Source organism: Methyloversatilis discipulorum, from assembly GCF_018780585.1.
GTDB classification, from domain to species: Bacteria; Pseudomonadota; Gammaproteobacteria; order Burkholderiales; family Rhodocyclaceae; genus Methyloversatilis; species Methyloversatilis discipulorum_B.
Genome location: NZ_JADMJL010000027.1, coordinates 57034 through 111888 on the forward strand (window position 1 = coordinate 57034; position 54855 = coordinate 111888).

Consider the following 54855-nt stretch of genomic DNA (forward strand, 5'->3'; position numbering starts at 1 on the left):
CAAGGTCGTCGGCGCTGCCGTCCGGCAACGCGGGCGCGAACACACGCAACGCGCTGCGCAGCCGGCGCAGCGCGACGCGCATCTGGTGGATGAATTCCGGCGCATCGCCGTGCAGCGCGCCGTGTTCGTTCGCCTGGTAGTGGGCGATGCAGTCCAGCGCGACAGCACGGAAGGCGTCCGCGGCCGAGCCCTCCGGGTCTATCGGCGAGCGGCCGGCGCGCACCGGCTCGAGGGCGGCGCCGGTCATCAGGTCATAGCCGCGTTGCGCCTTGCTGCGCGACTCGGCGCGCAGCGGCAGCGTTGCTGCGAGACGGGCGGCGAAATCGAGCAGGGTGTCGACCGGGGCACCGGCCAGTTCGAGTTCGAGTTCGGAAATGGTTTCGCGGCGCTCGCCGGCGATGATGTGACCGCGATCGGCCATCAGCAGCAGTTCACCGCCGCCAGCGCGGAAGCGCCATTCGCGCCGTTCGAAGGTGGTGTCGAACACGGTGATGAGCACGCCGCGGTCGCGCAGCGTTTCGAGTTCCGTCCGCAGTGCGGGGTCGTCGATGGCCGAGAAATCGAAGTGCCCGCTGAAGGGCTGTTCCCATTCCGGGCGCGAGGACAGCCCTGCGCGCGATGCGCTGGCGCACTTCACTGTCTGCAGCCAGCGCCGCCCAGCGCGACGCAGGCGCAGCGCGACGCGCTGGCGCCGCAGTGCGAGATCGGGGGTGTCGAAATAGAGGTTGCGCAGCGTCTGCGTGTGCGGATGCGCGATTGCTTCGCGCAGCAGCGGGTGGCGGGAGAATGCGCGCCAGCCGGCGTCGGCCATCGCCAGTTTGAGTTCGATTTCCTGGGCCATCGTTTCCGTGCCTGAGCGGGGTCCTGTGCCCGCGACCGGGCCGATGGTAGAACGAAAGCGGTGTTCTTCGTCACCTCGACCCGGCTGCACGTCGAGGTGCTGGCGATTCCAGCCCCGCCTTGCTCCGAGCGGCGCCTGTGCCGACCGGCTTCAGTCGGCCGTCCAGTGCCCTGACTTGCCGCCGGCCTTCTCCAGCAGACGGATGTCGCCGATGCGCATGCCGCGGTCGACCGCCTTGCACATATCGTAGATGGTGAGCAGTGCGACGCTGGCGGCGGTCAGTGCTTCCATCTCGACGCCGGTCTGGCCGGTGGTGCGGGCGGTGACTTCGCACAGCACCCGGCTCGTCGCCTCGTCAAGCGTGAACTCGACGCTCACCTTGGTCAGGGCGATCGGATGGCACAGCGGGATCAGATCGGAGGTGCGCTTCGATGCCTGGATGCCGGCGATGCGCGCGACACCGAGCACATCGCCCTTTTTTGCATTACCGTCGCGTACCAGCGCGAAGGTGGCCGGCTGCATCGTGATCGAGCCAGCAGCACGCGCCACGCGCGCGGTGTGCGCCTTGTCGCCGACGTCGACCATGTGGGCCTGGCCCTGGGCGTCGAAATGGGTCAGCGGAGACCGCGGGGTCTGGGAGTCGTCGGCGCTCATCGTGTCATTGCGGACGGGTGGGGTGGGGGGATGTTCAACTCGAGCCAGTAGCGGGCGAGCAGGGTGAGCGTTTCGGAAAAACTGACGAAATCAAGCGACTTGCGCACGAAGCTGTTGGCGCCGAGTTGCGCGGCGGTGCGGATATCGCGCTGCTGCGACGATGCCGACACCATGACCACCGGCAGCACGTGCGTCTGCGGGTCGGCCCGCACCTGTCGCAGCACCTCAAGCCCGTCGATGCGCGGCAGCGTCAGATCCAGCATCACCAGCGCCGGCTGGTAACGTGTGTCGCGCCCGACGAAGGCTCCGCGCCCGAACAGATAGTCCAGTCCTTCCTCACCGGAGGCGGCGATCTGGATCTGCTCGCTCGGCACGATGTTACGCAGCGCCGTGGTGATGAGCTTCACGTCTTCGGGTACATCTTCAATCAGCAGCAGGGCGTGCGAACCAACCGGAATCGACGACATCGGAGACGTAGGCGTTGAGTGGTGAGAGGACCGGCCAGGCCGGCTACCATGTCGGTCGTCGCGCTGCGCCGGCCGGACCTTCTGTGCTGCCGTTCTTGTTGCGCCGCCTCTGTTTGCGGGGCAGCGTCACACGCGGTAACGGATCGCTGACGAATGCTCACCTGCTGCCGAACGACCGTTCACGCCTGCCCGTTATCATAGCATCGCCATGAGTCACTTCCTGTCCTCCCGCCGGCTGCGCAAGGCGGTCGCCGTGCTGCTTCTGCTGCCGCTTGCCGCGCCAGCCAATACGTTGCCCGATCTGGGCGACGTCGCCCAGGCTGATCTGCCGCCGTCGCTCGAACGTCGCATCGGCGAATCGCTGTGGCGCGACATGCGGGTGCGCGAGCGCAGCTACATCAACGATCCGGAGATCAACGGCTACCTGAACCAGCTGGCCGACCGACTGGTGTCCAAGTTGCCGGATTCGACACAGAGCTTCGAACTGTTCGCGCTCCGCGACCCGACGCTGAACGCCTTCGCCTGGCCCGGCGGTTTCATCGGCGTGCATACGGGCCTCATCGTCGCCGCGCAGAGCGAATCCGAACTTGCTTCGGTGATCGCGCACGAAATTTCGCACGTGACGCAGCGGCACATCGCACGGCTGTATTCCAAGCGTGGCGAAATGAGCGTCATCGCGATCGCCTCGCTCATCATCGCGGCGCTTGCCGCACGCGGCAACTCGCAGGCAGCGCAGGCTGCGCTGGTCGGCGGTCAGGCGGCGAACATCGCAACCCAGCTTGCCTATACGCGCGACTTCGAACGCGAAGCGGACCGTATCGGCATCCAGATGCTGGACGGCGCCGGCTTCGACACGCGCGGCATGGCAGCCTTCTTCGAGCGCATGCAGCGCTCGGTGCGCTTCTACGAAGCGAATTCGCCGGCCTACCTGCGCACCCACCCGCTGACTACCGAGCGTATCGCCGACGCGGCTGCGCGCATCCAGCAGACCGCCTACCGGCAGGTGCCGGACAGCATCGATTTCCTGCTGGTGCGCGCCAAGCTGCGTGCCTACGATGGTGATGCGCGCGAGGCGATGGCCGAGTTCGAGAGCCGGCTGCGCGATGTCCAGGGCAACGCGCGCGTCGCCGCGCGCTTCGGCCTGGCGCACGCGGCACTGCGCTTGCGCGATTTCAAGCGCGCGCAGCAGGAACTCGATGGCTTGCGCGCCGACGGCTTTGCGTCGTCGATGCTCGACAACCTGGGCGGGCGCATCAGCCTGGACGCCGGTCGCCCGGCCGAGGCTGTCGAGCGCTTCCGTGACGGACTGAGCCGATCCGCGCGTTCGCGCGCGCTGCTGTATGGACTGATCGAGGCGCTGCTGGCCGACAATCGTCCGGACGAGGCGCTGACGGTCGTCAATGGCGAGGTGTCCGTCACTACCCAGGACCCACAGCTCTACCAGTACCAGGCGCGGACCTATGCGCTGCTCGGCAAGCGCCTGGCGCAGCACCGTGCGCAGGCCGAGGCCTATGTGCTGAATGGGCAGTATCAGGCCGCCATCGAACAGCTCGAACTGGCCCAGCGCGCTGCCGACGGGGATTTCTACCAGCAGTCTGCGGTCGATGCGCGGCTGCGCGAACTGCGCGAGCGGCTCGCCGAGCAGCGGCGCGACGGCATGTAGGCGGCCAGGCGGATGACGACCGGGCGCCCGGACTCGAAGCCGTGGCGTTGATCCCCGCCGCGACAGCGGGTATAAACGCCGCTCCAAGCACGGGGTGAAACATGGAATTCGACAAGGAACTGGATGCGCGTGGCCTGAACTGTCCGCTGCCCATCCTGCGCACCAAGAAAGCGCTGTCTGAACTGAGCAGCGGTCAGGTGCTGCGCGTGGTGGCGACCGATCCCGGCGCGGTGCGCGATTTCGAGGCGTTCGCGCGGCAGACGGGCAACACCCTGCTCGACAGCGGCGAAGCGAACAAGGAATTCTTCTTCCTGCTGCGACGCAAGTAAGCGCAGCGGCCGGCGCCAGAACAACGGGGGGAAACATGATCCGTCTTTTCCAGTTTCCCCCGGCGATGGGCCTGCCCAATGCGAGCGGCTTCTGCCTGAAGCTCGAAACCTGGCTGCGCATGGCCGGGCTGCCCTACGAGAACGTCTACACGATGAATCTGGGCAAGGCGCCCAAAGGCAAGCTGCCGCACATCATCGACGACGATGGCACCGTGCTCGCGGACAGCGGGCTCATCATCGATCACCTGAAACGGCGCCACGGTGTGGCGCTGGACGACCACCTCGACCGCAACCAGCGCGCGCAATCGCTGATGCTCCAGCGCACGCTGGAGGAACACGCCTACTGGTGCGTGCTCCATTTCCGCTGGGCCGACGACCGTTACTGGCCGGCCACGCGCGACGCCTTTTTCGGTGGCATGGGGGCGCCGTACAAGTGGTTCGTGCCGGCGCTCGCGCGCGGCGGCATGGTGAAGCAGGTGAAGGCGGCGGGTGTGGGCCGGCATACCGCCGACGAAATCACCGAAATGGGCATGCGCGACATCGACGCCGTCGCCACCGTGCTCGGCGACAAACCTTTCGTGTTCGGCGAGCCCTCCAGCATCGACGCGACCGCCTACGGCATGTTGGCGAACGTCGTATTCGTCGATGTGGACATTCCGTTCAAGCGGCTGATCGAGCGCGACTATCCGTCCATCGTGCGCTACTGCGAGCGGATGAGGGAGGTTTATTGGAGGGGCTAGGGGGCAGGGGCTAGGGGTCAGGGACTGGGGACTAGAAAAGTCTCCGGGCGGCTTTGCCGCCCGCAATCCGCTAGCCCCAAACCCCTAGCCCCCAGCCCCTCGCGTCACCCCAACCGCCCCAGCTGCTCTTCCAGCTTGACCAGCAGATCGCCGAAATCGGCGAGGCGCTTGCGCTCCTGATCGACCACGGCGGCCGGGGCGCGGCCGACGAAGCTCTCGTTGCCGAGCTTGGCTTCGCATTTCGCGATCTCGCCCTTGACGCGGGCAATCTCCTTGCCGACGCGTTCGCGCTCGGCAGCGACGTCGATCTCGATCTTCAGCATCAGACGGAAATCGCCCACCACCTGCACCGGCGCCGGCGAATCGGGCAGCGCATCGCCCACCGCCTGCACTTCGCTGAGCTTGGCGAGCGCGGCCAGGTAGGGCGCATAGCCACGGATCGCCTCGGTTTTGCCGGCGGCCAGCAGCGGCACCTTGGTCGCCGGCGACACGCCCATTTCGCCACGCAGGCTGCGGCAGGCGTCGATCATGGTCTTCAGTTCCGCCACCCAGGCGTCGGCGGTCGCGTCGATGCGGCTCAGATTGGCCTGCGGGTAGCGCACCAGCTGGATTGACTCGCCGTCCTTGCGATCGGCCAGCGGGGCCACCGTCTGCCACAGCTCTTCGGTGATGAAGGGAATGAGCGGGTGAGCCAGACGCAGCACGGTTTCGAGCACGCGTAGCAGCGTGCGACGGGTGGCGCGCTGCTGGGCCGGTGTGCCGTTCTGGATCTGCACCTTGGCCAGTTCAAGATACCAGTCGCAGTACTCGTCCCAGACGAAACGGTAGATCGCCTGCGCCACCAGGTCGAAGCGGTAGTCGCCGAACTGCTTCTCGACTTCGGCCTCGACCCGCTGCAGCTCGCTGACGATCCACAGGTCGGGCGCCTGGAAGTGCAGCGGGCCGTCCGGGCCGCAGTCTTCGTTGCACGGCGCCATGCCGCAGTCCTGGCCTTCGCAGTTCATCAGCACGAAGCGGGTGGCGTTCCACAGCTTGTTGCAGAAGTTGCGGTAGCCCTCGCAGCGCTGCATGTCGAACTTGATGTCGCGGCCGGGGCTGGCGAGCGAGGCGAAGGTGAAGCGCAGCGCGTCAGTGCCGAAGGCGGGGATGCCGTCCGGAAACTCCTTGCGCGTGCGCTTTTCGATCTGCTCCGCCTGCTTCGGGTTCATCAAGCCGGTGGTGCGTTTCTTCACCAGCTCGTCGAGCGCGATGCCGTCGATCAGGTCGATCGGGTCCAGCACGTTGCCCTTGGACTTCGACATTTTCTGGCCTTCCGCGTCGCGGATCAGGCCATGCACATAGACGTCGCGGAACGGAATCCGGCCGGTGATGTGGGTGGTCATCATGACCATGCGTGCCACCCAGAAGAAGATGATGTCGAAACCGGTCACCAGCACCGACGACGGCAGGTAGAGGTCGAGTGCGGGATTGCTCTTCTCCGGGTTGCCCGGCTCCCAGTCCGGTGTCCAGTCCAGCGTCGAGAAGGGCCACAGCGCCGACGAATACCAGGTGTCGAGCACGTCCTCGTCGCGCTTGAGCAGCGGCAGGTTTTCCTTGATCGCGTAGTTGCGGCCGACCTCGGGCAGCGTGTCGCCGGACATTTCGCGCGCCATTGCGGTGGCGACGGCGAGGCGCTTCAGGTCCGGGTTCGATTGCGCGAGGTGCTCGAAATACTTCTGGTAGGCCTCGGCCTCGGAATGCGCGACGAACACGTTGCCCTGCTCGTCATACCAGGCCGGAATCTGGTGGCCCCACCACAGCTGGCGCGAGATGCACCAGTCCTGGATGTTGTTCAGCCACTGGTTGTAGGTGTTCACCCAGTTTTCCGGGTGGAAGCGGATCTCGCCGTTTGCCACCACGTCGAGCGCCTTCTGCGTGATGCTCTTGCCGTCCCTGCCCGGCTTGCTCATCGCGACGAACCACTGGTCGGTCAGCATGGGCTCGATCACGGCATTGGTGCGGTCGCCGCGCGGCACTTTCAGCGTGTGCTTGTCGGTCTTCTCCAGCAGGCCGGCTGCTTCGAGGTCGGCGACGATGGCCTTGCGCGCGGCAAAGCGGTCGAGGCCGCGATATTTCTCCGGCGCGTTATCGTTGATCTTCGCATCCAGCGTCAGGATGGAAATCATGGTGAGACCATGACGCTGGCCGACCGCGTAGTCGTTGAAATCGTGCGCCGGGGTCACCTTGACCACGCCGGTGCCGAATTCGCGATCGACGTAGCTGTCGGCGATGACCGGAATCTCCCGGTCGGTCAGCGGCAGCTTCACCGTCTTGCCGATCAGCGCGCTGTAGCGTTCGTCCTCCGGATGCACCATGACGGCGACGTCGCCCAGCATGGTTTCGGGACGGGTCGTGGCCACGGTCAGATGCCCGGAACCATCGGCCAGCGGATAGCGGATGTGCCACAGCGAACCGGCTTCCTCTTCCTGCACCACTTCGAGGTCGGACACCGCGGTGCCCAGCACCGGGTCCCAGTTCACGAGGCGCTTGCCGCGGTAGATCAGACCTTCTTCATGCAGGCGGACGAAGGTTTCGGTGACGATCTTCGACAGGCCTTCGTCCATCGTGAAGCGTTCGCGCGTCCAGTCGGGCGAGGTGCCCAGGCGGCGCATCTGGCGCGTGATGGTCGAGCCGGAAAATTCCTTCCACTCCCACACCTTCTTCACGAACACCTCGCGGCCGAGGTCGTGGCGCGAAATGCCCTGGGCGTCGAGTTGGCGCTCGACCACGATCTGGGTCGCGATGCCCGCGTGGTCGGTGCCCGGCTGCCACAGCGTGTTGTCGCCGCGCATGCGGTGGTAGCGCGTGAGCGCATCCATCAGGGTCTGGTTGAAACCGTGGCCCATGTGCAGCGTGCCGGTGACGTTCGGCGGCGGCAGCAGGATGCAGAAGTTGGGCTTGTTCGGGGTGTCGGTGTCCAGGCCGGCAGCGAAATAGCCGCGCGATTCCCACTCGGGGTACCAGCGGCGCTCGATGTCGGCCGGTTCGAAGCTCTTGGCCAGCGTCATGACGGGTCTGCGTGGATGCAAACCCGCGATTATAGGGGCTGGTCGGGCTGGTCCGATGGTTCGACCGTGGCGTTGAGCACAGCCTGGCTGCGGATTTCGATGTCGGCGGCGATGGATTCGCGCAGATCGAGCACCGCCTGTTCGCGGATACGGGTGGTCGCGCTCTGCAGTGCGGCACCCAGCGCCGCTTCGATCGCCACCTGCATTTCGATGCTGACCAGGGTGGGCAGGGAGGTCGCGCACCAGTCGTCGATGCGGCTCTGGATCAGTGCGGGCAGGTCGGAAAACTGCTGCGAAAGCGCGTCGGAGGTCGTCTGCTGCAGACGTTCCCGGACTTCGGTGCCGACCGAGCGCGCAACCTCTCCGGTTACGCGTTCCGTCACTTCGGCGGTGACGCGTTCGGCCACTTCCGCGGTGACCCGTTCGGTGACCTCGGCCGTTACGCGCTCCGTGACCTCCGCAGTCACCGTAGCGGTGATTTCTGCGCTGCGGTCCTCGGGTTCCGGCACCAGGGTGTCGAGATCCACTTCCTCGGTCAGCAGCGGGATGCCGTCGTCCACCACGGCCGGGGCGACCCGGCCGGCGACGAAGGTGCGGCTGCGCCGCATCAGCGAATCGGCTCGGCCGATCAGGTCGTCGCTCATGCTTCAGCCTTTCGTGTCTGCATGTCGAATCCGCCCTGCCGGTAGCGCACGAAGCGCGTGCGCGCCGCCTCGCGGTCGGCAGGGTCCTGACTGACGATCTCGACGATGTGCGCGCGCTGCTCGAAGCCGGCTGGCACCTCGTGCGCCATATTGAGCAGTACCGCGTCGGCCGGGGCCAACGCAGGATCGCGGCCGATACGCACCGGCGTCGCGTCGCTCAGCGGGTGGCCGTCGCGCACGTGCGGGATGAAGGCCAGCGGCTCGAAGATCCACAGCATCTGATCGAGCCGCGCGGCCAGCGCGTCGTTGTCGCAATGTATCCACACGCGACGCCCGGCCGCATGCCACTGCGCCACCAGCGCGCAGGCGTGGCGCAGCTTGTCGGGCGCGTCGTGGTGGAATTCGGCGACCGCCATGCGTGCCTCAGAGCTTGCCGGCGCGTTCGAGCAGGAAGTGGGTCAGCAGCGGTACCGGACGACCGGTGCCGCCTTTTTCCTTGCCGCTCTTCCAGGCGGTACCGGCGATGTCCAGATGCGCCCACTTGAACTTCTTCGCAAAACGGGCAAGGAAGCAGGCGGCGGTGATCGACCCGGCGGGGCGGCCACCGATATTGCCCATGTCGGCGAAGTTGCTCTTCAGCTGCTCCTGATAATCCTCCCAGATCGGCAGGCGCCAGGCGCGGTCCCAGGCGGTCTGGCCGGCGGCCAGCAGTTCTTCGGCCAGCGCGTCGTCGTTGGCCATCAGGCCGCTGGTGACATGGCCCAGCGCGATGATGCAGGCGCCGGTCAGCGTCGCGATATCGATGACGCAGGCAGGCTCGTAGCGCTCGGCGTAGGTCAGCGCGTCGCACAGGATGAGCCGGCCTTCGGCGTCGGTATTCAGGATTTCTATGGTCTGGCCGGACATCGACTTGACCACGTCACCGGGCCGCGTGGCTGCGCCGCCCGGCATGTTCTCGGTGGTCGGGATGAGGCCGATCACGTTCAGTGGCAGCTTCATCGCGGCCAGCGCCTGGAAGGCGCCGAGCACGCTGGCGGCGCCGCACATGTCGTACTTCATCTCGTCCATGCCTTCGCCCGGCTTCAGCGAAATGCCGCCGGTGTCGAAGGTGATGCCCTTGCCGACCAGCACGATGGGCGCCTCGTTCTTCTTGCCGGCGCGGTACTCCATCACGATGAACTTGGGCGGCTGGCGCGAGCCGGCAGCGACCGACAGGAAGGAGCCCATGCCCAGCTTCTGGATGTCGGCGCGGTCGAGCACGGTGACCGCGATGTCCGACTTCTTGCCCAGTTCGAGCGCCTGTTCGGCGAGATAGGTCGGCGTGCAGACATTGGGTGGCAGGTTGCCGAGCGTCTTCGCCAGCGCCATGCCGTGACCGATTGCCTCGCCCTGGGCCAGTGCCTCGGCAGCGGCTGATGCCGCGGTTTTCTTGGGCAACGTGAAGCCGAGTGCGGCCAGTGCGCGCGATTCGTCCTTCTTGTTACGGGCGTGGGTGTCGTAGCGATACAGCACGTCGAGGGCGACGATGGCCGCCTGACGCAATGCACCGGTCGTGCCGACCTTGCGCGGGGCGACTTCGGCCAGCGTGCTCACTGCGTCGCTGGCGCCGGTGTCGCGCAGCGCACGCACGCTGGCGGCGACGGCGTCGCGGTATTCCTTGAGGCCGAATTCCTTTTCCTTGCCCAGACCGACCAGCAGTACGCGCTCGGCCGCGATGCCCGGCAGCTTGTGCAGCAGCAGCGTGCTGCCGGACTTGCCGTCCATGTCGCCGCTGCCGAGGATGTCGGTGATGCGGCCCTTGCTGGCGGCGTCGAGCGCCGCGGCTGCCGCGCCCGGTTTGCGCGACTCGAACACACCCACGACCAGGGCGCCGGTGCGCAGTTTCTCGGGGCTGCCGCTCTTTATGCTAAATTCCACCCGCTTCTCCTCTATCAGTTCGCGCTGCTTCAAGTCGTCCGATTATCGGCGTGAAGCCGCGCGCGAGTCAAAAAAGAACGGCCTGACGCGCCTTTGCGCGAAGGCGTTCCGCACGGAGCCCCAGGCTTGATCTTCCAGCGCGCCGCCCTGCGCGAATTCGCCAGTACTGCTTTGACGGTGTTCGTCGCGCTGTTCGCGATCGTGCTGTCCACCCAGCTCGTGCGCCTGCTCGGACAGGCGGCCGGCGGGAAAGTGGCATCGGAAGCGGTGATGGCGCTGCTCGGCTTCGGCGCGCTGCGCTATCTGGGCGTGATCCTGTCGCTGACGCTGTTCATATCGGTGTTGCTGGCAATGTCCCGCAGCTGGCGGGATTCGGAGATGGTGGTGTGGTTCGCCACCGGCCTGCCCCTGTCGGCCTGGGTGCGGCCGGTGCTGTTGTTCGCGCTGCCCATGGTGATCGCGGTCGGGGTGCTGTCGCTGTATCTGGCGCCGTGGTCGCAGGTGAAAAGTGCCGAATTCCGCACCCGCATGAGCAACCGCGACGACGTGGCGCAGATGTCGCCAGGCAGCTTCCGCGAGTCCTCGCAGGCCAACCGGGTGTTCTTCGTCGAGAGTGGTGACGGCACCGATGGTGCGGTCAAGAACATCTTCGTCAGCACGACCGACAAGGGCAAGGTCGGCGTCATCGTGGCCGGCGACGGCTACACGCAGACGATGGAGTCCGGCGACCGCTTCGTCGTGCTGCTGAACGGGCGCCGCTACGAGGGCGAGCCGGGCAGCCCGGAGTACCGGGTGATGGAATTCGAACGCTACGCGGTGCGGATCGAAACGAAGGAGGCGCAGGGTGTCGAGTCGCGCCCCTACCTGCTGACGGTCGAGGAACTGCTGGCCGACCCGACCGCACCGAACATGGGCGAGCTGGCTTTCCGCATCGGTCTGCCGATTGCTGCGCTGAATCTGGCCCTGCTTGCCATCCCGCTGTCTTTCGTCAATCCGCGCGCCGGGCGCGCCAACAATCTGCTGATGGCGCTGCTGATCTATCTCGTCTATTCGAATCTGCTGAGCATCACCCAGGCCTGGGTGTCGCAGGGCAAGCTGTCCTTCGGCGGCGTGCTGTGGACGCTGCACGGCGGCATGTTCCTGCTGCTGGCCGGCATGTTCGCCTGGCGCATGTATGGCCACTTGCCGCGCACCTGGCTGGGGCGTTGATCGATGCTGATCCACGAACGCTACATCCGCCGCGAAGTCGCCCTGGCCACACTGCTGGTGCTGGCGGCCTTTCTCGGGCTGTTCGGTTTCTTCGACCTGATCAACGAGCTCGATAACCTGGGGCGCGGCAATTACGGCCTGCAGCACGCGGTGATGTACACGGTGCTGACCATGCCCGGTCGTGTGTACGAAACGCTGCCGATCGCGGTGTTGATCGGCGCGCTGTACTCATTGACCACGCTGTCGCGCCATTCGGAAATCACCGTGCTGCGTGCGTCGGGGATGTCGACCGGTCGCATCCTGCGTCTGCTTGCACGCATCGGCCTGCCCTTCGTGCTGCTCACCTTCGTCACTGGCGAATTCATCGCGCCACCGGCCGAGCGGGCGGCGCAGGAACTGAAGCTGTCGGCCCGTTCGCAGTTGCTCACCGGCGAGTTCCGCAGCGGCTTCTGGGTCAAGGACGGCCACGATTTCGTCAATATCGGCAGCGTCACGCCCGAGGGGGTGCTGCGCAAGATCCGCATTTTCGAGTTCAACGACAGCCGGGAACTGCTGTCCGTCCTGGAGGCGGCAAGCGGCGGCTACCAGGCGCCTGCCGGATGGGTGCTCACCGACGTCACCCGCACGGACTTCTCGGAGAACGGCGCCAAGGTGAGCAAGTCGGACACACTGGTGTGGGATTCCGATCTCAGTCCGGATGTGATGAGCGTGATGCTGGTGGTGCCGGAGCGGATGTCGGCGTGGAAGCTGTGGCACTACATCCGGCACCTGTCGGACAACAGACAGGAGACCGGCCGCTACGAAATCGCGCTGTGGAAGAAATTCAGCTATCCGCTTGCCTGCTTCGTCATGCTGGCGCTCGCGCTGCCCTTCGCCTACATGCACAACCGCAATGCGGCGGTCAGCATCAAGGTGTTCACCGGCGTGATGATAGGCGTGCTGTTCCATATGCTGAACGGCCTGTTCTCGAACCTCGGCGCGATCAACTCGTGGCCGCCTTATGCGGCGGCACTGACGCCCGGCTTCCTCTTCGTGTTCGCTGCGGCGGCCATGCTGTGGTGGGAGGACCGCCGTTGAGCGCTCCGCTCACTTGATGCGGATAACCCGGGTGCCGGCCAGTCTGTCGTGCAGGAACTGGCGGTCGCGGTCGAACAAGGCCCAGAACAGCCCGACGCCGCAGAACAGCAGCGACGGCCAGCTCAGCAGATAGCGCGCGAGCGCGCGTTTCAGTTCGGGCGGCCTGTCCTGCGTCGCGTCGACGACACGTATCCCCCAGGTCTGCATGGCGAGCGTCTGTCCGCCACGGCGCCAGTAGTGAACGAAATACAGGCCAAGCAGCAGCAGGATGTGCAGCCAGGCGAACCAGCCCTGCGGCGCCAGTTCGAAGAACAGCCCGACGATCAGATAGGGCAGCATGAAACCGGCCGCCAGCACACCAAGCAGCAGCAGGGATTCGTAGAGCAGCGATGCGAGGCGCCGGCGCAGGCCGGCCGCCGGATAACGGGTCGTTTCTGACATGTGGAAGCGGTGCGGCGTGGCCGCGTTATGAATTGGACGGCGAAGCTGCCTGTTTACTTGCGGACCGGCGCCGCCGCCGCCGCGCCCGGCGCCTTGCTGCCCGGGCGTTGGGCCGCGCCGAGCCGGCTGCGTTCCTCGGGCGACAGCCCTTCGTAGGCCTCCCATTGCCGACGCAACGTTTCGCGCTGGTCGGCGGGCATTGCCTGCAGGCGCTTGTAGCGCTCGCGTGCCTCGATACGCTCCTGCGGCGTCAGGCTGCCCCAGTAGCTCATGCGCGCGCGCATCCGCGACTGTTCTTCCACCGTCATCGACGGATAGCGGGCGGCGAGGTCGAGCCATTTGCGACGGCGTTCGGCGTCGAAGCTGTCCCAGTCGGCTGCCAGCGGCGACAGGATGGCCTGTTCAGCCTGATCGAGCTGATGCCAGCCCGGCGCCCGGGTCTGTGCCGACGCGCTGGCGCAGGCGAGGGTGGCTGCAAGCAGCGCACCGGCAAACTTGCGTCGCATCAGGATCTGCCCTGGCTGTCGAGCCAGGCTCCGAAACCGCGGTCGAGGTAGGCGTCGATGGGCAGGTCATCGGTCAGCAGGGCGCTGTCGATATCGAGGGATTCGTTGAAGCGCTCGTCCTGCGATTGCTGGCTGGCCAGGGCGGCGATCAGTGCGAGCATCAGAATGCCGACGGTCGGCGCCAGTCCGTCGCGCAGCCATCCGCCGCCCAGATTGCCCGGCAGACCGGCAAGACGGGGCAGCCATGCCAGTCGGCGACGCGGCGTGGCAGCAGCCAGTGCCCGCTCGCGTGACTGGCGCAGGCGGAACACGATGTCGGGGGGCAGTTCGGTGCAGGAGGCTTCGAGCGCCGCGTGCACGCGCTGGCCGATCGCGGCCTCGTCGGTCGCCGCGGACGGAAATGTCGTTCGAACGGTGGATTTCATAGCTTGATGCCACGCAGTTTGAGGGCGGCAGCGAGCGCGTGGGTCGCGCGCGAGCAATGCGTCTTGACGCTGCCTTCCGAACAGCCCATGACGGCGGCCGTTTCGGCAATGTCCAATTCTTCCCAGTAACGCATCAGAAAAGCTTCGCGTTGACGCGTCGGGAGGCGGGATATTTCACGCTCTATCAGAGCCATCACCTCGCTCTGTTCGAGGTTCTGCTCCGGCGTACGACCCAGTTCCGACGGCTCGTCGATCACCATGTTGTCGAGCGGGTCGTAATCGTCGTCCTCGTCGGAGCCGGTAAAGGACGACAGCAGCGTGGTCCAGGTCGAGCGCACCTTGCGCCGCCGGAACATGTCGCGGATCACGTTCTGCAGGATGCGCTGGAACAGCATCGGAAACTCTTCCGCCGGGCGGTCGGCGTACTTTTCCGCGAGCTTCATCATCGCGTCCTGCACGGCATCGAGTGCGGATTCGTCGTCGCGCAGCGCGAATACGGCCTGTTTGAAGGCGCGCCGTTCGACCGCGGCGAGAAAGCCGGAAAGTTCTTCGCGAGATGCCAGGATGTGTCTTTCTCAGGGTGGGTGGCGATCGCTGCGGAGCGGGCGGTCAGGCCCGTGCGATGCCGAAAATGCCTTGACCGGGAACTGTGCGACAGCTACCCTTTGCGGCTTTTCCGGAATTTTTTTACAGGTGTGGCGATGCTTTTGACCGGAGCGGAAATTGTAGTCAGGTGCCTTGCGGAAGAAAAGGTCGAGTATGTTTTCGGCTATCCGGGCGGCGCCGTGCTGTACCTGTACGACGAGCTTTTTAAGCAGGACAAGGTCCGGCACGTACTGGTCCGCCACGAGCAGGCAGCGCTGCACGCGGCCGACGCCTATTCGCGCTCGACCGAGCGCGTCGGCGTTGCGCTGGTGACTTCCGGCCCCGGTGTGACCAACGCGATCACCGGCATCGCGACCGCCTACATGGATTCGATCCCGATGGTGATCATTTCCGGTCAGGTGCCGACCGCGGCCATCGGTCAGGATGCCTTCCAGGAGTGCGACACGGTCGGCATCACCCGTCCCTGCGTCAAGCACAACTTCCTGGTCAAGGACGTCAAGGACATCGCCACGACCATCAAGAAGGCCTTCTATATCGCCAAGACCGGCCGTCCGGGCCCGGTGCTGGTCGATATCCCGAAGGACATCACGATGGCCAAGGCCGAGTTCGATTATCCGAAGTCGGTCACGATGCGTTCATATAACCCGATCACCAAGGGTCACCAGGGCCAGATCAAGAAGGCCGTCCAGCTGCTGCTGGAAGCCAAGCGCCCGATGATCTACGCCGGTGGCGGCGTCATCCTGTCCGACTGTTCGGAAAAGCTGACCAAGCTGGTGCGCACGCTCGGTGCCCCGTGTACCAACACGCTGATGGGCCTGGGCGCCTATCCGGCGACCGACAAGCAGTTCGTCGGCATGCTGGGCATGCACGGCAATTACGAAGCCAATATGGCGATGCAGTACTGCGACGTACTGATCGCCGTGGGCGCCCGCTTCGATGACCGCGTGATCGGCAACCCGGCCGACTTCGCCCGTGTTGCGCGCAAGATCATCCACATCGACATCGATCCGTCGTCGATTTCCAAGCGCGTGAAGGTGGACGTGCCCATCGTCGGCAATCTGCCGGACGTGCTGGACGACATCCTGCGCCTGCTCGACGCGTCGAACGACCGCCCGGACAAGGAAGCGCTCGGCGAGTGGTGGAAGCAGATCGAGGAATGGCGCCGTCGTGACTGCCTGAAGTACAAGCAGAGCGACGAAGTGATCAAGCCGCAGTTCGTGGTCGAGAAGCTGTGGGAAGTGACCAAGGGCGACGCCTTCATCACGTCCGACGTCGGCCAGCACCAGATGTGGGCGGCCCAGTACTACAAGTTCGACAAGCCGCGCCGCTGGCTCAATTCCGGCGGTCTGGGCACGATGGGCGTGGGCATTCCCTACGGCATCGGCGTGCAGCTTGCCCATCCTGGCTCGCCGGTGGCGGTGGTGACCGGTGAGGGTTCGGTGCAGATGAACATCCAGGAACTGTCGACCTGCAAGCAGTACCGCATTCCGCTGAAGATCTGCAGCCTGAACAACCGGTATCTGGGCATGGTCCGCCAGTGGCAGGAAATCATCCACGGCAACCGCTATTCCGAGTCCTACATGGATTCGCTGCCCGATTTCGCCAAGCTGGCCGAGGCCTATGGCCACGTTGGCATCCGTGTCGAGAAGCCGGGTGACGTCGAGGACGCGCTGCGCGAGGCCTTCAAGCGCAAGAACGATCTGGTGTTCATCGATTTCCAGGTCGATCCGACCGAGAACGTGTATCCGATGGTGATGGGCGGCAAGGGTCTGACCGACATGATCCTGTCGTCCGAGGACCTGTAACGCATTACCCCGACACTGTCGTGCGCGGACCCCGGCAGCCATGCGTCGCCGGGTCCGCCTGACGGACTTACCGGTCTGTCAGGCAGCGGGCACCGGCCTCCGGCAGCCCGTCTTCGCGGCGGCGGTTCCTGATTTCCAGAAAGAGGCGCTCGCAATGAGGCATGTCATTTCCGTACTGATCGAGAACGAAGCGGGCGCGCTGTCGCGCGTGTCCGGCCTGTTCTCGGCGCGTGGCTACAACATCGAATCGCTGACCGTGGCACCGACCGAAGACGGATCGCTGTCACGCATGACCATCATTTCCACCGGCTCGGACGACATCATCGAGCAGATCACCAAGCAGCTGAACAAGCTGATCGAGGTGGTGAAGGTGGTCGACCTGTCGGAAGCTGCGCACATCGAGCGCGAGCTGATGCTCATCAAGGTGCGCGCCACCGGCAAGGACCGTGAAGAACTGAAGCGCGTCGCCGACATCTTCCGCGGCCGCATCATCGACGTGACCGACTCGACCTATGTGATCGAACTGACCGGCAACACGGCCAAGCTCGATTCCTTCGTCGGCGCGATCGACAGTTCGCTGATCCTGGAAACCGTGCGCACCGGCGTCGCCGGCATCGGCCGCGGCGACCGCATCCTGCGTCTCTGATCCGCACACCGCATTCCGCTCCAGCCCGCAGCACCGCATAAACCTACACAGCACAAGGGAAAACCCATGAAAGTCTTCTACGACAAGGACGCAGACCTGTCCCTGATCAAAGGCAAGAAAGTCACCATCGTCGGCTACGGTTCGCAAGGCCATGCCCACGCACAGAACCTGTCGGATTCCGGCGTCAAGGTCACGGTCGGCCTGCGCAAGGGCGGCGCGTCGTGGAAGAAGGCGGAAGGCGCCGGCTTGAAGGTGAAGGAAGTGGCCGACGCGGTGAAGGGTGCCGATCTGGTCATGATCCTGCTGCCGGACGAGAACATTCCGCAGGTTTATTACGGCGACGTCGAGCCCAACATCAAGAAGGGCGCGACCCTGGCGTTCGCCCACGGCTTCAACATCCATTACAACCAGGTCATCCCGCGTGAAGACCTGGACGTCGTCATGGTCGCCCCGAAGGGCCCGGGCCACACCGTCCGTTCCGAGTACCTGCGCGGAGGCGGTGTGCCGTCGCTGATCGCCGTGTACCAGGACAAGTCGGGCAAGGCGCGTGACCTCGCGCTGTCGTACGCGGCTGCGAACGGCGGCACCAAGGGCGGCGTGATTGAAACCTCGTTCCGCGAAGAGACCGAAACCGACCTGTTCGGCGAACAGGCCGTGCTGTGCGGTGGTCTGGTCGAGCTGATCAAGGCCGGTTACGAAACGCTGACCGAAGCCGGTTACGCGCCGGAAATGGCCTACTTCGAGTGCCTGCACGAAGTGAAGCTCATCGTCGACCTGATCTTCGAAGGCGGCATCGCCAACATGAATTACTCGATCTCGAACAACGCGGAATACGGTGAGTACGTCACCGGCCCGCGCGTGATCGCCGGCGAAGCCCGTGCCGCGATGAAGGAATGCCTGGCCAACATCCAGAATGGCAACTACGCCAAGAACTTCATCCTCGAAGGCCGGACCAACTATCCGGAGATGACCGCACGTCGTCGCCTGACCGCCGCCCACGAGATCGAGAAGGTTGGTGCGCAACTGCGCGGCATGATGCCGTGGATCACCAAGAACAAGCTGGTCGACCAGTCGAAGAACTGATTGGCGTCCCGCCTGGCCCGGCGGTTCCGGCACATCCGTGCCCGGGCCGCCGGGCCTTTTGCATTCCGGGCCGGGCAATGCGGGGTGTGCGAGGGGCACTCGCGTCATCATCGGACGCTTCCGCGATGCGCGTCATCCTGATACGTTCGGGGCGGCTCGCAGCCTGTCGTCAGTTCGCGGCGCCGGGGCGCAGTCTGTCCATGAAGCGGGCGTCGCGAGCATCGGGGGCCGAACTGGCCTGAAACGCAAAAACCGTGCGGCGGTGATCCCGCGCATGGTTCTTCGGAGTGAATGCATGTCCGAATACGACCCGCAATACATCAAGCCTGCCGATCCGGTGAAACGCCGGCGCGGCATCTACATCCTGCCCAACCTGTTCACGACGGCGTCGTTGTTCGCAGGTTTCTACGCCATCGTGCAGGCGATGAACGGACGCTACGAGTACTCGGCGGTCGCCATCTTCATCGCCATGGTGCTCGACGGTCTCGACGGCCGTGTCGCGCGACTCACCCATACGCAATCGGCCTTCGGCGCCGAGTTCGATTCGCTGTCCGACATGGTGTCCTTCGGTGCCGCCCCGGCCCTGATCGCCTATGAGTGGGCCATGCGCGGTCTGGGCAAGTGGGGCTGGATCGCCGCCTTCATCTACTGCGCCGGCGCAGCGCTGCGCCTGGCCCGCTTCAACACCAATCTGGGTACCGTGGACAAGCGCTACTTCCAGGGCCTGCCCAGCCCGGCCGCTGCGGCGCTGGTGGCCGGCCTCGTCTGGGTGGCGACGGACAACGGCTACACCGGACCCGACATGCGCTGGGCGGCCTTCGTCATCACGCTGTTTGCCGGCCTGACCATGGTGAGCAACGTGAAATTCTGGAGCGGCAAGGACATCAACCTGCGCCGCAGCGTGCCCTTCATCGTCATTTTCGGCTTCGTGCTGGCCTTCGTCGCCGTGTCGGTCAACCCGCCGGTGGTGCTGTTCAGCCTGTTCGTTGCCTACGGCCTGTCCGGCTACGTCATGTGGCTGATCCGCTTCTCGCGGCGCAAGCCGCAACTGCCACCGACGCCACCGGAGGCCTGAGCCGGCACGCCGTTGTCGCGGCGCGACCCGGCGACTATATTCGCGACCCTGTGCCGTTCGCGGCCAGCCGCCTGTTTGAAGAAACGACCTTGCGCGCCCGCCTCGCCGCGGACGCGCCCCGGAGACTGCAATGACCGACCGCCTCATCATTTTCGACACCACGCTGCGCGACGGCGAACAGAGCCCGGGCGCGTCGATGACGCGCGACGAGAAGCTGCGCATCGCCCGTCAGCTTGAGCGCATGCGCGTGGATGTGATCGAGGCCGGCTTTGCGGCTGCCTCCAACGGTGACTTCGAATCGGTGCGTGCGGTCGCTGAAACCATCCGCGAATCCACCGTTTGCTCGCTGGCGCGCGCCAGTGAGAACGACATCCGTCGCGCTGGCGAGGCGATCAAGCCGGCAGCCAGCGGCCGCATCCACACCTTCATCGCGACCAGCCCCATCCACATGGAGAAAAAGCTGCGCATGAGCCCCGATCAGGTGGTCGAGCAGGCGATCAAGGCGATCGGCTGGGCGCGGGAGTACACCGAGGACGTCGAGTTCTCGGCCGAGGACGCGGTGCGTTCCGACATCGACTTCCTGGTGCGCGTGTTCACCGAGGTGATCAAGGCCGGCGCGAAGACGATCAACGTGCCGGACACCGTCGGCTACTCGGTACCGGCGCAGTGGGCAGAGCGCATGCGCATCCTGATCGAGCGCGTGCCGGGCGCCGACAAGGTGGTGTGGTCCACGCACTGCCACAACGACCTGGGCATGGCGGTCGCCAATTCGCTGGCCGCGGTGATGGCCGGCGCCCGTCAGGTCGAGTGCACCATCAATGGTCTGGGCGAGCGCGCGGGTAACGCTTCGCTGGAGGAGATCGTGATGGCCGTGCGCACCCGCCGCGACGTGTTCGGTGTCGAGACGCGCATCGACGCGACGCAGATCGTGCCGGCGTCGCGCCTGGTATCGACCATCACCGGTTATCCGGTGCAGCCGAACAAGGCCGTCGTCGGCGCCAACGCCTTTGCGCACGAATCCGGCATCCACCAGGACGGCGTGCTCAAGCACCGCGAAACCTACGAAATCATGCGTGCCGAGGACGTGGGCTGGAATACCAACAAGCTGGTGCTCGGCAAGCACTCGGGCCGCAATGCCTTCCGCGCCCGTCTGACGGAACTGGGCATCGTGGTCGAGTCGGAGGAGCAACTGAATGTCGCCTTCGCCGCTTTCAAGGAGCTGGCGGACAAGAAGCACGAAATCTTCGACGAGGACATCCAGGCGCTGATGAGCGACGAAGCGGTCACGCCGGAGCAGGAGCAGTACAAGCTGGTGGCGCTGAGTTCGCGTTCGGAAACCGGTGAACTGCCGCAGTCCGTCGTCACGCTGTCGGACGGCGGGCGCGAAGTGAAGGTGTCGTCCAACGGCAGCGGCCCGGTCGATGCGGCCTTCTGTGCCATCGAATCGGTGGCGAAGAGTGGTGCCGAACTGCTGCTTTACTCGGTTAACGCGATCACCACCGGCACCGACGCCCAGGGCGAGGTGACGGTGCGTCTCGCGCTCGGTGGCCGCATCGTCAACGGGCAGGGTGCTGACACCGACATCATCGTCGCCTCCGCCAAGGCCTACATCAATGCGCTGAACAAGCTGCAGGGCGTGCAGAAGCTGAATCCGCAGGGCGAGAGCCCGATCTGAGCGACCCTAGCGCGATTGCGCGAGCCGGCTCGGTGCGGTGAGCTTGGAGTAGAACAGGCAGCCTAGGAACAGCGTCACCGACAGCAGTGTGTAGGCCACGGCCAATTGCGCCGACGGACTGCTGTCCGAAGTGGCGCGTACGATTCCTTCGGTGAAGTAGGCCAGGCTGAGCAGCGACATCCATTGATGCGTGTAGCGCTTGCCGCGCAGGATGCCGAACAGCGCGCCCAGCAGCGGCACTATCTTCAGCACCAGCCATGAGCCGCCCGGTCGCAGCGGAGCCAGCCACAGCTCCCAGGCGAGGCCGAGCAGGATGAGGGCGATGAGGCTGGATGAGGCCAGCAGGTTCCAGTGTCGTGCGGTCATGGTCAGGCGGCGAGTTTGAGTGCGGTCAGCGCAAGCCGGCGGCCGAGCGCGAAGGCGAGTCGTGCTTCGGCTTCCGACAGCTGCGTCCGCCCGTCGTGCCCGCTTACGTGGCTGGCGCCGTAGGGCGTGCCACCGTCCGGCGTGGTCGACAGATCGGGTTCGGAATAGGGCAAGCCGACGATGAGCATGCCGTGGTGCAACAGCGGCAGAGTCATGCTCAGCAGGGTGCTCTCCTGCCCGCCATGCATAGAGGTGGTCGAGGTGAACACCGCAGCTGGTTTGCCGGCGAGCGCACCGGCCAGCCACTGCGGGCTGGTGCCGTCGAGAAAGTACTTCAGCGGCGCGGCCATGTTGCCGAAGCGGGTCGGACTGCCGAGGGCGAGGCCGATGCATTCGTCGAGGTCGCGGGCTTCCGCATAGGGCGCACCGCTGTCCGGCACGGCCGCAGCGGTCGCCTCGCAGACGGTCGACACCGGTGGCACAGTGCGCAGGCGCGCTGCCGCGCCGTCGACCGAATCGATGCCGCGGCCGATCTGGCGCGCCAGATTCAGCGTCGATCCGTAGCGGCTGTAATACAGGACAAGAATTTCTTTCAATGCGGGCCATCCAGCAGAATGAGGCCCGGAGTGTACAGCTTTGCCGGTCCCGATCTGCTGACGGACCTGCCACCTTCCCCAATGTCTTCACCGCTGATCGATCTTCTGATTCGTCCCTTTCATGTGCTGGGCGCGGCCGCACGGCGCCACCGCGAGGGCTGCGCCGCGCAGTCGGCGGCGGCGCTTGCATTCGCCTTGCTGTTCGCGCTGGTGCCGCTGATCGTGCTGGTGCGCCAGCTTTCGGTCTGGCTGCCGGAGGCGCTGCAGTTCGGCAAGCCGTTACAGGCCTATCTGACCGGGTCCTTGCTGCCGGACGATGCCGGATCGGCGGTGGTCCGTCACGCGACGCGTTTTGTCGCCAAGGCGCGCCGGTTGTCGCTGGTCGATCTGCTGCTCCTGCTGGGCAGCGCCTGGGTGTGGGTGCGTACCGCCGACCACGCGCTCAATGCGATGTGGCCGCAGCGACCGCCCCGGCGGCTGCGGCGTACCGCGCTGATCTATCTGACGCTGCCGGTGCTCGCACCCTTCGCGCTCGGCGCCGGGACGGCCCTGAGTCTCTACCTCGTCACCGCCTCGCTCGGCATGGTGAACGAGCCGGCCTGGGTCAAGATTCTCCTGCTGCGCAGTGCGGCAGCCCTGGTGACCGCGGGTTTCCTGCTGTTGCTGTACCGGACGCTGCCGCGTGCCGCCGTCGGACTGCGTCCGGCGCTGTGGGGCGCGGTGGTGGCGACCGTGCTGCTGACGCTGATGCAGAAGATCCTGAGCCTGTACATCGAGCACATGCCCGGTTACGCGGTGGTCTATGGCGCGCTGGCCACACTGCCGGTTTTTCTGCTCTGGCTCTACCTGTTCTGGTCCATCGTGCTGTTTGGTGCTGCGGTGACCGCTGTGCTGCACGACCGGAGCGGGCGGCACTCGGGCTGACTCAGGGGCGGCTGGCAGGATCGGATCGACCACTGTTCGTATTGGCGCTCATTTCCTCGATTTCGAACAGTTCGAAGGCTTGCGTCTGCAGGTCGAGATCGGACAGGCGAGCGTCGCCGAGCCGGTAGCGGCCACCGGAATTGTGCGCAATCAGCAGGTCGCGACCGTTGGCCTCGCCGGGCGGCAGCATGATGCAGGGGTGCGGACGGTGGCTGGTGAGCGGCGGCAGGCGCAGCGCGGGTACGGCGGTGCGCGACCCCGATGCCTCGAACACGACGGTCGCCGCCTGGGCGCCGTGGCTGAGCAGTTCCACCCCGACATCGATGGCGCCCGCACTGGCGCTGCGCGCCCAGCGCACGACACAGATCATCCAGTTGCGACTGCCGCTGCCCTTGATCAGCACCGGCAGGCCGGGCCGGACCAGGCCGGTCGGGCCGGTGTCGAGGCGCAGCGCGAAACCGTTCGGGCTGTCGTTGAGCAAGGTCCAGCCGGTGGTCTGGTTGTCCCAGTCGGCGGCTGGATCGCGCCGTTCAAGCAGGTGCCAGATGGCGTCGAAACCGATCAGCATGCGTATCGCCTGGCCACGTTCGCGCCGTGCATGCTGCCGGCGCGGCATCGCCATCCAGCGCGCCTGCAGGCGGCGCAGCAGACGTCGCGTGCGCGTCTGACCGAGACAGGCGGGCAGGTACATGTCGGCAACGTTGCCGCCCTCGTCGATCAGGTCGAGATGATGGGCCAGCACCTGACCGAGCCGCTGGCAGGAGCAGTAGAGGATGTGCGGACCGCGTTCCGGATCGGGCGCCGCCCGAAGCAGCGGCGTCGGGCCGTGATCGTGCTCGTCGTCTATCCAGAACCAGGAATCGAGGTCGCGATGCGGCGGGTTCGACTGGATCTGTACCGCGCCCGAATAGCTTCGCACGTAGTCGGCGATGTTGAAGAAATCGGCTGGCGCGAGGTGCGGCGGCTGGGCCAGTTCGAGCGCGATCAATTCGCGGTGCAGCTGTTCGGCGTCCGCCGAGCCGGCGATCTGGGTGGCCGGCGTGGCCATCATACGGGCGTGCATCAGCAGGGCGTGCGCCGTTGTCCACATGCCTGGCGGTACGTCGGCTGCGGTCAGCGTGCGCAGGGCATAGACGTCGAGCAGGCAGAGCATGGCGTGCCCTGCTACGCGCGACGGCTTGTGTGCGGCGCGCGCCTGCAGGGCGTCGAGATAGCTGCGCGCAATCTGCATCAGCGCGTCGCACAGCAGATCGGCCGCATCGCGCAGCGTGGCCTGCACCGGCAGTCCGCTGGCAGCAAGCTGCGGCTTCAGTGCCGTTGCGCAGGCCAGCGCGCGGTCATGGAAGATGTCGAGCACGCGTACCCGCGCCGGCGCGTCCATGCGCGCCTGGGCGAGCACGCCGAGGCAGGTGGCCAGCGCGGCCGCCTCGTGCCCGGGATCGCCGGCGGCGGGTGTTGCCAGCCAGTCGAGTACTGTCCCCAATGGATCCCCGGTCTTTGCCGAGCGCAAAAGGCTGTCGGGCGCGGCAGGAAGGGGGGCGGGGGCGGACATCGGGGTGGGTCGCAAGGACGTGTAGAGCGCTGATTCTAGTAAACTCGTGTTTTGTCTGCGCAGGCCATACGCCTCACTTTCCGTCCGCACCATGAACATGCCTAATTCCTCCGTCCAGTCCAAGGCCGCCATCGACCCCGCCGATCGGCTCATCGTGGCGCTCGACGTGCCCTCTGCGGACCAGGCGCGTGCCATCGTCGACCAGCTCGGTGACGCCGTCCGCTTCTACAAGATCGGCCTCGAACTGTTCATGAGCGGCAACTACTTCGAACTGCTCGATTGGTTGATCGCACGAAAAAAGAAGGTTTTCGTCGACCTGAAGTTCTTCGATGTGCCCGAAACTGTGCGCTCCGCGGTACGCGCTCTGTCGTCGAGCGGTGCCACCTTCGCGACCATTCACGGCAACCAGGCCATCATGGAAGCCGCCGGCGCCGACAAGGGGGCGCTGAAGATACTCGCCGTCACCGTGCTTACCAGCCTGGATCGGGGCGACCTCGACGATCTGGGCTTTGCCTGCGACGTCGATGCGCTGGTGCTGTCGCGCGCTCGGCGCGCGCTGGCCGCGGGCTGCGACGGGGTCGTGTCGTCGGGGCTGGAGGCGCCGCACATCCGCGCCGAACTGGGCGAGCGCATCCTGGTGGTGACGCCGGGCATCCGGCCGGTCGAGAATCGCCCGGTCGATGACCAGAAGCGCACGGTCGATGTCGCGCAGGCGCTGACCAACGGTGCCGACTACCTGGTGGTCGGGCGGCCGATCCGCAACGCGGCCGATCCGGCGGCGGCGGCCTGGCGCATGCAGGAACAGATCGCGCAGGCGCTCGGCCAGCGCTGATCGTCGGCAGGTGCGCATCATCAGCCCTTCGGATGATGATGCGCCGGACGCCCTTGCTGCATACTCGTTGCGTCTTCCCTTCCCATCGGGCTTGCCCCGCGCGCGAGTGCTGGCGTCAATACACTCGTTCTCCGCAATGACACGCGTCGGCCGCATCGGCCTCGCCGTGCGCATGCTCTTGATGCTCTGTTCATTGCTGCTGTGCGGGCTGGCGCAGGCGGCGTCCGTGCTCGTGCTCTTGAGCGAGCCGGGCGGCGCCTATGGCGAATTTGCCGAGGCGCTGAAGAACGAGCGCAGCGCCCGCGGCGGTTTCTCCTTGGCAGTGGCGACGCGGAACGATTTCAATGCCGCCTCCCTGACCGCGCACGACGCCGTGATCGCAGTCGGTGCCGGGGCCCTGCGCACTGTGGTGCAGGCGGACGTGCCCACGCCCGTGCTCAGCGTGCTGGTGCCGCAGAGCGCATTCGAGTCGATGCTGGCCGCGGGCAACACGCGCCGCTGGTCGGCCATACACATCGATCAGCCCTTCATCCGTCAGGTGGACCTGATACGCATCGCGCTGCCCGAGGCCCGACGGATCGGCGTGCTCTTCGATGCCGCCGACCCGGAGCGCCTGCAGCCCTTGAAGAACGCCGTTGCCGGCACCTCGATGCAGATTTCGAGCGGCAGTTTCACCGGCGAGTCGTCGCTGTTCGCGGCGCTGTCTCAGGTGCTCGACAACGCCGATGTCTTCCTGGCGCTGCCCGATCCGCAGGTGCATAACGCGGGAACCATACGCAATCTTCTGCTCACGTCGTTTCGTGCGCGCGTGCCGGTGGTCGGCTTCTCGGCGGCGTATGCGCGTGCCGGGGCCGTCATGTCCCTGTATTCGACGCCGGAGCAGATCGCCCGCCAGACGGCGGACGCGATCGCCTTCTGGATGCGCGAGCGCACCTGGCCGACGCCGCGCCATCCTCGACATTTCACCGTGTCGGTCAACGCGCACGTCGCGCGCTCGCTCGGGCTTCGCATCGAGGATGGCGACGCGCTGCGCGATAAACTGGTCCGCCAGGAGCGACTGCCATGAAACGCTGGGGCATTCGGCAACGCGTGCTGCTGGTCGCGCTGGCGCCGGTCGTCGTGTTCGGCATCGCGGCCGGCATTTGGATGGTGCTGCACCGGCTGGCCGAACTTGAGAATGGTCTGGTCGAGCGCGGGCGCGCGACTGCGCGGCAAGTGGCGGCCACTGCCGACTACGGGGTGTTTTCCGGCAATACCGAGTCGCTGGTGTCGCTGATCGAAGCGGCGCGTCGCGAGCGCGACGTAAGCGGCATCATGGTTTCGAGTCGTGATGGCGACCTCGTGGTGTCCGGCGGCGAACTCAGTCCGGAAGCCTACGTGCCGGGCAGGCGCCCGGCGGGGCTTGCGCTGATCGAGCTCGAACATTCGTTGATGTTCGTCGAGCCGATACTGCGCAGTGCGGTACTCGACAATCCGGACGTATTCGACGGTCTGAGCGAGATGCCGGCCGATCGGCAGCCGGTGGGCTGGGTGCTGGTCGAGGTGTCGCGCCAGCGCGTCGATGCGATGAAGGGTGATTTCATCGTCACGACGGCCATCGTCGTCGCCGCTGCGCTGCTGGCAGCGAGTGCGTTCGCGATGCGCATCAGCCAGACGGTGACCGGGCCGGTGCGCGAAGTGTCGCGCGCGGTGCGCCGCATCGGCGAGGGAGATCTTTCCGCGCGCGTTTCGGTATTTGGCGGAGGTTCGCTGCGCGTGCTGGCCGAAGGCGTGAATGGCATGGCCGAGCGCTTGCTGCGCGCACGCGACGAACTCGAGGCAAGGATTGCGGACGCCACCCGCCAGCTGCGCAGCCGCACCGACGAAGCGGAGCGCGCCAATCATGCGAAGTCGCGTTTCCTCGCCGCCGCCAGCCATGACCTGCGGCAGCCCATGCACGCGCTGGGACTGTTCGTGGCCGAACTGGCCGAGCGCCTGCGTGGATCGGAGCACCGTACGCTGATCCGGCAGATCGAGGAATCGGTCGGCGCCATGGAAGATCTGCTCGACGCCCTGCTGGACATGTCCAAGCTCGACGCCGGCGGCGTGACGGTGCGCCGGTCGGAATTTCCGCTGCAGCCCATGCTTGCCCGCATCGTCGAGGACTTTGCCGCCGATGCGCTGCAACGCGGCTTGCGGCTGAAGCTCCGGGCAACCGATCTGTGGGTCGAGTCGGACCCCTTGTTGCTCGAGCGCATCATGATCAACCTGCTGTCGAACGCGGTGCGCTACACGCAGCGCGGCGGCGTACTGGTGGTCGTACGACGGCGCGGCGCCAGTGCGGTGATCGAGGTGCGCGACTCGGGGCCGGGTATTCCGCCCGAGGCGCACGACATGATTTTCGAGGAGTTCTATCAGCTGCAGAACCCGGCGCGGGCACGCGGGCAGGGCCTCGGCTTGGGTCTTGCCATCGTGCGCCGGCTGACCGGTCTGCTCGGGCACGACGTGGCCATCCGCTCGCGAGCGGGGCGCGGCTCGGTGTTCTCGATCGAAGTGCCGGTCGTTGCGGCGCCGGTCGGACGTCATCAGACGGGCGAACCGGAGCCGCTGCAGATGCCCCTGTCAGTGTTCGTCGTGGTGATCGATGACGACCCGGGGTCGCGCACCAGCATTGCCGGCCTGCTGGCATCCTGGGGGTGCGAAGTGCTCTGCTCGGCCAACCTCTCGGAAGCGCGCGACATGATGCGACAGCGCGACAAGGTGCCGTCGCTCATCCTGTGCGACTTCCGCCTGGCTGCCGTGGCCAGCGGTATCGACGTGCTCGACGCGCTGCTGGCCGAACAGAGCGGCGACATCGCGGCCGCGCTGGTGACCGGCGACACCGATCCGCAGGTTCGTCGCATGGCCGCCGCGCGTGGCTATCCAGTGCTGCACAAGCCGGTGCGTCCGGCCCGCCTGCGTGCGCTGGTACAGCAGGTCGTGCTCAGGCAGCAGAACCCGGTCGGCTGAGTAGCGGGCGGTCCTTGCGATAACTCCGGTACTTCGCTAACATCGCGGGTTTTCCTCGTTTCGAAGGAATCGTAATGGTCGTTATTCGCCTCGCGCGTGGGGGTGCCAAGAAGCGCCCGTTCTTCAACATCATCGCCACCGACTCGCGCAATCGTCGCGATGGTCGTTTCATCGAGCGCGTCGGTTACTACAACCCGGTCGCTCCTGAAGGCACCACCAGCCTGTCGGTCAACGCCGAACGTCTGGCCTACTGGCAGAGCGTCGGCGCCCAGCTGAGCCCGACGGTTGCCCGTCTGGTCAAGCAGCAGGCGGCCTGATCAAGCACGTTTCCGAAGCAATGGTCGTACTGGGGCGCATTGCCGCTCCGTTCGGCGTGCAGGGCTGGTTGCATCTGCAGGCCTTTGGCGACGATCCGCAGTCCTGGAAGGTCATCGAGCGTTGGCTGGTCAGCGCCGATGCGGATGCCGCGCCTGAGCTCTGGCGCGAGCTCAAGCTCGATGGCTTCAAGCTGCAGGCCAAGGGGCCCATCGTCCGCTTCGAGGGCTGCAACGACCGGACCGCGGCGGAAATGCTGGTCGGCCTGTACGTTGCCGCTCAGCGCCACGATCTGCCGGATACGGAAGATGACGAGTACTACTGGGGCGATCTGATCGGCCTCGACGTCGTCAATCAGTCAGGCGTGCGGCTCGGCCGTGTAGACCGGCTGCTGGAAACCGGTGCGAACGATGTGCTGGTCGTGGTCGATGACGCGGCCGGGGCAGAAAAGCCAGCAAAGCGGCCGGTAGAGCGCCTCATCCCCTTCGTTTCGGCGGTGGTGAAGGACGTGGACCGCGAAGCAGCGGTCGTGCGTGTCGAATGGGACGCGCAGTGGTAAGTGGTGTGCAAGCGGGGCGGCCGGTCACCTTCGAGGTGATTTCGCTGTTCCCTGAAATGTTTTCAGCCATCGAACGCAGCGGCATCACGCGGCGGGCGATGGAAAGATCGTTGTGGCAGGTCCGGCATACCAATCCGCGCGATTTCGCGACGGACGCGCACCGCACCGTTGACGACCGACCCTACGGCGGTGGTCCGGGCATGGTGATGCTGGCTGAACCGTTGGCCCAGGCGATCGCAAGTTGCAAAGCGCGTCATCCGGCACCGGTCAAGGTCGTGCATTTCTCGCCGGCCGGTGAGCGCCTGACGCACCGGCGGGTGATGGATCTGGCGGCGGAACCGGCGTTGATACTGCTCTGCGGTCGGTACGAGGGCATGGATCAGCGGCTGATCGACCGCGACGTCGATCTGGAGCTGTCCTTGGGCGACTTCGTGCTGTCCGGTGGCGAGCTGCCGGCGATGGCGCTGATGGACGCGATCATCCGTCAGCTGCCGGGCGCGCTGAACGATGCAGCGTCCGCGGTCGAGGATTCCTTCGTCGGCGGGCTGCTCGATTGCCCGCACTACACCCGTCCCGAAGTCTGGGACGGCAGGCCGGTGCCCGAGGTGTTGCTGTCCGGCGACCACGCGCGGATACGTCGCTGGCGCGCCGAGCAGGCGCTGGAACTGACACGCAGGCGTCGCCCGGATCTGCTGGCGCAGGAAGAGAAGTAGTTTTTTGCAGTACGCGGACGGCGGTCGTTACGCCGTTCCCTCAACAAACGCACGCATCACGGCAAACGTGCTCTGCGGCAAGGCAATGCCATAGACCAGGAGTCAAGACATGAATCTGATCCAGCAACTCGAGCAGGAAGAAATCGCCCGTCTGGGCAAGAACATCCCCGACTTCGCGCCGGGCGACACCGTCATCGTCAACGTGAACGTGGTCGAAGGCGACCGCAAGCGTGTCCAGGCTTACGAAGGCGTCGTGATCGCCAAGCGTAACCGTGGCCTGAACTCGAACTTCATCGTCCGCAAGATTTCCAGCGGCGAAGGTGTCGAGCGTACCTTCCAGACCTACTCGCCGCTGATCGCGTCGATCGAAGTGAAGCGTCGTGGCGACGTGCGTCGCGCCAAGCTGTACTACCTGCGTGAGCGTTCGGGCAAGTCGGCGCGCATCAAGGAAAAGCTGGCCAAGCGCAGCGCGCCGAAGAGCGCAGCCTGAGATCCGGCTGGCAGCAATAGAAAAGGGACCGCGAGGTCCCTTTTTTATTGCACGCGCGTCTGGCGCTTGTCGGCACTCACTTGTGCCCAGGCGGAGTGATTGTGGATGGACTCAAAGTTCTCCACTTCCAGCGTATAGGCGCGCACCCTTTCCTCGGTGTTCAGCCGGGCGGCGATGTCGCGCACCATGTCTTCGACGAATTTCGGATTTTCGTAGGCGCGCTCGGTCACGTACTTCTCGTCCGGACGCTTGAGCAGGCCGTACAGATCACAGGAGGCCTCCTGCTCGACGATGTCGATCAGGTCCTCGACCATCAAATTGCCTTCGATGACGGCTTCGATCGTCACGTGTGAGCGCTGATTGTGTGCGCCGTACTGCGAGATTTTCTTCGAACAGGGGCACAGGCTGGTGACCGGTACCAGCACGCGCAGCGTGAAGGTATAGCCGCCGTCCGACCCGACACGGGCGGTGAAGCCGACCTCGTAATCGAGCACGCTCTGTACGCCCGATACCGGCGCCGACTTCCGGCGGAAGTAGGGAAAGCGCAGCGATATCTCGCCGCTGTCTGCTTCCAGACGATCGAGCATGGCACGGACCAGAGCCTCGAAGGCCGGGGGGGCGAGCGGGGTGTCCAGGCCATTCAGCAGTTCGACGAAGCGGGACATGTGCGTGCCCTTCAGATGGGCAGGCAGGCTGACGAAGAGGCCGCAGTTGGCCACGGTGCCCTGTACCCAGCCATCGCGGCCACGCACGCTGATCGGGTGACGGATGCCGCGGATGCCGACTTTCTCGATCGGCAGCTCGCGCGGATCCAGCGTGTTCTGGACGTCGGGAATGGCGTGCGGATCGCGAGCATTCATGCTGAACCCCTGGTTTCTCTACATGATCATTTGTTGCATGTAGATTAACATCGGGTTCTGCCCTACTCAAGCTGCGACGCACGAAAAAAAGCCCGGCAGTGCCGGGCTTTCATCTTCGCCGAGGCCGGGCGTTCAGCGCGGGAGCGCCTGTAGTGCAGCGGTCAGCTGGGCGCGCACGCCAGCTGCGTCGAGCCCGACTTCCGCGTAGAGCAATGCCGGATCCCCGTGATCGACGAAGCGATCGGGCAAGCCGATGCGCAGCACGCGACAGGACAGGCCGGCGTTGTGGATCACCCGCTCGACCTCCGCGCCGGCGCCACCGATCAGCGCGTTTTCCTCCAGCGTGACGATGAGCCGGTGCTTCTGCGCGAGCTGGATCACCAGGGCTTCGTCCAGTGGCTTGGCAAAGCGCATATTGGCAACACTGGCGTCGAACTCGTCGGCAACCGCAAGCGCCGGCGTCAGCATGGCGCCGAAGGCGAGCAGGGCGGCATCACCCTCGCCGGTGCGCCGAAGTTCGCCGCGACCGATCGGCAATGCGGTCATCGTGTCCTGTGGTACCACGCCGGGGCCGCTGCCGCGCGGGTAACGCACGGCAGTGGGCCCCTTGTGCATGTACGCGGTGTAGAGCATCTGCCGGCATTCGTTCTCGTCGCTCGGCGTCATCACGACGAGATTGGGCAGACAGAGCAGATAGGACAGGTCGAAGGCGCCGTGGTGGGTGGCGCCGTCGGCACCGACCAGACCGGCGCGGTCCAGCGCCATCATGACCGGCAGGTTCTGCAGGCAGATGTCGTGGATGAGCTGGTCGTAGGCGCGCTGCAGGAAGGTCGAATAGATCGCGACCACCGGCTTGATGCCTTCGCAGGCAAGTCCGGCGGCAAAGGTGAGCGCGTGCTGCTCGGCGATGCCCACGTCGAAATAGCGCTGCGGGTACTCGGCGGCGTAGCGCACCATGCCCGAGCCTTCACGCATCGCCGGCGTGATCGCCATCAGCTTGTCGCAGCGGGCGGCCATGTCGCACAGCCAGTCGCCGAACACCTGAGTGTAGGTCGGCTTGCCGCCACTCTTGCCGGTCTGGATGCCGGCATGGTGATCGAACTTGCCGACGCCGTGATAGAGGATGGGGTCGGCCTCGGCCAGCTTGTAGCCGTATCCCTTCTTCGTGATCACGTGCAGGAACTTCGGGCCCGGCAGTTCGCGCAGGTTCTCCAGCGTCGGGATCAGCGCGTCGAGGTCGTGGCCGTCGATCGGGCCGTAGTAATGGAAGCCGAATTCCTCGAACAGCGTGCCCGGCGTGATCATGCCCTTCACGTGTTCTTCCGCGCGCTTGGCGAACTCGCGCAGCGACGGCGCGATCTCGAGCACCTTGGCGCCGGCGCGACGGGCGGCGTTGTAGGTGTGGCCGGACAGCAGGCGGGTGAGGTACTTGTTCAGTGCGCCGACGGGCGGCGAGATCGACATGTCATTGTCGTTGAGGATGACCAGCAGGTCGGCGTCCTCGACGCCTGCGTTGTTCAGCGCCTCGAACGCCATGCCGGCAGTCATCGCGCCGTCACCGATCACCGCGATACTGTGCCGCTTCTGCCCCAGGGCGCGGGCGGCGATGGCCATGCCCAGCGCGGCGGAGATCGAGGTCGACGAATGCGCCGTGCCGAAGGTGTCGTAGGTGCTTTCGCAGCGGCGCGGAAAGCCACTCACGCCCTTGTATTGACGCAGCGTCGCCATGCCTTCCCGACGACCGGTGAGTATCTTGTGCGCGTAGGTCTGATGACCGACGTCCCAGACGATGCGGTCGTCGGGTGTGTTGTAGACGTGGTGCAGCGCCACCGTCAGCTCCACCGTGCCGAGATTGGACGACAGGTGTCCACCGGTGCGCGATACCGATTCGACCAGAAAGGCGCGCAGTTCGGTGGCGAGCTGGGAAAGCCGTCGGCTGTCGAGTTTGCGGACGTCGGCCGGCGAATCGATCGTTTCCAGCAGCGGGTAGGCGCTCATCGTGTGCAGGGATCTGTCCATATCAGTGTTTCCTCGTCAGCACGAAATCCGCCAGTTCGCGCAGGCGACGCGCCTCGTCCCCGAAGGGTGAAAGGCTGTCGATCGCTTCGGCGTGCAGCTCGCGCGCGCGCTCCCGTGCGCGCGCAAGTCCCAGCGTGCTGACGTAGGTCGGCTTGTTCGCGGCGGCGTCCTTGCCGGCGGTCTTGCCGAGTGCCTCGGTACTGGCCTCGCAGTCGAGCACGTCGTCGACCACCTGGAAAAGAAGGCCGACAGTACCTGCATAGTGGTCCAGTCGCGCCTGTGCGTCTACGTCCAGTTGTCCGCAGGCGGCTCCGAGGCGGACCGCGCAGCGGATCAGGGCGCCGGTCTTGTGGATGTGCATGAACTCGAGTTCGGCCACGCCAAGCGCGATACCGACCGAAGCCAGGTCGATCGCCTGCCCGCCGGCCATGCCGCGCGACCCCGACGCGATGGCGAGCTGGCTGACCATCCTGACGCGGGTGTCGGCGGCGACGTCGCAATGTTCGGACAACAGCAAGAAAGCGAGTGACTGCAGGCTGTCGCCCACCAGCAGCGCGGTGGCGTCGTCGTACTGCACGTGCACGGTAGGCTTGCCGCGGCGCAGCACGTCGTCGTCCATGCAGGGCATGTCGTCGTGTACCAGCGAATAGGCGTGTATCAGTTCGACCGCACAGGCGGCGGCATCGAGTGCCGCGCTCGAGGCGCCCGACAGCGCACCGGCGGCGTGACAGAGCAGCGGACGCACGCGCTTGCCGCCGCCAAGGACTGCGTAGCGCATTGCATCGTGCAGTCGTGACGGCGCTACCGCCGCGGCGGGCAGGAAGCGGTCGAGTGCGGTTTCAGTGCGCGTCTGGACGGCAGCGACCCAGTCGGCGAAAGAGGGTACGGCGTCAGTCATGATCGCCATCGCCAACCGGCAGGTCGCGCAGCAGACCGTCCTCCAGCATCTGCACCTTCTGTTCGGCCGCGCTGAGCGCGGTCTGACAATGGCGCACCAGTTCGACGCCGCGCTGGTAGCGTTCGAGCGCACCGTCCAGCGGCAGCTTGCCGTCCTCCATCGCACGCACGATGGCTTCGAGTTCTTCGATCGCCTGCTCGAAGCTGGCGGGTGCGGAAGCCGCTTCTGCTTTTCTGGTCATGCTGATTGGGGCGTCGGGCAAACTCTGAAAAATAGCTGATCCACATCAGCCGGTCAAACGCGCAAGTGGTTATACTGCCCGGCTTTGTCACGCGTTTGCGTGCATCGTCCGTGGTCGCATGAATCCCTGCGCCGCGGGGTCCGCGATGGCAGGCACGCGGTTTTCCAACTTTGACTTCGGGGGTTGGGGAATGTCCGATATACAGTCCATTACCCGTCTTGAACCGGCGCAATCGCAGTTTCCGGTTTCCTGGTACTTCGATCAGCCGTTGTTCGAACTCGAGAAGCGCGTGCTTTTCGACAACGGACCGGGCTATGTGGGCCATGAGTTGATGGTGCCGAACGTCGGCGACTATCACACCCTCGGCTGGGCCGACGATGCGCTGATGCTGGTGCGCAACGAGGCCGGCATCGAACTGCTGTCCAATGTGTGCCGCCATCGTCAGGCCCTGATGATGAAGGGGCGCGGCAACACGCCAAACATCGTCTGCCCGGTGCACCGCTGGACTTACGACACGCGCGGCGAACTGCTGGGCGCGCCACACTTCCCGAACACGCCCTGCCTGAACCTGAAGCGCGAGCCGCTGCAGAACTGGAAGGGACTGCTGTTCTCCGGAAAGCGCGACATCGCCGCCGATCTGGCCGGCATGGAGGTCGCTCCCGCGCTCGACTTCTCGGGCTACATGCTCGACCACGTCGAGATGCACCAGTGCAACTACAACTGGAAAACCTTCATAGAGGTCTATCTCGAGGACTACCACGTCGAGCCCTTCCACCCGGGGCTGGGCAAGTTCGTCACCTGCGAGGACCTGAGCTGGCAGTTCGCGCGCGACTATTCGGTGCAGCGCGTCGGCGTGAACAACCGTCTGGCGCGTCCTGGCACGCCGGCCTACGAGCGCTGGCACCGCGCGGTGCTCGACTTCTACCGGGGCGAAGTGCCGCCGCACGGTGCGATCTGGCTGACCTACTACCCGAACATCATGGTCGAGTGGTATCCGCACGTGCTCGTCGTGAGCACCCTGTATCCGCAGTCGGTCGATCGCACGATGAATGTGGTCGAGTTCTACTACCCGGAAGAGATCGTGCTGTTCGAGCGCGAATTCATCGAAGCCGAGCGCGCGGCCTATATGGAAACGGCGCGCGAGGACGACGAGATCGGCGAGCGCATGGACGCTGGCCGGCGCGCGCTGATGAAGCAGGGCCGTTCCGAGGTCGGCCCCTACCAGTCGCCGATGGAAGACGGCATGCAGCACTTCCACGAGTGGTACCGGCGCGAAATGGTGGACTATCTTTGAGCGCAGCACGGTACAGCGGGCGTGACGGGGCACTTCGGTGCCCCGTTTTCTTGCCGGAGCAGGCGTCGTGAAGTCCTTGTGGATGGTGGCGGCCAGCCTGCTGTTCGCGTCCATGGGCGTTTGCGTGAAGCTGGCCAGCGAGGCGCTGCCCGCCTCCGAGATCGCTTTCTACCGTGCCTTCATTTCCTTGGCGCTGATCGCTGCCGTCATGCGCCTGCGCGGCGCGTCGTTCGCAACGCCGCACGCGGCAATGCATCTGAAACGCGGCGTGTCGGGGGCCATTTCGCTCATTCTCTATTTCCAGGCGATCGCGCTGCTGCCCTTGCCCACGGCCGTGACCCTGAACTACACCTCGCCGCTGTTCATGGCGGCCTGGCTGGGCTTCACCGTCAGTGGAGAGTTGTCGAAGCCGGTCGCGCTGGCGCTGGTGACCGGCTTTGCCGGCGTCGTTCTGGTCCTGCAGCCGACGCTGGACAGCGAGCAGTGGGTCGGCGGCCTGTGCGGCCTCGCTTCGGGGATGATCGCGACGATGGCTTATCTGAGCGTACGCGACCTCGGTCAGCTGGGTGAGCCGGAATGGCGCACCGTCCTGTACTTCTCGCTCTGCTCCTCGGTGTTCGGCGCCGTGTGGGCGCTGATCGACGGCGGCTTTCACCTGCCGGATCAGCGCACCTGTGCGCTGCTGCTGGGCGTCGGCGTGTTCGGCGCCGCAGCCCAGCTCTGCATGACCACGGCGTACAAGGGCGGGCGCACGCTGGTGTCGGCCAGTCTGGCCTACACCACGGTGGCCTTCTCCACGCTTTACGGCGTGCTGCTGTGGAACGATGTGCCGTCCGCTGCGGTCTGGCTGGGCATGGTGCTGATTGTCGCAAGCGGCGTGCTGGCGATGCTCAATCCGCCGCCGGCGAAGCTATAGTCGAAGTGCGGGGCGCGCCCCGCCTCTGTGTCGGCAGACCCCTGGAGGGAAGAAAAATGATCACGAGCGAATACAGCGGCAACCTGGTGACGGTGACGGCCTTCGGCGAATTCACGCTGGCCGACTATCGGGAGTTCGAGGATCTGGTCAATTACCGGATCAAGTTCGAAGGCGTCGTGAACCTGCTGATAGACCTGCGGCAGATGACCGACTTCACGCTCGACATGGCGCTCGAGGAACTGCGGTTCGCACGCGCGCACAGCCACGATTTCGGACGGGTCGCAGTGATCGCCGGCACGCCGTGGGTGGCGTGGACGGCCTGGCTGTCGCAGGTGTTCGTCGACGCCGACGTGACCGTGTTCGACGACGAAGCGGCTGCGCGCGACTGGCTTGCGGAGACCGTCTGAACGATGAGTGTGCTCATTTCCGCGGCCGAACTGACCGCCTCGGCGGGCGATGCCCGCCTGGTCATCGTCGATTGCCGTCACGATCTTGCGCAGCCGGAATCCGGCGAGGCGGCGTGGCGCGAAGCGCACATCCCCGGCGCGCTGTTCATGCATCTGGATCGCGACCTGTCGGCGCCGAAGACTGGCCGCAACGGTCGCCATCCGCTGCCGTCGCCACAGGATTTCGCTAGGCTGCTCGGGGCGCGCGGCATTTCGCCGGCGCACCGCGTGGTGGCCTATGACGACGCCGGCGGCATGTTTGCGGCCCGCCTGTGGTGGATGCTGCGCTGGGTCGGTCACCGCGACGCCGCGGTGCTCGATGGTGGCCTGAGCGCGTGGAAGGCGTTCGGCGGCGCGCTCGACACGACGGTGCGCGATCTGCCACCCACCGACTATCCGCTTGGCGCGGTCGAACCGACGCTGGACGCCGACGCCGTGCTCGCCAGTCTGCGCAGCGGCGGACGCCTGCTGGTCGATGCCCGCGCGCCCGACCGCTTCCGCGGCGAAAACGAGACGCTGGACCCGGTCGGCGGCCATATTCCCGGTGCGGTGAACCGCTTCTTCAAGCTCAATATCGGCGACGACGGCCGCTTCAAGCCGGCAGACGTGCTGCGCGCAGAGTGGCGTGAACTGATCGGCGGCCGCGATCCGGCCTCGTTGATCATGCAGTGCGGCAGCGGCGTTACCGCCTGCCACAACCTGCTGGCGCTCGAAGTGGCCGGCCTGTCCGGGGCGCAGCTCTATCCCGGTTCGTGGAGCGAGTGGTGCAGCGATCCGGCGCGGCCGATGACGCGCTGAGCGACGACCGCGTCGCGGAAGTGCTGCTCGCACGGGTCGCCGGGCGTGCGCCCGGGCGCTCGATCTGTCCGTCCGAAGTCGCGCGCGTGCTGTCGCCCGACGACTGGCGTCCGCTGATGCCCAAGATCCGCGACGTCGCCCGCCGGCTGGCGCGTGAAGGTCGCGTCGTCGTCACCCAGGGCGGCGACGTGCGAGATCCGGATGCCGACTGGCGCGGGCCGATACGCATCGCTCAGCCGCCGCTCAGCGCGTCCGGCTCGATCTGAGCGAACTGTTCGCCGAGATGGTCGAGCAGGCGCCTGACCCGTAGCGGCATGTGCCGGCCGGCCGGCAGCATTGCGTGCAGCGGGAAATCCTCGCCGCGCCAGTCGGTCAGCAGTTCGACCAGGCGCCCGGCGTGCAGGTCGTCCACCACGTCCAGCCGTGCCTTGGTGGCGATGCCCAGACCCTGCAGCACCCACTGGCGCACCAGTGCGCCGTCGTAGGCGAGCCGGTTGCCCTGCACGCGCACGGTCGTGTCGACGCCACCCCGCTCGAAGCGCCAGGCCAGATGCGGGCGTCCGCTGCGATAGAGCGCGATGCAGTTGTGCCGCGCCAGGTCGGAGGGTTGCTGCGGCGCGCCGTGCCGAGCGATGTAGTCGGGTGAGGCCACCACCACTCGTCGCGTCACATGCAGCCGGCGAGCCACCAGTGACGAGTCCGGCAGTTCGCCGTAGCGCACCGCCAGATCGACCCGCTCGCGTACCAGATCCTGCAGCGTGTCCGACACATAGAGTGCCAGCCGCACGCCCGGGTGCTGTTCGATGAAGCTGTCCAGCATGGCCGACAGCGCGCCGCGGCCGAGGTCCGACGGTGCGGCGAGATGGATGTCGCCGGACAGCGTTTCGCGGCCTGCGCCGAGCAGTGCGCGCGCGTCGTCGATGTCGCCCAGTGCGCGCCGGGCGTGGTCGCGCAGCAGTTCGCCCTCGGCGGTCAGCCGCATCGATCGGGTCGAGCGCTCGACCAGCCGAGCGCCGAAGGCCGATTCGAGCCGCTTCAGCGCTGCGCTGGCAGCGGCCGGTGTCAGCTGCAACTGCCGTGCGGCGGCGCTGAGCGAGCCGGCGTCGGCGATGCGTACGAACAGTTCGAGCTGGGAAAGCGTCAGATCACGCGGATTCATGGCGGCTCGATTTTCAAGAATCGTTTGAATATGTATTGAGTGCGGGCTGGATTATCAATCGATCTGCCAGTCTGTAGCATGCCTCGACAAACTGGACAGGAGTTGCAGCATGAAAGCCGTTGCATTCAGAGAAAATCTGCCGGTCGAGCGTGAGGACTGCCTGGTGGATGTCGAGCTCGCCCGGCCCGAGGCCCGCGGCCGCGATCTGCTCGTGCGCATCGAGGCGGTCGCGGTCAATCCGGTCGATACCAAGGTGCGTCGCTTCCACGCGCCGCCGGCCGACGGTGCCTGGCGCGTGCCCGGCTGGGACGCGGCCGGCGTGGTCGAGGCGGTGGGCGAGCAGGTCACGCGCTTTCGCCCGGGCGATCTCGTCTGGTACGCCGGTGACCTGACCCGACAGGGCAGCAACGCCGAGTTCCAGGCGGTGGATGAACGCCTGGTCGGTCGCATGCCATCCTCCCTCGGTTTTGCCGAGGCGGCCGCATTGCCGCTGACCGCGATCACCGCGTGGGAACTGCTGTTCGACCGGCTGCAACTGCGTGACGCTGAAGGCCGGTTGCTCATCGTCGGCGCTGCCGGTGGTGTCGGCTCGATCATGATCCAGCTTGCCCGGGTGCTGACCCGCACGACGGTGATCGCCACGGCGTCGCGCAGCGAGACCGCCGACTGGGTGACGCAGCTCGGTGCGCACCACGTGATCGATCACCGCCGTCCGCTCGCCGAAGCGCTGCGCGACGCCGGTATCGAATCGGTCACGCACGCGGCCAGCCTGACCCACACCGATCACCACTACCCGCAGATCGTCGAGGCGCTGGCGCCGCAGGGCCGTTTGGGCCTGATCGACGATCCGGCGCATCCGCTCGACGTGCTCGCACTGAAGCGCAAGAGCCTGTCGCTGCACTGGGAACTGATGTTCACGCGGTCGCTCTACCAGACCGACGACATGGCCGAGCAGGGTCGCCTGCTCGACGAGGTGGCCGACATGGTCGACGCCGGCCGCCTGCGCAGCACGCTGGGCGAGCATTTCGGTGTCATCAATGCCGCCAATCTGCGCCGCGCGCACGCCTTGCTGGAAAGCGGCCGCGCACGCGGAAAGATCGTGCTGCAGGGTTTCTGAACCTGTTTTCTTCCGGGGCGCTGCCCAGGTCGCGACCCCAACCCCATCCATAAATGGAGAACCGAATGACCACGCTGTTCGAACCGACCCGACTGGGTGACATCGCCCTCGCCAATCGCATCGTCATGGCGCCGCTGACGCGCAACCGCGCCCAGGCCGGCAATGTGCCGGGGCCGCTCACCGTCGAGTACTACCGCCAGCGCGCGAGTGCCGGCCTCATCATCGCCGAGGCGACACAGATTTCGCCGATGGCGCAGGGCTATCTCGACACCCCGGGCATCCACTCGGCCGAGCAGGTCGCCGGCTGGCGCAAGGTGACGGATGCGGTGCATGCCGCGGGCGGTCGCATCGTGCTGCAGCTGTGGCACGTCGGACGCATTTCGCATACCTCGCTGTTGCCGAGCGGTGCGGCGCCGGTGTCCTCGACCGCGCGTCGGCCCAATGCGCAGACCTACACGAAGGAGGGTTTCGTGCCGGTGTCCGAACCCCGGGCGCTGCGTGACGACGAACTGCCGGGCATCGTCGACGACTACCGTCGCGCCGCGCGCAATGCGATCGACGCCGGTTTCGACGGCGTCGAGGTGCACGCCGCCAACAACTACCTGCTGGACCAGTTCATGCGCGACAGCGTGAATGACCGCAGCGGTCCCTATGGCGGTTCCATCGACAACCGCATCCGCCTGGTCGTCGAGGTGATGCAGGCGGTGGCGGCGGAAATCGGTGCGGCGCGCACCGGCATCCGTCTGTCGCCAATCACCACCTTCAGCGACACGGCGCGCGACAGCCATCCGCAGGCGCTGTACGGCCGCCTGGTCGAAGTGCTAGCGCCGCTGGGCCTGGCTTTCGTACACATGATCGAGGGCGAGACCGGCGGTCCGCGCGAACCGGCGGATCTGGCGCAGCCTTTCGACTACGACGCGCTGAAGAAGGCTTTCGGCGGTGGCTGGATCGTGAACAACGGCTTCGATCGCGCCAGTGCGGAGGCGAAGGTGGCCGCGGGCGCGGCCGACGCGATCGCCTTCGGCAAGCCTTTCATCTCGAATCCGGATCTGGTGCGCCGGCTGCGCGACAACGCGCCGCTGAATCCGCTGCGCGCCGAGCTGATGTACGGCGGCGGCGCCGAGGGCTACACCGACTACCCGGCGCTCGCCTGACGCCGTTTCAGGCTAATCGTCGCCGGCCGGTTCGGGCCGCGTCCACAGCCAGCTGGCGACGACGATGAGGATGAGCCACACGCTGCCGCGCACCCAGGGCGGCACCGGGCTGAACCACAGCGTGGTGGCGCTGAACAGCATCATCACGCTGGCCAGCCACTTGGCGCGACGCGGCACTGCGCCGTGCGTGCGCCAGTGGATGATGTGTGGTCCGTACGTCGGATGGGCGAGCAGCTTCGCCTCCAGCGCCGGCCAGCCACGGCCGGCGGCCCAGGCGGCGAGCAGCAAGAAGGGCACGGTCGGCAGTACGGGCAGGAAGGCGCCAATGACGCCCAACAGTACCGACACCGCGGCGAGCAGCCGCCACAGCATCTGACGGGTCCAGTGGATCAAGACGGGCAGGGCGTGATGCGAAAGCCGCATTGTGCCGCAGGCCGGCGCGCGGCGCAGGCCGCAAGTCAGTCCATGAGGTGGGCCGGCCGGGATGCTCGCGGGAACGTCCGTGCTTCAGGGCAGGGCGCGGCGATCCACGCCGCAATCGCGAGCAAGCTCTCTCCCACGGAACCGACGACTGCGCCTGAGTTGTTGCAGGCGCCGGTCCTGAGCGGGCCTTGCCGGTGGGCGGTTCTGTGAAAAGTTATGGGGCCGTAATGCGGACGCTTCCCTTCATCGCCTGAGATCCAGCGTGAACGGGAAGTTCGGGTTGCGTTCCTCGGGCGGGGCGGACACCTGGCCCGGCGTGTGGCCCATGGCGAAAAAGCGCGCCAGCCGGCGGCCTTCCGCTTCGTAGGAATTAACCGGGAAGGTTTCGAAATTGCGGCCGCCCGGGTGGGCGACGTGGTACTGGCAGCCGCCCATCGAACGCTTCATCCAGTCGTCCACAAGGTCGAACACCAGTGGGCTGTGCGGCGGAATGGTCGGGTGCAGGCAGGTCGCCGGCTGCCATGCGCGGTAGCGCACGCCGGCGACGAATTCGCCGACGCGCCCGGTGGGCTGAAGCGGAATGCGCCGGCCATTTACCGCCAGCACGTGGCGGTCGTCCACCAGCCCCTGCACCTTCACCTGCAGCCGCTCGACCGAGGAGTCGACATAGCGCACGGTGCCGCCGGGTGCGCCTTCCTCGCCCATCACGTGCCACGGTTCGAGCGCACTGCGCAGTTCGACCTGCACATTGCGCGCGGCGAAGGCACCCATCTTCGGGAAACGGAACTCGAAGTGCGGCGCGAACCAGTCAAGCTCCATCGTGTAGCCGAAGCTGCGCAGCTCGTCGACGACGTCGCGCAGATCGTCCCAGACGAAGTGCGGCAGCATGTAGCGGTCGTGCAGTTCGGTGCCCCAGCGCTTCAGGCGCGCCGGCTGGTAGGGCTGCTGCCAGAAGCGGGCGATCAGCGCGCGCAGCAGCAGCTGCTGGGTCAGGCTCATGCGCGCGTGCGGCGGCATTTCGAAGGCGCGCATTTCGAGCAGGCCGAGGCGGCCGGTCGGGCCATCCGGCGAGAACAGCTTGTCGATGCAGAACTCGGTGCGGTGCGTGTTGCCGGTCGAATCGACCAGCAGATTGCGCAGGATGCGGTCGATCAGCCAAGGCGGTGTATAGCCCATGTCGCGCGTGCGGCGCTCGATTTCGGCGAAGGCGATCTCGATCTCGTACACCGCGTCGTTGCGCGCCTCGTCGATGCGCGGGGCCTGGCTGGTCGGGCCGATGAACAGGCCGGAGAACAGGTAGGACAGGGATGGATGGTTGTGCCAGTAGCTGATCAGGCTGCGCAGCAGGTCGGGTCGGCGCAGGAAGGGCGAGTCGGACACGGTCGCGCCGCCGAGCACGAAGTGGTTGCCGCCGCCGGTGCCGCTGTGGCGGCCGTCGATCATGAACTTTTCCGTGCCGAGCCGGGTTTCGTGCGCCGCTTCGTACAGGAAGGTGGTGCCGGCCACCATGTCGTCCCATGAGTGGTAGGGCTGGATGTTCACCTCCAGCACGCCGGGGTCGGGGGTGATGCGCAGCACTTCGAGGCGGGCGTCGCGCGGCGGCTCGTAACCTTCGAGCACGACCGGGTGGCCGCAGTCGGCAGCGGTCGCCTCGATCGCGGTCACCAGCTCGAGGTAATCCTCCAGTGCCGTCAGCGGCGGCATGAACAGGTACATGACGCCGTGGCGCACCTGCGCACACAGTGCGGTGCGGGTGATCCAGGCGGCGGACTCGAAGGCGTCGGGGCGGCGGTCGGTGGAGGGCGCCACCGGGCTGCCGCTGTCCGGCAGGGCATAGCCCAGACGTTGCGCGCGGTCGCCGGTCAGGCCGGCGAGCGGCGTCTGCATGCGCCAGGCGATGTCGCGCCATTGCGGCAGTGCGGTCTGCGGTGCCATCGGGTCGGCGGCATGCACCCAGGGGTAGTCGGTGGCGGCGACCCACGGTTGGGAGTCCAGCGGCAGCCGATAGCCGAGCGGCGAATCGCCCGGAACCAGATAGCAGCGCTCGGTGCGCAGGAACCACGGACCGCTCTGCCAGGCGTCGCCGGCCGGCGTACGTGCCAGCGGCAGCACGTGGCCGACCACGCTGTCCAGGCCCTGGTCGAACACACGGCGCATGCGCTCGCGTTCGAGCGGATCGTCCAGCCGGGCGTCGAAGGGATCGACGTTCACTGGCAGCTTGCGCTCGCGCCACAGGTAGTACCAGACATCCTCGTAGGCCGGGAAGGCGTGCTTGCCGTCGATGCCGAGGCGGGCCGCCAGTACGTTGAGGAAGCGCGCCGCGTCGCCTTCGGTCAGTGCGTAATCGACGGATTCGTCGGCGAACAGGCCGGAATCCGTCCAGATCTGTTCGCCGTCGCGGCGCCAGAAGCAGCTGAGCGACCAGCGCGGCAGCTGTTCGCCCGGATACCACTTGCCCTGACCGTAGTGCAACAGACCGCCCGGCGCGTAGCGCGCCTTCAGCTTGGCCAGCAGTTCGGCGCCAAGCAGGCGTTTTGTCGGCTTTTCCGGCGGCGAGTCGGCGGTGGTGTTCCATTCGGCGCCGTCGCGGTCATCCACCGACACGAAGGTGGGCTCGCCGCCCATGGTCAGTCGCACGTCGTGCAGCTTGAGATCGGCGTCGATGCGGTGGCCCAGCGTTTCGATCCGCGACCACTGCGCGTCGCTGTAGGGCTTGGTCACGCGCGGTGCTTCCCACACGCGCTCGACCTTCATGTGGTGTTCGAACTCCGACTCGCACTTCTCGCTGAAGCCGCTGACCGGCGCGGCCGACGACGGTTCGGGCGAACAGGCGAGCGGAATGTGGCCTTCGCCGGCGAACAGGCCGGAAGTCGGGTCCAGTCCGATCCAGCCGGCGCCCGGCAGATACACCTCGCACCACGCGTGCAGATCGGTGAAATCCTTCTCCGGGCCGCTCGGGCCGTCCAGCGATTTCACGTCCGGCGTCAGCTGTATCAGGTAGCCGGACACGAAGCGCGCAGCCAGGCCGATGTGGCGCAGCACCTGCACCAGCGCCCAGGCCGAGTCGCGGCAGGAGCCGCTGGCCTTCTGCAGCGTTTCCTCCGGCGTCTGCACGCCAGGCTCCATGCGGATGAGGTAGCGGATGTCGTTCTGCATCTGCTGGTTCAGCGCGACCAGGAAGTCCACGCTGGCACGCCCGCCGTTGCACAGCGCCCGCGCGTTATCGACCCAGCGCGAGAACTTGGGCGCGTTGTCGCGGCCGAGCGGCAGTTTCACCAGATAGGGCGTCAGTTCGTGCGTCTGCTCTTCGCTGTAGCCGAATGGAATCTTTTCCGCTTCCGGTTCGAGGAAGAAATCGAAGGGGTTGATGACCGACATTTCGGCCACCAGGTCGATCTCGATGCGCAGTTCGCGCGTGCGCTCCGGGAACACGATGCGGGCGAGATAGTTCGACTGCGGGTCCTGCTGCCAGTTGATGAAGTGCTCGCCCGGCGTCGCCTTCAGCGAGTAGGACAGGATGGGTGTGCGCGCGTGCGGCGCCGGACGCAGTCTGACCACCTGCGGGCTGAGCATGACCGGACGGTCGTAGCGGTAGTGGGTGACGTGGTTCAGCGCGACGTGGATGGACACGGAGGACTCCGGTTGCATGCTGGAAAGGGGTTGGTGGCTTCAAGCAATTAGTGTGCGCAAGCCAAGTGCATGATTTTCAGACGGTTTTGTTTCAGCGTCCTTCCGAGCTTGGGGCGGCCGGCGTGTGTGCGCACCGGCACTGTGCATCAGTGGAAAGTCCGTCATCGCTATTTGAGGCCGATCCGGCGCGCGAGCTTGTGTAGATTGCTCGGGTCGACGTCCAGCCGCCGGGCGGCGTCGGCCCAGTTACCGCCGCAGGCGTCGAGCGCCGCTCGCACCAGCCGCCGTTGCGTCGCGTCGACGGCGTCGCGCAGCGGCATCAGGGTGACAGGTATCGCTTCTTCGGTGGGCCGGGGGGGCATGACGCCAGGCAGCGCCGGGCCGTCCAGGTCGAGCAGTTCGGCCGGCAGCGACACGATGTCGGTGCGCGCAGCGCCACGGCTCACCACCTTCAGCGCCGCGCGGCTGATCACGTGTTCCAGTTCGCGCACATTGCCCGGCCACGGATAGCGACAGAGCGCGTCTTCCGCCTCGGGCGACAGACGCAGGCTGCGCAGGCCGAGACGGGCGCGGTTCAGTTCGAGGAAGCGGCCGGCCAGCAGCAGCACGTCGCTGCCACGCTCGCGCAGCGGCGGTATCGGTACCGGGTACACGGAAAGCCGGTGATAGAGGTCGGCGCGGAAGGCGCCGTCACGCACGCTTTCGCGCAGCGTGCGGTTGGTCGCCGCGATCACGCGCACGTCGACGCGCCGGGGCTGGTCGGCGCCTAGGCGCTGGATTTCGCCGTTCTGCAGCGCGCGCAGCAGCTTGGCCTGTACGGTCAGCGGCAGTTCGCCGACCTCGTCGAGGAACAGCGTGCCGCCGTCGGCCGCCTCGAAGCGTCCCGGGCGGTCCGTGGTGGCGCCGGAGAAGGCGCCTTTCACGTGACCGAACAGTTCGCTTTCGGCCAGCGATTCCGGCAGCGCCGCGCAGTTAACATGGACCAGCGGCTGCGCGGCGCGGCGCGAATGGCGGTGCAGGTGGCGCGCGAACAACTCCTTGCCGACGCCGGTTTCGCCGAGCAGCAGCACCGGCAGCTCGGACTCGGCGACCACCTTCAGTTCGTGCAGCAGACGCTGGATCACGTCGCTGTGGCCGATGATCTCGGCCTCTTCCGCCGTGGCGCGCGCGTCTGCCGGTTCGCCGCCACGCGACAGGCGCAGCGCGTGCAGGTCCTGTTCCAGCCGGGTCACGCGTACCGCCGCTTCGACCAGCAAAGTGAAGCGACGCAGGTCGTCGCGCGCCGCCTCGGTGAAGGTGCCGGTCTGCAGTGCGTCGAGCGTCAGCGCGCCCCAGGTCTGTCCCTCGACGTGCAGGCTGGTGCCCATGCAGTCATGCACCGGCAGTGGCTCGCCGATGCGGGTGTCGAGCAGACCGTCATAGGGGTCGGGCAGCGTGCTGTCGTGATCGAAGCTGGTGATGTCGCGGCGCGACAGGATGGTGGCCAGTCGCGGGTGCTGACCGACGACGAAGCGCCGGCCCAATGTTTCGCGCACCAGTCCGTCGACCGCCAGCGGACGCAGGCTGTCTTCCTCCAGTTTCAACAGCGCCACCGCGCCACAGCCGAAGTGGGCGCGCAGGCTGGATACCAGACGCTGCAGGCGCACCGCGGGCGGCAGTTCCGACACGAGGTCGGCGAGCAGCAGGGATTCCATCATGGTTCTAATGACCCTTTAAGGGTTTTTAATACCTCACTTGGTGAGGGTCGAAAATACCTTAATTTTCGCAGCTTGTTGATTTCATTTGATCGATTCACATGGCCCGGACCTTGCGGAGTGAGGGTGTCTTCTTCCACACGAGGCTCTCGCCATGAACCTGATCGACCAATCCCTCGGCGCGCTGGCGCGCAGCATTCCCGGTGCCACCCAGGTGTTTCACGAACACAAGCTCGATTTTTGCTGCGGCGGCAAGCACAGCTTGCAGGAAGCGGCAGCCGAGCGCGGCATCGACGTGCAACCCATCGTCGATCGCCTGCGCACCCTTTCGTCGTTGGCCACGCGCGAGGAACGCGACTGGCGCACGGTGCCGGCGGCCACGCTGATCGAGCACATCCTGGTCCGCTTCCATGACCGCCATCGCGAACAGTTGCCGGAGCTGACCCGCCTTGCGCGCCGGGTCGAGCAGGTGCACGGCGATCGCCCGGACTGCCCGAACGGCCTCGCCGATCATCTGGCAACGATGCAGCAGGAACTGGAAAGCCATATGCAGAAGGAAGAACAGGTGCTGTTCCCGATGCTCGCCCGCGGACACGCGGCGGCGCTGCAGGGGCCGGTCACGGTGATGCGCAACGAGCACGACCAGCACGGTGAAGCGCTGCAGCGGCTGGAAGCGCTGACCGATGACATCACGCTGCCGCGTGGCGCCTGCAATACCTGGCGCGCGCTCTACGTCGGCCTGGCCGCGCTGCGCGAAGACCTGATGGAACACATCCACCTGGAGAACAACATCCTGTTCGAAGGGCTGAATCCGGCACCGGCCGAGGCGGAGACCGCTCATGGGTAACTATCGCAAGCTGTGGTTCATGCTGATCGGCGTGCTCATCGTCACCTTCTCGCTGCTCGGGTACTACGGCGTCGAGGTGTATCGCAGCGCGCCGCCGATACCGCAGCAGATCGTCAGCGACGACGGCCGCGTGCTGTACACGCACGATGGCATTCTCGACGGGCAGACCGCCTGGCAGTCGGTCGGCGGCATGCAGCTCGGCTCGATCTGGGGCCATGGCGCCTACCAGGCGCCGGACTGGACCGCGGACTGGCTGCACCGCGAACTGCTGGCTTGGCTGGATCTGGCGGCGCAGGACGCGCACGGCAAAACGTATGCCGAACTCGACGCCGACACGCAGGCACTGCTCGCCGCGCGTCTGAAGCGCGAGTACCGGCGCAACACCTACGACGCCGCAAGCGGCATCGCCACCGTATCGACGCTGCGTGCGAAGGCGATCGAGCGCACCGCCGACTACTACGCCGAGCTGTTCGGCGATGCACCGGCGCTGCAGGGCTCGCGCGAAAGCTACGCGATGAAGGAAAACACGCTGCCCGATCCGCAGCGGCGCGCGCAGCTTGCCGGCTTCTTCTTCTGGACCGCCTGGGTGGCGGCGACCGAGCGGCCCGGCACCAGTGCCACCTACACCAACAACTGGCCGCACGAACCGCTGATCGGCAATGCGCCGACCGCGGAGAACGTGGTGTGGTCCATCGTCAGCGTGGTGGTGATGATGGCCGGCGTCGGCTTCCTGATCTGGGGCTGGTCCTTCCTGCGCAAGCAGGACGAGAGCGACCCGGCCGCGCCGGCGCAGGACCCGCTGTCGCGCGTCGCGCTGACGCCGTCTCAGCGCGCGCTCGGCAAATACCTCTTCCTGGTGGTGGCGCTGTTCGTGTTCCAGGTGATGCTGGGCGGCTTCACCGCGCACTACACCGTCGAGGGTCAGACCTTCTACGGAATGGACGTGTCGCAGTGGTTCCCGTATTCGCTGGTGCGCACCTGGCACATCCAGAGCGCGCTGTTCTGGATCGCCACCGGCTTCCTCGCCGCCGGGTTGTTCCTGGCGCCGCTGATCCACGGCGGGCGCGATCCGAAGTACCAGAAGCTGGGCGTGGACGTGCTGTTCTGGGCGCTGGTCGTGGTGGTCGTCGGCTCCTTCGTCGGCAACTACCTGGCGATCGCGCAGGTCATGCCGCCGGAGCTGAACTTCTGGCTCGGCCACCAGGGCTACGAGTACGTCGACCTCGGCCGCGTATGGCAGATCGGCAAATTCGTCGGCGTCGCGCTGTGGCTGGTGCTGATGCTGCGCGGCATGGTGCCGGCGCTGCGCACGCCTGGCGGCGACAAGAATCTGCTGGCGCTGCTGACCGCGTCGGTGGTGGCGATCGGCCTGTTCTACGGTGCCGGCTTCGCCTACGGCGAGCGCACTCACCTGTCGGTGATGGAGTACTGGCGCTGGTGGGTCGTGCACCTGTGGGTCGAAGGCTTCTTCGAAGTGTTCGCCACCACCGCACTGGCCTTCATCTTCTCGACGCTCGGCCTCGTTTCCGGCCGCATGGCGACGGCGGCCAGCCTGGCCTCGGCTTCGCTGTTCATGCTGGGCGGCGTGCCCGGCACCTTCCACCATCTGTACTTCGCCGGCACGACCACGCCGGTGATGGCGGTCGGCGCCTCGTTCAGCGCGCTCGAAGTGGTGCCGCTGGTCGTGCTCGGTCACGAGGCGTGGGAGAACTGGCGCCTGAAGGACCGCGCGCCGTGGATGGCCAGGCTGAAGTGGCCGCTCATGTGCTTCGTCGCGGTGGCGTTCTGGAACATGCTCGGTGCCGGCGTATTCGGCTTCATGATCAACCCGCCGATCTCGCTCTACTACGTGCAGGGACTGAACACGACGCCGGTGCATGCACATGCCGCACTGTTCGGGGTGTATGGCTTCCTTGCGCTGGGCTTCACGCTGCTGGTGCTGCGTTACGTCCGGCCGCAGCTGGAGTTTGGCGAGCGTCTGATGAAGACCGGCTTCTGGGGGCTCAACGTGGGTCTGGTGCTGATGATCGCCACAAGCCTGCTGCCGATCGGCCTGATCCAGTTCCACGCCAGCGTCAGTCAGGGGCTGTGGTACGCACGCAGCGAGGAATTCATGCAGCAGCCGCTGCTGGAAACGCTGCGCTGGGTGCGCACCTTCGGCGACGTGGTGTTCATCGTCGGCGCACTGGCAGTGGCCTGGCAGGTGGTGAGCGGCGTGTTCGGACGCTCCGGCCGCGCCCCGGCTCCGACCGCCGCGCTGGCAGGTGCCCGCCGATGAACTGAGCACCACCGACCTCCCTCCTTGTCGTCACGCATCGACAAGGTTGGGGCGCCGCGCCGCAAGGCCGGCGCCCCTCTTTTCTTCGTCGCGGTACTTTTCCCCCAGGGGTCGCGAGCTGGTTCTGCCCGTCCCGCAGAGAGGTGAAGATCGCATGGAATGGGCATTACACTGTTGTAATGAATCCGTCCGACAAGTTGCGCGGCGACGCGACGCTGCGCTCCACCGCCTCGCTGCGCCTGCATTTCCACAATGGCGAGCGGCTGGGGCCGGGCAAGATCGAACTGCTTGAGCACCTGGCGCGCGAGCGGTCGATCTCCGGTGCGGCGCGTGCGATGGGCATGGCCTATCGGCGTGCATGGCTGCTGATCGACGACATGAACCGCATGTTCGCCGAGCCGGTGGTGAAGACCTACCCAGGGCGCTCGCAGGGCGCCGGTGGTGCCGAACTGACGCCGTTCGGCGAGCGGCTGATCGCGGTGTTCCGCGCCGCCGAACGGCGCACGTCCGATGCCGTCGCGCTGCAGCTGCGCGAACTGGACGAAGCGCTCAATCCGCAGCCGGCGGTGCCTGCGCAGCGTCAGGACGCGGACGTCGGTTGAAGCCAACGCTGCGGCTGTCCAGCGCCACCGATTTCACCATCACCCACACCGCGGTGCCCGGCTGCAGTCCGAGCCGGTCGCAGGATTCGCGCGTGACCAGCGCACGCAGCGAACTGCTGCCAAGATCGACCGCGACATCGGCGTACGGCCCTTCACGCGGCGTGATGCCGATGACACGGCCCGGCAGCTTATTCACGATGGACACGTCCATCGGTCGCGACAGCGCGAGCGCGACGTCGCGCGCACGGATGCGCACACGCACCGCGCAGCCCGGCTCAAGATCGATGCGCGGCACGCGCAGCTGGCCGTCGGTGAAGCGCAGCGTGGTCAATGCGTAGTCGTCGTTGTGCTGCAGCACCGTGCAGTCGAGCACCGAGCCCGCTTCGTAGCGACCGATCAGCGGTGAGTGCTCGGGGCGCGACATGATGTCGGCCAGTTCGCCGCTGGCGACGGTGCGGCCTTCGCTGACGATGACCAGATGGTCGGCCAGCCGCGTCACCTCCTCGATCGAATGGCTCACGTACAGCACGGGCAGCGCGAACTCCTGCGCCAGCCGTTCGATATACGGCAGTACCTCTGCCTTGCGTGGCGCGTCCAGCGAAGCAAGCGGTTCGTCCATCAGCAGCAGATCGGGCTGGCGCAGCAGCGCGCGGCCGAGCGCGACGCGCTGACGCTCACCCCCTGACAGGTGATGCGGTCGACGGTCGAGCAGGTGGGCGAGACCGAGTACGTCGATCACGCTTTCCCAGTCCACCGGGCGCGGGCCGCGTGCGCGCTTCAGCCCGTAGCGCAGGTTGCCGCTCACCGACAGATGCGGAAACAGCCGTGCATCCTGGAACACGTAGCCGACGCCGCGCGCTTCGATCGCCAGGTCGATGCCGGCGTCGGCATCGAAGAAGACGCGGTCACCGACCGCGATGCGTCCGCGCGACGGCCGGACGATGCCTGCCACGGCATTGATCAGGCTGCTCTTGCCGGCGCCGCTGCGCCCGAAGATGGCGCTGACGCCGCGCGACGGCAGCGTGACGTCGACGTCGAGGTCGAGCGCGCCCAGGCAAGTGCCGAAACGCAGCTCGATCATGGTCGTCCCAGCCAGCGCTGCGTGCGCCGGTTCAGCCATTCAGAGAGGATGATCGCGGCGACGGCAAGCGCCATCGACAGGCCGACCAGACGCAGCGCGATGGCATCGCCGTCCGGTGTCTGCGTCGCGGTGTAGATGGCCAGCGGCAGCGTGCGCGTTTCGCCTTCGATATTGGAGGCGAAGGTGATGGTGGCGCCAAACTCGCCGAGGCTGGCGGCAAAGGCCATCATCGCGCCGGACAGGATGCCCGGCAGCATCATCGGCAGCGTGATCGTGCACAGCACGTCGATACGGCTGGCGCCCAACGTGCGCGCGGCCAGTTCGAGACCGCGGTCGACGCCGTCCAGCGACAGGCGGATCGCCCTCACCATCAGCGGAAAGGCCATCACCGCCGCGGCCACCACCACGCCTTCGGTGGTGAAGATGAGCTGGATGCCGAAGGTGCTCTTGAGCCAGGCGCCGAGCGGCGCGCGCGTGCCCAGCGAGATCAGCAGCAGGTAGCCGATCACCACCGGCGGCAGCACCAGTGGGGCATGCACGATGCCGTCGAGCAGGGCGCGACCGGGCAGGCGGGTGCGTGACAGCAGCCAGGCAACGCCCAGCGCGAAGGGCAGGCAAAGCGCGGTGCTGGCCAGCCCGACACGGAGGCTGAGCAGCAGGGCGTCCAGTTCGATGTCGCTCATCTATGCCTATTTGATGCTGAAGCCGTACCGCGTGAATACCGCCGTCGATTCGTTGCCGCGCAGCCATTGCATGAAGGCGCGCGCGGCCGGCGTGTCCTGTCCGGCGACGATGGCAGCAGGATAGGTGATCGGCGCGTGCGTGTCAGCGGGAAACACGCCGGCGACGCGCACCTTGGGCGATACGGCCGCGTCCGTCGCATAGACGATTCCGGCCGGCACTTCGCCGCGTTCGACCAGTACCAGCGCCGCGCGCACCGAATCCGCGCGCACCAGTCTGGGCTCCGCGGCCTGCCATGCGCCGAGCTTGGTCAGTGCGTCCTTGGCGTACTTGCCGACCGGCACGTGGGCGGGATCGCCGGTGGCCAGGCGACCGTCGCCAAGCAGCGCTGCGAGATCGAAGCCGGGTTTCAGCGTGACCGACGCTTTGCTGTCGATCGGTGTCACCAGCACCAGGCTGTTGCCGAGCAGGTCGGTGCGCGTGCCCGCGGCGAGCAGCTTGCGCTCGGCGAGATAGTCCATCCACTGCTCGTCGGCCGACAGGAAGACCTGCGCCTGGGCGCCCGCTTCGATCTGCCGCGCCAGCGCTGAGGACGCTGCGAAGGAGAACTTCACGGTATGGCCGGAGTGCGTCTGGAAGGTCTTGCCGATGTCCTGCAGTGCATTGGTCAGGCTGGCGGCAGCGAACACGACGAGCGTGTCCGCATGGGTGGCGCCCGCGACGAGGCTCAGCGCGAGCGCGGACAAGAGGCGGGTGGGCAGCAGACGGGTGAGTTTCATGCTTCTTCCTGTATCAAGTTGAATACAGGATCATCGTACGATGAATTCCGGCGTGTGCTGCGCCGATGGACGAAAAAAAAAGCCGGCGGCAGCCGGCTCTTCTTCGTGCCCCGTCGATGTTCAGCGCACCAGCGCGTCGGCGTTCGGCGCGATCGCGGCGAACAGGTCGCGCATCATGGCGATGCTGGTGGCCTGCACCGTAGCGGCGGGGACCGAGCTGCCGTCGGGTAGCGGCAGGTCGCGCGTGGCAGTGGCGGCGGCGACCACCGTGGGCGAGTAGCCGAGGTTGAAGGCGCCGCGCGCGGTCGAGTTCACGCACATATGCGTCATGAATCCGGCCAGCACGAGCTGCTTCACGCCCAGCTTCTTCAGTTCCTCGTCGAGCGGGGTCTGCACGAAGCTGTTCGGGTAGTGCTTGGTGATCACCGTTTCGCCGGCCTGCGGCGCGACGATGTCGGCGATGCGACCGATCGCGGCATTGACGTCGTAGGGCGTGCCCGGACCGGCGTCGTGCTGGATGTGGATGACCGGGCGGCCGAGTTCGCGCGCACGGTCGAGCACGCGGCGTGCTTCGAGCAGTGCGGCCTCGATGCCGGAGAGCTGCATGACGCCTTCACGGTAGGTGTTCTGGCAATCGATCATCACCAGGGCGGCGTCGGCAAGCAGGCCCGGTTCGTGGCCGAGACCCATCAGGTCGCGCAGCGTCGTCAGTGAACTCATCGGTGAGGTGTCCTTTCAGGTGGTGGAGATTTCCTGCGCCTGCATGTGCTGCAGTGCTTCGCTGACCAGCGGCAGCAGACCGGTGTCGCCGCCGCGGTTCATGTGATCGATGATCGCACGGCGCATGCGCGGTTCCCAGAAACGCCGGACGTGGGCGGCGACTTCGCGCACCGCTTCGTCGTGGTCGGGGTAGCTGTGGAAGAACTGGCCGATCTGGTTGGCCATCTTGACGAGGTTGTGGATGTCCATCTGCTATTCCGTTTGCGTTGCTGTACAGGTTCGGGATTCGGTGTAGATCGCCATGCGGCCGTCGCGGACGAAGCCGCACAGCGTGACGCCCGTGCGCCCGGCCAAATCGATGGCCAGCCCGGTCGGTGCCGAAATGGCCGCCAGCAGGCCGCCGCCGACGCTGGCGAGCTTGAGCACCATTTCATAACTGGCGCGGCTGGTGACGACCGCGAAACCCTGCGTGGTGTCGAGCCCGGCCAAAGCGACGGCGCCGATCAGTTTGTCCAGCGCGTTGTGGCGGCCGACGTCTTCGCGTACGGCGAACAGCGTGCCGTCGGCGTGTGCCCAGGCGGCGGCGTGCACCGAGCCGGTCAGCGCGTGCAGCGCCTGCCCTTCGCCCAGGGCGACGAAGGCGCGGTGGATGGCGGCTTCATCGACCGACGGTCGCGCGGCTACCGGTTTCACTTCGCGCGACACCTGACCGAGGCTGTCCACGCCGCACAGCCCGCAGCCGGTGCGTCCGGCCAGCGAGCGGCGGCGCGCCTTCAGCGCGTCGAAGGCGCGGTTCGACACCTGCATGCGCACCTCGATGCCATCGACGTGGTGCGCCGTGTCGATGTCGTGGATCTCCGATGCGCGCGCGACGATGCCTTCAGCCAGACTGAAGCCGGTGCCGAAGTCTTCGAGATCGGCCGGCGTGGCCAGCATGACTGCGTGCGAAATGCCGTTGTACACCATGGCCACCGGCACCTCTTCGGCCACGCATTCGACGCTGGCGGTGCGCATGCGCCCGCTGACACGCACG

56 protein-coding genes (2 of these 56 cut by a window edge) are annotated in these 54855 nt (G+C 66.4%); 28 read left to right on the forward strand and 28 right to left on the reverse strand.

The annotated features are described in order from the left end of the window. The 3 genes from IV112_RS13250 to IV112_RS13260 form a co-directional block, all read right to left on the reverse strand. Positions 1 to 841: the 5' portion of a CYTH and CHAD domain-containing protein gene (locus IV112_RS13250; protein ID WP_304004016.1), read on the reverse strand. Its footprint begins 650 nt before the window's first position; the window shows 841 of its 1491 coding nt (coding positions 1-841); it begins with the start codon at positions 839 to 841; the stop codon falls past the left edge of the window. Between the two features lie 150 nt (positions 842 to 991). Then, positions 992 to 1495 carry a cyclic pyranopterin monophosphate synthase MoaC gene (gene moaC / locus IV112_RS13255; RefSeq protein WP_304004018.1) on the reverse strand — a complete coding sequence of 168 codons (504 nt, stop codon included), beginning with the start codon at positions 1493 to 1495 and terminating at the stop codon, positions 992 to 994. Beyond that, a complete protein-coding gene (locus IV112_RS13260; RefSeq protein WP_304004020.1) occupies positions 1492 to 1962 on the reverse strand; it encodes a response regulator in 471 nt (156 codons plus the stop codon). Before IV112_RS13260 ends, moaC begins: the two co-directional genes overlap by 4 nt. A 208-nt stretch (positions 1963 to 2170) precedes the next feature. Between IV112_RS13260 and IV112_RS13265 the strand changes: the two genes are divergently transcribed. The 3 genes from IV112_RS13265 (at position 2171) to IV112_RS13275 (ending at position 4694) form a co-directional block, all read left to right on the forward strand. Beyond that, positions 2171 to 3625, forward strand: coding sequence for a M48 family metalloprotease (locus IV112_RS13265; RefSeq protein WP_304004021.1), 1455 nt, complete (start codon positions 2171 to 2173; stop codon positions 3623 to 3625). Between the two features lie 101 nt (positions 3626 to 3726). Then, entirely contained in the window at positions 3727 to 3954 is a 228-nt protein-coding gene (locus IV112_RS13270) for a sulfurtransferase TusA family protein (protein ID WP_019919427.1), read from the forward strand. Positions 3955 to 3989: 35 nt separating this feature from the next. Further along, on the forward strand, positions 3990 to 4694 hold the full coding sequence (locus tag IV112_RS13275; RefSeq protein WP_304004024.1) for a glutathione S-transferase family protein: 705 nt from the start codon (positions 3990 to 3992) through the stop codon (positions 4692 to 4694). Between the two features lie 104 nt (positions 4695 to 4798). Here IV112_RS13275 and IV112_RS13280 read toward each other — a convergent pair whose 3' ends face one another. Genes IV112_RS13280 through IV112_RS13295 form a run of 4 tightly spaced genes read right to left on the reverse strand, consistent with a single transcriptional unit; the run spans position 4799 to position 10302 of the window. Then, positions 4799 to 7741 (reverse strand): valine--tRNA ligase, encoded by a 2943-nt coding sequence (locus IV112_RS13280; protein WP_304004025.1) that lies wholly within the window; start codon positions 7739 to 7741, stop codon positions 4799 to 4801. A 29-nt stretch (positions 7742 to 7770) separates the two neighbouring features. Next, the gene (locus tag IV112_RS13285) at positions 7771 to 8385 is read right to left on the reverse strand and encodes a hypothetical protein (RefSeq protein WP_304004028.1); all 615 of its coding nucleotides are present in this window, start codon (positions 8383 to 8385) and stop codon (positions 7771 to 7773) included. Further along, positions 8382 to 8801 carry a DNA polymerase III subunit chi gene (locus tag IV112_RS13290; RefSeq protein WP_304004029.1) on the reverse strand — a complete coding sequence of 140 codons (420 nt, stop codon included), beginning with the start codon at positions 8799 to 8801 and terminating at the stop codon, positions 8382 to 8384. The genes IV112_RS13285 and IV112_RS13290 overlap by 4 nt, the downstream gene beginning before the upstream one ends. A 7-nt stretch (positions 8802 to 8808) precedes the next feature. Beyond that, complete coding sequence (locus IV112_RS13295) at positions 8809 to 10302, reverse strand: leucyl aminopeptidase (protein WP_304004031.1); 1494 nt, start codon at positions 10300 to 10302, stop codon at positions 8809 to 8811. A gap of 126 nt (positions 10303 to 10428) precedes the next feature. Between IV112_RS13295 and lptF the strand changes: the two genes are divergently transcribed. Next, on the forward strand, positions 10429 to 11511 hold the full coding sequence (lptF, locus tag IV112_RS13300) for an LPS export ABC transporter permease LptF (protein WP_020163605.1): 1083 nt from the start codon (positions 10429 to 10431) through the stop codon (positions 11509 to 11511). Between the two features lie 3 nt (positions 11512 to 11514). Then, positions 11515 to 12588, forward strand: coding sequence for an LPS export ABC transporter permease LptG (gene lptG / locus IV112_RS13305; RefSeq protein WP_020163606.1), 1074 nt, complete (start codon positions 11515 to 11517; stop codon positions 12586 to 12588). A 9-nt stretch (positions 12589 to 12597) separates the two neighbouring features. Here the strand turns inward: lptG and IV112_RS13310 are convergent, their stop codons facing one another. Genes IV112_RS13310 through IV112_RS13325 form a run of 4 tightly spaced genes read right to left on the reverse strand, consistent with a single transcriptional unit; the run spans position 12598 to position 14523 of the window. Then, the gene (locus tag IV112_RS13310; RefSeq protein ID WP_020163607.1) at positions 12598 to 13029 is read right to left on the reverse strand and encodes an RDD family protein; all 432 of its coding nucleotides are present in this window, start codon (positions 13027 to 13029) and stop codon (positions 12598 to 12600) included. Between the two features lie 53 nt (positions 13030 to 13082). After that, positions 13083 to 13535 carry a DUF3106 domain-containing protein gene (locus IV112_RS13315; RefSeq protein ID WP_304004035.1) on the reverse strand — a complete coding sequence of 151 codons (453 nt, stop codon included), beginning with the start codon at positions 13533 to 13535 and terminating at the stop codon, positions 13083 to 13085. Next, on the reverse strand, positions 13535 to 13960 hold the full coding sequence (locus IV112_RS13320) for a DUF3619 family protein (RefSeq protein ID WP_304004037.1): 426 nt from the start codon (positions 13958 to 13960) through the stop codon (positions 13535 to 13537). The genes IV112_RS13315 and IV112_RS13320 overlap by 1 nt, the downstream gene beginning before the upstream one ends. Further along, positions 13957 to 14523 carry an RNA polymerase sigma factor gene (locus tag IV112_RS13325; protein ID WP_081629060.1) on the reverse strand — a complete coding sequence of 189 codons (567 nt, stop codon included), beginning with the start codon at positions 14521 to 14523 and terminating at the stop codon, positions 13957 to 13959. Before IV112_RS13325 ends, IV112_RS13320 begins: the two co-directional genes overlap by 4 nt. A 138-nt stretch (positions 14524 to 14661) precedes the next feature. Here IV112_RS13325 and IV112_RS13330 point away from each other — a divergent pair, with 138 nt between their 5' ends. From IV112_RS13330 to IV112_RS13350, 5 genes are all read left to right on the forward strand, one after another. Continuing rightward, positions 14662 to 16371, forward strand: a complete 1710-nt coding sequence (locus IV112_RS13330; RefSeq protein WP_019919415.1) for an acetolactate synthase 3 catalytic subunit — start codon at positions 14662 to 14664, stop codon at positions 16369 to 16371. 154 nt (positions 16372 to 16525) lie between these two features. Then, a complete protein-coding gene (gene ilvN / locus IV112_RS13335) occupies positions 16526 to 17017 on the forward strand; it encodes an acetolactate synthase small subunit (RefSeq protein ID WP_019919414.1) in 492 nt (163 codons plus the stop codon). A gap of 66 nt (positions 17018 to 17083) precedes the next feature. Next, positions 17084 to 18100: a ketol-acid reductoisomerase gene (gene ilvC, locus IV112_RS13340; RefSeq protein WP_008062093.1), complete on the forward strand. Its 1017-nt coding sequence runs from the start codon at positions 17084 to 17086 to the stop codon at positions 18098 to 18100. Between the two features lie 295 nt (positions 18101 to 18395). Further along, complete coding sequence (gene pssA, locus IV112_RS13345; RefSeq protein WP_020163612.1) at positions 18396 to 19175, forward strand: CDP-diacylglycerol--serine O-phosphatidyltransferase; 780 nt, start codon at positions 18396 to 18398, stop codon at positions 19173 to 19175. Between the two features lie 130 nt (positions 19176 to 19305). Further along, on the forward strand, positions 19306 to 20850 hold the full coding sequence (locus IV112_RS13350) for a 2-isopropylmalate synthase (protein ID WP_304004042.1): 1545 nt from the start codon (positions 19306 to 19308) through the stop codon (positions 20848 to 20850). A 6-nt stretch (positions 20851 to 20856) separates the two neighbouring features. Here the strand turns inward: IV112_RS13350 and IV112_RS13355 are convergent, their stop codons facing one another. Together IV112_RS13355 and wrbA are read right to left on the reverse strand one after the other, a co-directional pair. Beyond that, positions 20857 to 21216: a DUF2069 domain-containing protein gene (locus IV112_RS13355; RefSeq protein ID WP_304004044.1), complete on the reverse strand. Its 360-nt coding sequence runs from the start codon at positions 21214 to 21216 to the stop codon at positions 20857 to 20859. 2 nt (positions 21217 to 21218) lie between these two features. Then, a complete protein-coding gene (gene wrbA / locus IV112_RS13360; RefSeq protein WP_304004045.1) occupies positions 21219 to 21812 on the reverse strand; it encodes an NAD(P)H:quinone oxidoreductase in 594 nt (197 codons plus the stop codon). An 81-nt stretch (positions 21813 to 21893) separates the two neighbouring features. Between wrbA and IV112_RS13365 the strand changes: the two genes are divergently transcribed. Continuing rightward, positions 21894 to 22736: a YhjD/YihY/BrkB family envelope integrity protein gene (locus IV112_RS13365; protein WP_304004047.1), complete on the forward strand. Its 843-nt coding sequence runs from the start codon at positions 21894 to 21896 to the stop codon at positions 22734 to 22736. 1 nt (position 22737) lies between these two features. On the opposite strand, the gene IV112_RS13370 is transcribed toward IV112_RS13365, so the two are convergent. Continuing rightward, positions 22738 to 24219: a hypothetical protein gene (locus IV112_RS13370; protein ID WP_304004049.1), complete on the reverse strand. Its 1482-nt coding sequence runs from the start codon at positions 24217 to 24219 to the stop codon at positions 22738 to 22740. A 166-nt stretch (positions 24220 to 24385) separates the two neighbouring features. Between IV112_RS13370 and pyrF the strand changes: the two genes are divergently transcribed. From pyrF to rplS, 7 genes are all read left to right on the forward strand, one after another. After that, positions 24386 to 25120 (forward strand): orotidine-5'-phosphate decarboxylase, encoded by a 735-nt coding sequence (gene pyrF / locus IV112_RS13375; RefSeq protein WP_304004051.1) that lies wholly within the window; start codon positions 24386 to 24388, stop codon positions 25118 to 25120. Between the two features lie 10 nt (positions 25121 to 25130). Next, positions 25131 to 26186, forward strand: a complete 1056-nt coding sequence (locus IV112_RS13380; RefSeq protein WP_304004053.1) for an ABC transporter substrate-binding protein — start codon at positions 25131 to 25133, stop codon at positions 26184 to 26186. Continuing rightward, complete coding sequence (locus tag IV112_RS13385; protein ID WP_304004055.1) at positions 26183 to 28108, forward strand: hybrid sensor histidine kinase/response regulator; 1926 nt, start codon at positions 26183 to 26185, stop codon at positions 28106 to 28108. Before IV112_RS13380 ends, IV112_RS13385 begins: the two co-directional genes overlap by 4 nt. A gap of 74 nt (positions 28109 to 28182) precedes the next feature. Beyond that, positions 28183 to 28425, forward strand: coding sequence for a 30S ribosomal protein S16 (gene rpsP, locus IV112_RS13390; protein ID WP_019919404.1), 243 nt, complete (start codon positions 28183 to 28185; stop codon positions 28423 to 28425). Positions 28426 to 28445: 20 nt separating this feature from the next. After that, positions 28446 to 28982: a ribosome maturation factor RimM gene (gene rimM / locus IV112_RS13395; protein WP_304004056.1), complete on the forward strand. Its 537-nt coding sequence runs from the start codon at positions 28446 to 28448 to the stop codon at positions 28980 to 28982. Next, entirely contained in the window at positions 28964 to 29695 is a 732-nt protein-coding gene (gene trmD / locus IV112_RS13400) for a tRNA (guanosine(37)-N1)-methyltransferase TrmD (protein WP_304004057.1), read from the forward strand. The genes rimM and trmD overlap by 19 nt, the downstream gene beginning before the upstream one ends. A 109-nt stretch (positions 29696 to 29804) precedes the next feature. Then, positions 29805 to 30185, forward strand: a complete 381-nt coding sequence (gene rplS, locus IV112_RS13405) for a 50S ribosomal protein L19 (RefSeq protein ID WP_019919401.1) — start codon at positions 29805 to 29807, stop codon at positions 30183 to 30185. A gap of 44 nt (positions 30186 to 30229) precedes the next feature. Here rplS and folE2 read toward each other — a convergent pair whose 3' ends face one another. The 4 genes from folE2 to xseB all read right to left on the reverse strand — a co-directional run bounded on the left by folE2 (position 30230) and on the right by xseB (position 34203). Then, positions 30230 to 31045 (reverse strand): GTP cyclohydrolase FolE2, encoded by an 816-nt coding sequence (gene folE2, locus IV112_RS13410; RefSeq protein WP_304004060.1) that lies wholly within the window; start codon positions 31043 to 31045, stop codon positions 30230 to 30232. 132 nt (positions 31046 to 31177) lie between these two features. Continuing rightward, positions 31178 to 33064 (reverse strand): 1-deoxy-D-xylulose-5-phosphate synthase, encoded by a 1887-nt coding sequence (gene dxs, locus IV112_RS13415; RefSeq protein ID WP_304004061.1) that lies wholly within the window; start codon positions 33062 to 33064, stop codon positions 31178 to 31180. A 1-nt stretch (position 33065) separates the two neighbouring features. Continuing rightward, positions 33066 to 33962 carry a polyprenyl synthetase family protein gene (locus IV112_RS13420; RefSeq protein WP_304004062.1) on the reverse strand — a complete coding sequence of 299 codons (897 nt, stop codon included), beginning with the start codon at positions 33960 to 33962 and terminating at the stop codon, positions 33066 to 33068. Continuing rightward, positions 33955 to 34203, reverse strand: coding sequence for an exodeoxyribonuclease VII small subunit (gene xseB, locus IV112_RS13425; RefSeq protein ID WP_019919397.1), 249 nt, complete (start codon positions 34201 to 34203; stop codon positions 33955 to 33957). The genes IV112_RS13420 and xseB overlap by 8 nt, the downstream gene beginning before the upstream one ends. 190 nt (positions 34204 to 34393) lie before the next feature. On the opposite strand from xseB, the gene IV112_RS13430 reads away from it, so the two are divergent. From IV112_RS13430 to IV112_RS13450, 5 genes are all read left to right on the forward strand, one after another. Further along, entirely contained in the window at positions 34394 to 35497 is a 1104-nt protein-coding gene (locus IV112_RS13430; protein WP_304004065.1) for an aromatic ring-hydroxylating oxygenase subunit alpha, read from the forward strand. A gap of 67 nt (positions 35498 to 35564) precedes the next feature. After that, the gene (locus tag IV112_RS13435; RefSeq protein WP_304004066.1) at positions 35565 to 36413 is read left to right on the forward strand and encodes a DMT family transporter; all 849 of its coding nucleotides are present in this window, start codon (positions 35565 to 35567) and stop codon (positions 36411 to 36413) included. A gap of 56 nt (positions 36414 to 36469) precedes the next feature. Beyond that, the gene (locus IV112_RS13440; protein ID WP_020163630.1) at positions 36470 to 36820 is read left to right on the forward strand and encodes an STAS/SEC14 domain-containing protein; all 351 of its coding nucleotides are present in this window, start codon (positions 36470 to 36472) and stop codon (positions 36818 to 36820) included. Between the two features lie 3 nt (positions 36821 to 36823). Beyond that, positions 36824 to 37657 carry a sulfurtransferase gene (locus tag IV112_RS13445; protein WP_304004069.1) on the forward strand — a complete coding sequence of 278 codons (834 nt, stop codon included), beginning with the start codon at positions 36824 to 36826 and terminating at the stop codon, positions 37655 to 37657. Continuing rightward, the gene (locus IV112_RS13450) at positions 37624 to 37923 is read left to right on the forward strand and encodes a DUF3253 domain-containing protein (RefSeq protein ID WP_304004071.1); all 300 of its coding nucleotides are present in this window, start codon (positions 37624 to 37626) and stop codon (positions 37921 to 37923) included. The genes IV112_RS13445 and IV112_RS13450 overlap by 34 nt, the downstream gene beginning before the upstream one ends. Here IV112_RS13450 and IV112_RS13455 read toward each other — a convergent pair. Beyond that, on the reverse strand, positions 37890 to 38816 hold the full coding sequence (locus IV112_RS13455) for a LysR family transcriptional regulator (protein ID WP_304004072.1): 927 nt from the start codon (positions 38814 to 38816) through the stop codon (positions 37890 to 37892). The genes IV112_RS13450 and IV112_RS13455 overlap by 34 nt on opposite strands. A gap of 109 nt (positions 38817 to 38925) precedes the next feature. Here IV112_RS13455 and IV112_RS13460 point away from each other — a divergent pair, with 109 nt between their 5' ends. After that, the gene (locus IV112_RS13460; RefSeq protein ID WP_304004074.1) at positions 38926 to 39933 is read left to right on the forward strand and encodes a zinc-binding alcohol dehydrogenase family protein; all 1008 of its coding nucleotides are present in this window, start codon (positions 38926 to 38928) and stop codon (positions 39931 to 39933) included. Positions 39934 to 39998: 65 nt separating this feature from the next. Next, entirely contained in the window at positions 39999 to 41087 is a 1089-nt protein-coding gene (locus tag IV112_RS13465) for an alkene reductase (protein ID WP_304004076.1), read from the forward strand. Positions 41088 to 41099: 12 nt separating this feature from the next. Here IV112_RS13465 and IV112_RS13470 read toward each other — a convergent pair whose 3' ends face one another. The 3 genes from IV112_RS13470 to norR all read right to left on the reverse strand — a co-directional run bounded on the left by IV112_RS13470 (position 41100) and on the right by norR (position 46834). Continuing rightward, positions 41100 to 41459 (reverse strand): YbaN family protein, encoded by a 360-nt coding sequence (locus IV112_RS13470; protein ID WP_304004231.1) that lies wholly within the window; start codon positions 41457 to 41459, stop codon positions 41100 to 41102. Between the two features lie 294 nt (positions 41460 to 41753). After that, the gene (locus tag IV112_RS13475; RefSeq protein ID WP_304004078.1) at positions 41754 to 45140 is read right to left on the reverse strand and encodes a DUF2126 domain-containing protein; all 3387 of its coding nucleotides are present in this window, start codon (positions 45138 to 45140) and stop codon (positions 41754 to 41756) included. A 167-nt stretch (positions 45141 to 45307) separates the two neighbouring features. After that, positions 45308 to 46834: a nitric oxide reductase transcriptional regulator NorR gene (gene norR, locus IV112_RS13480; RefSeq protein ID WP_304004233.1), complete on the reverse strand. Its 1527-nt coding sequence runs from the start codon at positions 46832 to 46834 to the stop codon at positions 45308 to 45310. A gap of 154 nt (positions 46835 to 46988) precedes the next feature. On the opposite strand from norR, the gene ytfE reads away from it, so the two are divergent. The 3 genes from ytfE to IV112_RS13495 all read left to right on the forward strand — a co-directional run bounded on the left by ytfE (position 46989) and on the right by IV112_RS13495 (position 50561). Beyond that, entirely contained in the window at positions 46989 to 47681 is a 693-nt protein-coding gene (ytfE, locus tag IV112_RS13485) for an iron-sulfur cluster repair protein YtfE (protein WP_304004080.1), read from the forward strand. Beyond that, positions 47674 to 49959 carry a nitric-oxide reductase large subunit gene (locus IV112_RS13490; RefSeq protein WP_304004082.1) on the forward strand — a complete coding sequence of 762 codons (2286 nt, stop codon included), beginning with the start codon at positions 47674 to 47676 and terminating at the stop codon, positions 49957 to 49959. The genes ytfE and IV112_RS13490 overlap by 8 nt, the downstream gene beginning before the upstream one ends. A 179-nt stretch (positions 49960 to 50138) precedes the next feature. Then, positions 50139 to 50561: a winged helix-turn-helix domain-containing protein gene (locus IV112_RS13495; protein WP_304004084.1), complete on the forward strand. Its 423-nt coding sequence runs from the start codon at positions 50139 to 50141 to the stop codon at positions 50559 to 50561. On the opposite strand, the gene modC is transcribed toward IV112_RS13495, so the two are convergent. From modC to fdhD, 6 genes are all read right to left on the reverse strand, one after another. Then, entirely contained in the window at positions 50509 to 51642 is a 1134-nt protein-coding gene (gene modC, locus IV112_RS13500) for a molybdenum ABC transporter ATP-binding protein (RefSeq protein WP_304004086.1), read from the reverse strand. The two genes, IV112_RS13495 and modC, sit on opposite strands and share 53 nt — an antisense overlap. Beyond that, complete coding sequence (modB, locus tag IV112_RS13505; protein ID WP_304004088.1) at positions 51639 to 52325, reverse strand: molybdate ABC transporter permease subunit; 687 nt, start codon at positions 52323 to 52325, stop codon at positions 51639 to 51641. Before modB ends, modC begins: the two co-directional genes overlap by 4 nt. A gap of 6 nt (positions 52326 to 52331) precedes the next feature. Continuing rightward, a complete protein-coding gene (gene modA / locus IV112_RS13510; protein ID WP_304004090.1) occupies positions 52332 to 53102 on the reverse strand; it encodes a molybdate ABC transporter substrate-binding protein in 771 nt (256 codons plus the stop codon). Between the two features lie 120 nt (positions 53103 to 53222). Further along, complete coding sequence (locus IV112_RS13515; protein ID WP_304004091.1) at positions 53223 to 53822, reverse strand: cysteine hydrolase family protein; 600 nt, start codon at positions 53820 to 53822, stop codon at positions 53223 to 53225. A gap of 15 nt (positions 53823 to 53837) precedes the next feature. After that, positions 53838 to 54071 (reverse strand): formate dehydrogenase subunit delta, encoded by a 234-nt coding sequence (locus IV112_RS13520; protein WP_304004092.1) that lies wholly within the window; start codon positions 54069 to 54071, stop codon positions 53838 to 53840. 3 nt (positions 54072 to 54074) lie between these two features. Then, a protein-coding gene (gene fdhD / locus IV112_RS13525; RefSeq protein ID WP_304004234.1) for a formate dehydrogenase accessory sulfurtransferase FdhD crosses the window boundary here: on the reverse strand, positions 54075 to 54855 show its 3' portion. Its footprint extends 86 nt past the window's final position; the window shows 781 of its 867 coding nt (coding positions 87-867); the start codon falls outside the window, past its right edge — the gene reads right to left on this strand; it ends in the stop codon at positions 54075 to 54077.

What these genes read in the sequence shown, in the direction of transcription:
- ytfE (WP_304004080.1), top strand. Translation starts at nt 46,989, where the DNA reads ATGAACCTGATCGACCAATCCCTCGGCGCGCTGGCGCGCAGCATTCCC.
- IV112_RS13275 (WP_304004024.1), top strand. Translation starts at nt 3,990, where the DNA reads ATGATCCGTCTTTTCCAGTTTCCCCCGGCGATGGGCCTGCCCAATGCG.
- IV112_RS13310 (WP_020163607.1), bottom strand. Translation starts at nt 13,029, where the DNA reads ATGTCAGAAACGACCCGTTATCCGGCGGCCGGCCTGCGCCGGCGCCTC.
- modA (WP_304004090.1), bottom strand. Translation starts at nt 53,102, where the DNA reads ATGAAACTCACCCGTCTGCTGCCCACCCGCCTCTTGTCCGCGCTCGCG.
- pssA (WP_020163612.1), top strand. Translation starts at nt 18,396, where the DNA reads ATGTCCGAATACGACCCGCAATACATCAAGCCTGCCGATCCGGTGAAA.
- moaC (WP_304004018.1), bottom strand. Translation starts at nt 1,495, where the DNA reads ATGAGCGCCGACGACTCCCAGACCCCGCGGTCTCCGCTGACCCATTTC.
- IV112_RS13365 (WP_304004047.1), top strand. Translation starts at nt 21,894, where the DNA reads ATGTCTTCACCGCTGATCGATCTTCTGATTCGTCCCTTTCATGTGCTG.
- modB (WP_304004088.1), bottom strand. Translation starts at nt 52,325, where the DNA reads ATGAGCGACATCGAACTGGACGCCCTGCTGCTCAGCCTCCGTGTCGGG.
- IV112_RS13460 (WP_304004074.1), top strand. Translation starts at nt 38,926, where the DNA reads ATGAAAGCCGTTGCATTCAGAGAAAATCTGCCGGTCGAGCGTGAGGAC.
- IV112_RS13515 (WP_304004091.1), bottom strand. Translation starts at nt 53,822, where the DNA reads ATGAGTTCACTGACGACGCTGCGCGACCTGATGGGTCTCGGCCACGAA.
- IV112_RS13465 (WP_304004076.1), top strand. Translation starts at nt 39,999, where the DNA reads ATGACCACGCTGTTCGAACCGACCCGACTGGGTGACATCGCCCTCGCC.
- IV112_RS13355 (WP_304004044.1), bottom strand. Translation starts at nt 21,216, where the DNA reads ATGACCGCACGACACTGGAACCTGCTGGCCTCATCCAGCCTCATCGCC.
- modC (WP_304004086.1), bottom strand. Translation starts at nt 51,642, where the DNA reads ATGATCGAGCTGCGTTTCGGCACTTGCCTGGGCGCGCTCGACCTCGAC.
- IV112_RS13455 (WP_304004072.1), bottom strand. Translation starts at nt 38,816, where the DNA reads ATGAATCCGCGTGATCTGACGCTTTCCCAGCTCGAACTGTTCGTACGC.
- ilvC (WP_008062093.1), top strand. Translation starts at nt 17,084, where the DNA reads ATGAAAGTCTTCTACGACAAGGACGCAGACCTGTCCCTGATCAAAGGC.
- IV112_RS13440 (WP_020163630.1), top strand. Translation starts at nt 36,470, where the DNA reads ATGATCACGAGCGAATACAGCGGCAACCTGGTGACGGTGACGGCCTTC.
- IV112_RS13445 (WP_304004069.1), top strand. Translation starts at nt 36,824, where the DNA reads ATGAGTGTGCTCATTTCCGCGGCCGAACTGACCGCCTCGGCGGGCGAT.
- IV112_RS13290 (WP_304004029.1), bottom strand. Translation starts at nt 8,801, where the DNA reads ATGGCGGTCGCCGAATTCCACCACGACGCGCCCGACAAGCTGCGCCAC.
- IV112_RS13470 (WP_304004231.1), bottom strand. Translation starts at nt 41,459, where the DNA reads ATGCTGTGGCGGCTGCTCGCCGCGGTGTCGGTACTGTTGGGCGTCATT.
- IV112_RS13320 (WP_304004037.1), bottom strand. Translation starts at nt 13,960, where the DNA reads ATGAAATCCACCGTTCGAACGACATTTCCGTCCGCGGCGACCGACGAG.
- IV112_RS13385 (WP_304004055.1), top strand. Translation starts at nt 26,183, where the DNA reads ATGAAACGCTGGGGCATTCGGCAACGCGTGCTGCTGGTCGCGCTGGCG.
- xseB (WP_019919397.1), bottom strand. Translation starts at nt 34,203, where the DNA reads ATGACCAGAAAAGCAGAAGCGGCTTCCGCACCCGCCAGCTTCGAGCAG.
- IV112_RS13315 (WP_304004035.1), bottom strand. Translation starts at nt 13,535, where the DNA reads ATGCGACGCAAGTTTGCCGGTGCGCTGCTTGCAGCCACCCTCGCCTGC.
- lptG (WP_020163606.1), top strand. Translation starts at nt 11,515, where the DNA reads ATGCTGATCCACGAACGCTACATCCGCCGCGAAGTCGCCCTGGCCACA.
- IV112_RS13285 (WP_304004028.1), bottom strand. Translation starts at nt 8,385, where the DNA reads ATGAGCGACGACCTGATCGGCCGAGCCGATTCGCTGATGCGGCGCAGC.
- folE2 (WP_304004060.1), bottom strand. Translation starts at nt 31,045, where the DNA reads ATGAATGCTCGCGATCCGCACGCCATTCCCGACGTCCAGAACACGCTG.
- norR (WP_304004233.1), bottom strand. Translation starts at nt 46,834, where the DNA reads ATGGAATCCCTGCTGCTCGCCGACCTCGTGTCGGAACTGCCGCCCGCG.
- IV112_RS13260 (WP_304004020.1), bottom strand. Translation starts at nt 1,962, where the DNA reads ATGTCGTCGATTCCGGTTGGTTCGCACGCCCTGCTGCTGATTGAAGAT.
- IV112_RS13520 (WP_304004092.1), bottom strand. Translation starts at nt 54,071, where the DNA reads ATGGACATCCACAACCTCGTCAAGATGGCCAACCAGATCGGCCAGTTC.
- rimM (WP_304004056.1), top strand. Translation starts at nt 28,446, where the DNA reads ATGGTCGTACTGGGGCGCATTGCCGCTCCGTTCGGCGTGCAGGGCTGG.
- IV112_RS13270 (WP_019919427.1), top strand. Translation starts at nt 3,727, where the DNA reads ATGGAATTCGACAAGGAACTGGATGCGCGTGGCCTGAACTGTCCGCTG.
- pyrF (WP_304004051.1), top strand. Translation starts at nt 24,386, where the DNA reads ATGCCTAATTCCTCCGTCCAGTCCAAGGCCGCCATCGACCCCGCCGAT.
- IV112_RS13280 (WP_304004025.1), bottom strand. Translation starts at nt 7,741, where the DNA reads ATGACGCTGGCCAAGAGCTTCGAACCGGCCGACATCGAGCGCCGCTGG.
- IV112_RS13265 (WP_304004021.1), top strand. Translation starts at nt 2,171, where the DNA reads ATGAGTCACTTCCTGTCCTCCCGCCGGCTGCGCAAGGCGGTCGCCGTG.
- trmD (WP_304004057.1), top strand. Translation starts at nt 28,964, where the DNA reads ATGGGACGCGCAGTGGTAAGTGGTGTGCAAGCGGGGCGGCCGGTCACC.
- IV112_RS13490 (WP_304004082.1), top strand. Translation starts at nt 47,674, where the DNA reads ATGGGTAACTATCGCAAGCTGTGGTTCATGCTGATCGGCGTGCTCATC.
- ilvN (WP_019919414.1), top strand. Translation starts at nt 16,526, where the DNA reads ATGAGGCATGTCATTTCCGTACTGATCGAGAACGAAGCGGGCGCGCTG.
- rpsP (WP_019919404.1), top strand. Translation starts at nt 28,183, where the DNA reads ATGGTCGTTATTCGCCTCGCGCGTGGGGGTGCCAAGAAGCGCCCGTTC.
- IV112_RS13495 (WP_304004084.1), top strand. Translation starts at nt 50,139, where the DNA reads ATGAATCCGTCCGACAAGTTGCGCGGCGACGCGACGCTGCGCTCCACC.
- dxs (WP_304004061.1), bottom strand. Translation starts at nt 33,064, where the DNA reads ATGGACAGATCCCTGCACACGATGAGCGCCTACCCGCTGCTGGAAACG.
- rplS (WP_019919401.1), top strand. Translation starts at nt 29,805, where the DNA reads ATGAATCTGATCCAGCAACTCGAGCAGGAAGAAATCGCCCGTCTGGGC.
- IV112_RS13430 (WP_304004065.1), top strand. Translation starts at nt 34,394, where the DNA reads ATGTCCGATATACAGTCCATTACCCGTCTTGAACCGGCGCAATCGCAG.
- IV112_RS13330 (WP_019919415.1), top strand. Translation starts at nt 14,662, where the DNA reads ATGCTTTTGACCGGAGCGGAAATTGTAGTCAGGTGCCTTGCGGAAGAA.
- IV112_RS13420 (WP_304004062.1), bottom strand. Translation starts at nt 33,962, where the DNA reads ATGACTGACGCCGTACCCTCTTTCGCCGACTGGGTCGCTGCCGTCCAG.
- IV112_RS13350 (WP_304004042.1), top strand. Translation starts at nt 19,306, where the DNA reads ATGACCGACCGCCTCATCATTTTCGACACCACGCTGCGCGACGGCGAA.